Below are 57105 nucleotides of genomic sequence, written 5' to 3'. Positions count from 1 at the left end.
TTTTCGAGGCGGCGTTGTCGGCCACGGTGCATCCGGCGGCTGTGACCGCCAATCGGGTGTCGTTGCTGTCGTTGGTGGCGACAAATTTCTTGGGGCAGAACACCCCGGCGATCGCGGCCGCCGAGGGCGATTACCTCGAGATGTGGGCTCAGGACGTGGCCGCGATGGTGGGGTATCACGCCGGAGCGACGTCGGTGGCGTCGACGCTGACGCCGTTCAGCCTGCCGCCGCTGACGATGGCGGGGTTGGCCGGGCTGGCATCGCAGGCCGCCTCGGGTGTCACCGCGATGGCGTCGTCGGCGGGCGCGGCGATAGCCGCACCGGTGCAGGGAATCGTGTCGGCGGCTCCGACCGCCCTCTCGATGCTGCAGTCGGTGCCGTTGTCGTCGTTGATGTATCCGGTGAGCATGGCGATTTCGCCGTTGATGAGCGTGCTGAGCAATGCGGCGCGCACGCCGGCCGCGGGGTTGGCCGGTGCCACGGCCGGCGGAGCGGCGGCAGGCGAGCCGAAGTTCGTGGGTGCGGCTCATCCTGGGACCAAGCCGTTTGGCGGCGGCGGGCTGGGTTCGGCGATGTCGGCGGGTCTGGGTAAGGCCCGGATGGTGGGGACGATGTCGGTTCCGCCGACGTGGCAGGGCTCGACGCCGACGCGGATGGCCAGTTCGCCGTCATCGGGCTTGGGTGCTGCAGGCATGTCCAATCCGGCGGAGCTGACCGGCGCGGCGCGGCCCGCCGGGATGCCGATGATGCCGATGCCGATGGGCATGGGCGGTGCCGGCGCCGGGATGCCCGGCGCCATGATGGGCCGCGGTGGGGCAGGCGCGAATCCGGTGCAGTCGCGGCCCAGCGTGATACCGCGGACCGGGATCGGCTAGAGCCGGATCGGGACGGCCGAGCGGCCGGCTGCCTTCCGAGAGGCAGTGCGGCGGGGACCAATTCGAGAAGCAGCAGGCCGCGTCGCCGACGACGTCAGGACACGTTACTGATCAACGGAGTTGGTTGTCGCGCGGGCGCGCGCCCCGTCAAACCCGGGTTGGCCGACCAGCTTCCCGCCCGAACCGCCGGTGCCGCCAGCGCCGGTCCAGTGCCCCGTCCCGCCGTTACCGCCGTTACCGCCGTTGCCGATCATCGAGGCATTCCCGCCGTTACCGCCGTTTCCGCCGCTGAGATAGCCGCCACCGCCGTCGCCGCCGTTGCCGCCGTCGCCGATCACGCCGGCATTGCCGCCATTGCCGCCTGCGCCGCCGTTGCCGCTCAACCCGTTTCCGCCCCCGCCGCCGGCGCCGCCCGATCCGAAGACATGGCCCGCGTTGCCGCCGGCCCCGCCGTCACCGCCGTTGGCGACGCCCTGGCCGCCGGCGCCGCCGACACCGCCGTTGCCCGAAAGCCAGGCTCCGCTGCCGCCGTCGCCGCCGCTGCCACCGTTGGTGGTGCCGCCCACTCCGCCGGTCCCACCATTGCCGCCGTCACCGGCGAGCCAACCGGCGTCGCCGCCCGCGCCACCGCTGCCTCCGTTGTTGTTGCCGTATCCGCCGGCGCCCCCGTCACCGCCGTTTCCAGAGAGCAAACCGGCATTGCCGCCGGCCCCACCGTTACCCCCATTGTTGACGGCGCCGGCGCCACCGGTTCCGCCGTCGCCACCGTCACCGGAAAGCCACCCGCCGTTGCCTCCGGATCCACCCTGGCCGCCCGACCCGTAGGTTCCCGCACCTCCGCCGGCACCTCCGGCGCCGCCGGATCCGGCAAGCCACGCGTTGCCGCCGGCCCCGCCGGCACCTCCGTTTCCCACACCGGACCCGCCGGCCCCGCCGGTCCCTCCGGTGCCGAAAAGTCCTCCGGTTCCACCGGTTCCGCCGGCGCCGCCGGTGCCGTTCATCGACATCCCGCCGGCCCCGCCGGCGCCGCCGGAGCCGAACAGCCCGCCGGCCCCGCCCGCACCACCGGCGCCGGCGGTGCCGTTCACGGCGTTTCCACCGGCTCCGCCGGCCCCGCCGGAGCCGAATATCCCGCTGTCACCACCGTTGCCGCCGGCGTGGCCGGGCGCACCTGATCCGCCGTTACCGCCGTTTCCCCAGAGAATGCCACCGTCCCCGCCGTTTTGCCCCGTCCCGGGAGCCCCGTTGGCGCCGTTGCCAATCAGCGGGCGCCCGAACAAATACTCGGTCGGTTCGTTGACGATATGCAGGACATTCCGCTCGGCGTTCTCCAGCTCGGTGGTCGCATACTTGATGGCACTACCGTTGAGGGCGTCTACAAACTGCTGATGAAGCCACGCGGCGTCCTCGCTGAACGTTCGCCAGACTTGCGACTGCACGGAAAATAGGGCTGCGATCGCGGCCGACACATCGTCGGCGCCTGCGGGAAGTATTTCCGTCGTAGCTGTGGCCGCAGCGGCATTGGCCTCGCCGAGCGAGGATCTGATAGTCGCCAAGTCGGTTGCGGCGGTCTGCAACGCCTCCGGCATCGTGGACACAAATGACATGGAGATCTCCTAATCGCACTGAGCGCTTGTCGGGTAACAACTTGCTCCCGGACCGCACGCGCCCATTTCCCTCCGTGCAATTGGGTCTCAGCACAGTAGCACCGCAGCCGCTCGGTTGCAGCATGTCTTTCGACTGTCGGCATTCGGAGTCCCTGGCCGAAACTGCATTTCGGCCAGGTGCCGGCCTTAAACGACGCCCTCGGCTCGTCGTAAGCGAGCTCCCGCCAAGGTATTTCAAGTGATTGCATGACTTCGGCGCTGGCAGTGCCGGCGCTCTGCGGGGCAATTCAGAAGACAGTCTGGCGGGTGCGGACTCCCTGGATATGCGAAATAGCGTTAATAGACTACGAATTCGTAGCCTTCGGCTACGTAGGCGTAGCCAGAGAAAACAGTTGACAAGGCGTATGGTTTGTGGGAGCTTTTGTCCGGCTGAAGATCCCGGTTCGGCTGTGGTTCCCGACGACCGCGATGTGACAGCGGATAACCGTCCGCATTGAAAAGGCTGGATTCACTGGATGACTCGGATACTTGTTCACGGATTCTAACTGTCTTGTGGTGCGTGCCAACTAGTGCGGCCTCCGCCCCAGTTTGAAATATCGTTCTATATCAGCGTGATTCAGCGCCGCTTGGCCTGATCGTGTGGTAGCGCCTTTTCGGCGCAGAGAGCGTCGCGCGGACGGCTCGTCATCACCGATGAGTTCGAATTACTCTGGAGTACAACGAATATCAGCGCGCCTACACTTCGGCCAGCCACCCAACCGGCTCGGCCAAAAAGGGCGCTACTGCCAGTCAGGTCGTGCTGGTTCGGACACGACCTGCTGGTCTAGGCCATTGTCGTGGAGAGGGCAAAGGTTGACATCTTAAGGCTGACTGGAGAACTGCCGCAGGTTTCGAGCGGTGCGTCAGAGCCGTAATACGCAGGAAGGGTTGGGTTGAGATGATTGTGGACTTTGCCTGGTTGCCGCCGGAAGTCAATTCGGGGCGAATCTTTACCGGTTGCGGGTCGGGCCCGCTGTGGAGAGCGGCGTCGGCCTGGCTGAGCCTGGCTGCGGAGTTGCGGGCATCGGCGGCCTCGTTTGATTCGGTGGTAACCCGATTGGCGACCGGGCAGTGGTTGGGTCCGGCATCGATGTCGATGGCGGGTGCGGCGGCACCATTCGTGGGCTGGCTGAGTGGGGCGGCCGGGGAGGCGGAGTTGACCGCTGCTCAGGCTCGGGTGGCGGCGACAGCGTTCGAGGCGGCTCTGTCGGCGACGGTGCATCCGGCCGCGGTGACCGCCAATCGGGTGAGGTTGCTGTCGTTGGTGGCGACGAACTTCTTGGCTCAGAACACACCGGCGATTGCCGCGACGGAGTTCGACTACCACGAGATGTGGGCGCAGGATGTAGCCGCGATGGTGGGTTATCACGCAGGCGCGGCATCGGTGGCGTCGACAATGACGCCGTTTAGTCCGCCGCCGTCCAATCCAGGGCTGGCCGGGTTGGCGTCGCAAGCTGCCTCGGGTGTGCCGGCGATGGTTTCGTCCGCGGCTGCGCCGGCGCAGGACATCGCGGCGATAGCTTCAGCCGCGGAGTCGGGCCTGGATTCGCTGCCGTTGTCGAGTGTGTCGTTGTTGATGTATCCGCTCAGCATGGCGATGTCGCCGCTGATGAGTTTGATGAGCAATGCGGTGCGCACGCCAACGGGCGGGATGGCCGGTGCGGTTGCCAGCGGGTTGCCCGCGGACATGCCGAAGTTGGTGACGGTTCCTCATCCTGAAGTCACGTCATGGGGTGGCGGAGGGCTGGGTTCGGCTATGGCGGCGGACGTGGGTAACGCTCGGATGGTTGGGGGCATGTCGGTTCCGCCGACTTGGCAGGGGTCTGTGCCGGCTCCGATGGCCAGTTCGGCGATGTCGGGCATGGGTGCAGCCGGTATCCCCATCCCGGCGGCGCTGACAGGGGAGCCAAGTTCGCCAGGTATGCCGATGATGCCGATGCCGAGTGGTACCGGTGGTACCGGAATGCCCGGCGGGATGATAGGACGCGGCGGGGCCAGCCCTAATGCGCCGCAGTCCCGGTCCGGCGTGATACCGGTAACCGGGATCGGATAGCGACCGGGACGGCGCTGCTCCAGTGCCAACTGCGACTGCCATCTGCCACATCAGTCTCCACGGGTCTGGGGTGCGCGTTGCGCCTGTCTGTCAGCGACAAACTCGTTGCGCACGTTGCGGTGTCGCCCAAAGGTAGGCAAATTGCGCACTGGTTGGGACAGAGGCCGATGTGAAAGATGTGATTTGTCGGGCCCAGGAATCCGCCGAGCACAGTGACCGAATCAGCACCGGCTTAGGTAGTCACGCCAAGCCGCGCGCAGACGCTGAAAACCTCCTCGAAAATCGACTCCGGCACGGTGAACGGCTCGGTGGCAGACACTTCCGACCAGTGCGCCGCGATGTCTTCGGCGGTCGGTTCGCCGTCCCGGCCGGCTGACCATCCCTGACCCAGACCGACGAATACCCGCGCGAAGCGCCCGGCGCAGGCCGAGTAGTTGTGATGGGTGACCTCGCAAACCCGGCTGGCCAAGAAGACCACGATCGGTACCACCAGCTCAGGCCTGATCACCTTCAGAAAGCCGATCTGCTCAAGGGCTTCCGGGTCGCCCACGGTTTCGGTCACCATCCGCGAAAAGCCGAACGGCAGCACGGTGTTGGCAACGATGCCATGCTGGGCGCCTTCGATGGCGATCACGTTCGCCAATCCGACCAAACCGGCCTTGGCCGCGGCGTAGTGGGCTTCCAACGGCTGTCCGAACATCCCGCCCGAGGACGAGACGAAGACGAACCGGCCGTAGCCCCGGTCCTTCATCACCCGGTACGCGGGCTGGCTGACAAAGAATCCGCCGTCGAGATGCACGCTGAGCATCCGGTGCCAGTCGTCGACGGATAGCTCCTCGAACGCAATGCTGTTGAAGATGCCGGCATTGCTGACCACGACGTCGAGCCGGCCGAAGTGCTCCACGGCGGCCCGCACTATCGCCTCGCCACCGTGGGGACTGGCCACCGAGTCGTGCGATGCCACCGCAGTGCCGCCCGCGCGCTCGATCTCGGCAACGACCTCGTCGGCGACGCTGGAGTCGGAGCCGTCGCCATGCATGGCCCCACCGACATCGTTGACCACCACCGCGGCGCCGCGGCGGGCCAACTCCAGCGCGTACAACCGGCCGAGCCCCCGGCCGGCACCCGTGACGATCGCGACCTGGCCGGTGAATTCGATCATCGGCAGCCCTCCGTTCGTGGACGCGCAAGGCGCGCACCGAGTTCGATGAGATAGCGGTCGGGTCCACCCCGAAACGCGCTCCAGCTCAGCAACCGCTTGAGATAGAGGTGAGCGTCGTGCTCCCAGGTGTAGCCGATGCCGCCGAAAATCTGGATCGCCGTGTCGGCGACGGTGGCCAGCCGCCCGGCGAATGCCTTGGCCCGCAGTGCGCACAAGTGTCGCTCGTCGGCGGCGTCGTCGGGCAAGGCATCCGAGGCCCATAATGCGTGGATCACGCCGCTGCGGGCCAGCTCGACCGTCTCGTACATGCCGACACACAGCTGCTGGATCGCCTGGAATGAGCCGATGGCGCGGCCGAATTGCTTTCGCACCTTTGCGTATTCGACGGCTGAGTCCATGACGGCGCGGGCCGCACCGAGCGCATCGGCGGCCATGCCGATCAGCACGTCGTCCACGACCGCCGCAACGGCGGCCGGCGACGGGGTAGCCAGCCGGTGTGCCGTCACACCGTCGAGCCCGATCCGAAATGTCTTGCGGGTTCGGTCGATATCGCGCTCGGGCGCCACCGAAACGCCGGGGGAAGCGGTGTCAACCGCGAAAAGCTCAGTTCTGTAGCCGTTTTGAGCTAAGACCAACAGCACGTGGGCGGCTGCGGCGTCGGGAACCGAGACCAGCTCACCGTTGAGCACCGTGCCGTCTGCTGTCGGCAGGGTCTCGACGTCCAAGGGGCCGACGGTGGCGATGGTGGTGCCCTCGGCTATCCCGGTGAAGATCTGGGCCGCGGCTCGGCCGGCGTCGCACCGGCGCAGCGCTCGCGTCGTCGCGATCGCGGTGGATAACCACGGTCCCGGGTGCAGGGCGGCGCCGAGTTCCTCGGCGACGATGCCGGCCTCGACCATCGTCATGCCGGCGCCGCCGTATTCCCCTGGCACCAACAGCCCGGTTGTCCCCAGCGCGGCCAGGCCGCGCCACACCGGTTCGGTGGTGCCGGTGGGATCGTCGAGCAGCATGCGCACGTGTCCCGAAATCGGCGCCCTCTCGGTGAGAAAACGCCGCACCGTGTCGCGCAGCGCTACCTGCTCCTCGGACAGTTCCAGGTTCATCGGCGCGGCAACCCCAGCACCCGCTGCGCGGTGATGTTCGCGTTGATCTGCGTGGTGCCGCCGGCGATGGTCAGCGACCGCGACGTCAGCCGGTAGTCGGCCCACCGGTGTGCCTGCGGACCCAGCACGTCGAAAGCCAGCGCGGCCAGATCCTGGCCGATCTCGCCCCATACCGTCTTGGCCAGACTGGCCGACCCGAAGGCAGTGATTTCCGAGCCGCCGTGCAGGGTCGCCGAAATCGACCGCAGACACAGCACCTCGAGATACTTGACGCGCACCGCGATCTCGCCCAGCCGGTGCAACGTCACCGGGTCGTCGCCGACCCCGAATGCGGCGAAGTCCGCCGCCAACTCCTCGAGTCGCACCTGCAGTTCGGCGTAAAGTCGCGCCGCCCCGGCCCGCTCGTGGCTCAGCGTGGTGGTGGCCACCTGCCAGCCTGCGTTGAGTGGACCCAGCAGCGAGTCGGCCGGCACCACCACATCGTGGAAGAACACCTCGGCGAAGTCGGTGTCGCCGTTGAGCGTGACCAGCGGCCGAACCTCGATGCCCGGCGACGTCATGTCGACGATCAGGCAGGAGATGCCGTGGTGTTTGGGCGCCTCGGGGTCGGTGCGGACATACAGCTGGCACCAGTCGGCGCGCTGCCCGAGCGAGGTCCAGATCTTCTGACCGTTGACCACGAAGACGTCGCCGTCGCGCACCGCGCGGGTACGCAGCGCGGCGAGGTCGGATCCGGCCTCGGGCTCCGACATGCCCTGACACCAGATATCGTCCGCGCGCATCATCCGGGGCAGCAGGGTGGTCTTCTGGGCTTCGGTGCCGTATTGCATGATCGCCGGGGCGATGTTGTTCATGCCGATCACGTTGAGCGGCAAGGGCGCCCGGGCGCGCGTGGTTTCCTCGGTGTAGACCAGCTGCTCGAGCACGGTGGCGCCGCGGCCGCCGTACTCGCGGGGCCAGGAGACGGCCGCCCAGCCGGCGTCGGCCAAGGTGGCGTTCCAGGCGCGCAGCGTTTCGAACACCGCGTCGCTGCGGCCGGGGGATCGGCGCGCGGCGATCAACTCGTCGGTGAGATTCGCCGCGAGCCAGGCGCGCAACTCATCGCGGAACCGTTCCACTTCGGCGGGATATGAGAAGTCCACGTGCGTGTGTCGACCTTGCGCGATTGACTGCGTGTCAAGCCGGACTCTACGTTGGAACAGATATTTGGTCAACATGATCAACCAGGACGGACCGCGTGGCGAGCGACCAGCACACCACCGATCGGCTGCCGCGGCTGAGCATCGTGGCCTCGGCCATCGCGGGCCGTACGGTGGGGGTTGCCCCGGCCGGCGCCGGTGAGTTGGCGTGGACGGATGGCCGCACGATCTTTGTCGACGCCGGCCTGCCGGGGCGCGAGCAGCTCGCGTCGCTGGCCGTGCAGGCGTCGCTGCTGGCGGCGGGAAGTCTCGAACCGGATGTGGTCCGCGCGCTCAACCGGCGCCCGGCGGTTGCCAGGCGATATCTCGCGGTGGAAGGGCACCGGTCGCTGGTGGCCAATGAATATTGGTTACCGGAGCCGACGCGGGGGTTGATTGACCGCGATATCGCCACTCGCAGCGATTCGCCGGCAGGTTCTTTGGCTGCCGCGCTGAGCCCGCACCCCATCGCCGGCGCGCCGGCAAGCTTCGGCGCTATTCACGCCCGGAAGCTACTGGCGCAGTTGGCAACGCAGAGCCTCGGCAGGGGTGCGCCGACGGCCGGTGAGCCTGCTCGCCAGGCCGGCCGAGCGCTGGCCGACGTCGACGACGACCCCGCAGACCAGCAGGCCGCCTTCCCCACCCCGATCGGCGGTGCCGGAGCCCTCGGCCGGTTGCTGCGTCGGATGCTGCGCCCGGTGCGCCGGCTCGGGGCCGGCGGTCAGCCGGGGGCCGACGCCCCGGCCCACCGCACCCGCTCAGGCATCGGGTCCGCGCGCGGGGTGTTGTCGACGGCGGCGGCCGGATTGTTCGACGAACGCGCCGCCGGACCACACGAGACGGAAGGGTCGGTCCGGTATCCCGAGTGGGATGTCCACCGTCGCTGCTATCGGCCGAACTGGTGCACGGTGCGCGAAATACCGGCGGTTGTCGGCGACGCCTCGGTTCCGGATGGCCTGAACCGGTACGCATTACGGCGCTCCCTGGCCCGCCTCGGTCTGGGGCCGGACTGGTTTCGGCGGCAGCCGCACGGCGAGGACATCGATATCGATGCGGCGGTCGAGGCCCGCGTCGACGCGGTGGCCGGTTCGTTTCCCAATGACGCGATCTACCTCGATCGGCTGCGCCGCCGACGCGATCTTGCGGTGCTGCTGCTGCTGGACATCTCCGGCTCGGTTGCCGAGCCGGGTGCGACCGGCAAGACGGTGCACGAACAGCAGCGGGCCGTCGCCGCAGCACTCGCTGTTGCGTTTCATGATCTCGGAGATCGGTTGGCGCTCTATGCGTTTCATTCGCAGGGGCGGGCGGCCGTGCAACTGGTGCCGGTCAAACGTTTCAACGACCCGCTGGACGCGCCAGCGCTGCGACGGCTCGGCGGTCTGGTGCCCGGCGGGTATTCGCGGCTCGGTGCCGCGATCCGGCACGGCGCGGCCGTGCTGGAAACCGGTGGCGGCACGACGCGGCGGCTACTGGTCGTGGTGTCCGACGGGTTGGCCTACGACCACGGCTACGAACGCGCCTACGGAGCGGCAGACTCCCGTCGCGCGCTGGCCGAAGCCCGCGGACGGGGCACCGGGTGCGTCTGCCTGGCCGTCGGTGCAAGCACCGACCCCGAGGAATTGCAACGGGTGTTCGGCAGCGCGGCGCTGGCCGCCATCCCGGAGCCGGAGCAGCTGCCGCGGGTGGCCGGGCCGCTGTTCCGCGCGGCGCTGCGCTCGGCCGAAGTCCGCAAGCCCACGCAGAGTTGAGCCAAATATCTGTTCCACGTTACGCTGCGGCCATGCCAGCACCCGGCGATGGCAACGTAACCCCACCGGTAGCCCGTCCCTTCTACGTCTCGGTGGGCAATGAGGAGCAGGTATTCAAGGCGGCTTTCCGTCAAGGCCTCTCGGTGTTGCTGAAGGGGCCCACCGGCTGCGGCAAGACACGGTTCCTGGAAGCCATGGCCCATGATCTCCGGCGACCGCTCATCACGGTGGCCTGCCACGACGACCTGACGACCGCGGATCTGGTCGGGCGGTTCTTGCTGCGTGGCGGGGAAACGGAGTGGGTCGACGGCCCGCTCACCCGCGCCGTGCGCGAGGGCGCCATCTGCTACCTGGACGAAGTCGTCGAGGCTCGCCAGGACACCACGGTCGTGCTGCACCCGCTGACCGACCACCGACACCAGCTCCCGATCGAACGCCTGGGCGTGACACTGGACGCGGCACCGGGCTTTTGCCTGGTGGTGTCCTACAACCCCGGGTACCAGAGTGTCCTCAAGGATCTCAAGGACTCCACCCGGCAGCGCCTGGTGGCCATCGAATTCGGTTTTCCCGCAGCCGATGTCGAGGAGAAGATCGTCGCTCACGAGGCCGGCATCGGCTCCGACGTGGCCGCAGAGTTGGTGCGGTTCGCACAAGCGATCCGGCGGCTGGAAACCCGCGGGTTGCGTGAGGTGGCGTCCACCAGGGTGCTCATTGCGGCGGGCCGGCTGATCGCCGCGGGGCTCGGCACCCGGGAGGCGGCCCGTGCCGCCGTCGCCGGCCCGTTGACCGATGACATTCACATCGGTAACGGCCTGTTGGAGCTGATCGAGGTCTACTTGTCCGACTCCTAGCCGGTGGCGATTGACGCTGCGCAGCCCACCGCGCTAATGTCAGAACAAATGTTAGGTTTTTGGGGACAGCCGCTGACGGAGATGGAGACTTGTCCTACGAGAGCACCGCGCAACCGATCAAGATCGGCTACCTGTTCGACTTCCTGCTGCCGGAGTTCTATCCCCAGGAGATGCGCGACGACCTGACCCGGCCGTTCGAGTTGGTGTTCGCCGACGGGCTGCGGCAACGGATCATCGACCGTCCGGTGGATATCGTGTACCGGGAAGTGGAGGGGCTGCCCAAAGGTGCTGTCAAGGCCGTCATCGACGCCTACGGCGAACTGGTCGACGAGGGCTGCCTGGCCGTGTTCGGGCCGCACATCAGTGAGAACGCCGTACCGACCAAGGAGGCGATCGAAGAACGGTTCCGGGTTCCGGCCATCAACGTCTGCGGTAGCGATGACTGGCTGGGGGAGTGGACGTTCGCATTCCCGCAGGGGTCGATGACTGACGAGCCGATCTTCTGGGCGGACTTGCTTGTCAAGGGCGGCCACACCGAGGTGGCCGTGCTGGTCGAGCAATCGCTGGTTGGCCAGAGCTATCTGACCAACTTCCGAAACGCGGCCCGGCGCAAAGGCATTCGCATTGTCGCCGAAGCGCAGATCGCCCAAACCGCCCAGGATGTGGGCCAGGCGATGCGCACCGTACACGAGGCGAAGCCCTCGGCGCTGGTGCATTGCGGCTTCGGCTTCGGGATCGTGTTCATCAACCCGGCCCTGGCCGAACTCGACTGGGATCCGCCCCGGTTCACCAGCACCGCGTTTCAGAACGCCTGGATCAATCCGATTATGTGGCAGGCCTTGATGGGATGGACGGGGATCGACCAGTACGACGAGGACAACGGCGTGGGTCAGGCCTTCCTGGACCGCTACGAGTCGGAATATGGCCGCCGTCCCCAATATTGCGTGCCGGTGGTGAACCACGACGTGGCCAACACGCTGCTGCACGCCTTCGCCGCCGCCCACCCGCTGAGCCCTCGCGGTGTCAAGGAGGCACTGGAGCGGGTCAAGATGCTACCCGCCGCCGCCGGTGCCCCGGGGACCCGGGTCTCGCTGGGCAAATGGACCCGGCGGGCCTGGATGGGCGCGGGCTACCTGGTGGCTCGGCGGTTAGATCCCGACGGCGTCAACTCCCATCTCGTCGATCGCTTCGGCGCCGGGTAGGCGATGACCACCGAGCAGGCGGCGCCGTCGGTCACGGCCACGCGCCAGAGGGGCTCGATGTGGGCGGTCTCGTGGATATCCATAGCCGTCGCCGTGCTCGCCGTTGTCGCCCACTACGCGCGAAAGGGCGCTGTCTCACCGCGAATTCGCAATCCGGAGGTCACCGGCGCGCCGCGACCGGTCGAGCCGTTGTTCGGCTATCAGCATTGGCTGGGACTCTTCCAGATCTTCACGATCATCTCGATGTCGATCATCATCGCGGTCTACGTGGTGGCCTGGCGGCGCCACCCCGCCCACCCCGTCCTGCTCATGGGCATCGTGACCACGCTGATCGTCTGGCAGGACCCGATCATGAACTGGGCGCCGTATGCGGTCTACAACCCGCAACTGTGGCACTGGCCGGAAGACTGGCCGCTGATGTCGCTGTCGCCGACGGTGGAACCGTTCCTGGTGATCGGCTACATCATGTTCTACCTGGGCCCCTACTTCCCGGCGATCTGGATCCTGCGCAAGATCCAGGCCCGCAGTCGCCTTGATTCGTTTGTCTGGCGCCATCCGCTGATCACGCTGGCGGCCATCATCCTGCCCGCGGGCATCCTCATCGACGCGATGCTCGAGATGACGCTGGTGCGCACCGGCTTTTACATCTATTCCCAGGTCATTCCGTTCGGGTCGGCCTTCGCCGGCCAGACCTACCAATTCCCGTTCATCTGGGAAACCGTGATGGTGACCTTCGTGATGATTCCGGCGGGGGTGCTGCTCTACCGCGACGACACCGGCCGCACCGTGGCCGAAAAACTCGCTCAGCGTGCCCGGGTTTTCCCGGGCCGCCCGAAGCTGGCGATGTTCGTGGTGATGTTCGTCCTGATCAACCTCGCCTACTTCGCGTACGGCACCGGCTTTGCCGTCATCAAATGGACCCGAACTGCCACCTCCGTCGCCTGCCCGTGGCCCTATCCGGAGGCCAAAGTCTATGATCCACAAGGCTTTTACGAACGCAACGGCCAGCCCGGCCCGTATTCGGTGGGCATCTGGTCGACCTGGATGAGCGCGCAGCCGCACGGCCGCCCGGACGTGACGCCGCCCGCCGACGGCGGCCGCTGTGGGGCGGCGCATGGGTGAGCCACCGGCCGTCGTTGTCACCGGCGCGTCCCGCGGGCTGGGACTCGCATCGGCCGCACACCTGTACCGGCAGGGCTGGCGGGTGGTGGCCGCGATGCGCTCACCGGAGTCCGGGCTGGCGGCATTGCGGTCGACGGCCGGTGCCGCAGAGGAGGATTCGCGGCTGATAGCGGTCCAGTTGGATCTGACCGACCAGGCATCCGTCACGGCCGCGGCCAAGGCGATCGAAGACGCGGTCGGCGCCCCGCGGGTGCTGGTGCACAACGCGGGCATCTCCGCGGCCGGGACGGTCGAGGAGACGCCCATCGACCTGTGGGAGCGAATGTTCGCGACGGCCGTCTTCGGGCCGGTGCTGTTGACCAAGGCGCTGTTGCCGTCGATGCGCGCCGCGGGCCGGGGGCGCATCGTGATGATCTCGAGCCAGGGTGGCGTGCGCGGCATGCCGGAGATCGCGGCGTATTCCGCGGCCAAGGGCGCACTCGAACGGTGGGCCGAGTCGCTGGCGGCCGAGGTCGCTCCGTTCGGACTGGGTGTCACCGTTCTGGTGGCCGGGACCTTCGACACCGACATCATCACCGACGCGGGAACCTCGGATCACCGCGACCTGTCCGGTCCGTACGCCGCGCTGCACACCAAGGTCGACCGGCGCGGCCGGGCCGCGATGCGATTGGCGCGCCCACCCGAGCAGTTCGCGCGAGCGCTGGCCAGGGCCGTCGAGGACCGCTCGCCCTTCACTCGGCGCGCTGTGGGACCCGACGCCCGGATGCTGATGGTTGCCAACCGGCTGCTTTCCAGTAAGGCTCTCCATAGGGTGACCCGGCTGGCGCTGGGCCTCCCGCGCTCTGGGGCACTACGAGCGCCGAAATAGTGAGCCTCGTCTGAAGAGAGCTGAACAAACATGGCTGACACTGTAAAGGTCCGGTTCGAATCAAAGATGATGATCGACGGCAAGCTCGTCGACGGTCGGGCCGGCACCTTCACCAATATCAACCCGGCCACCGAGGAGCCGATCGGAGAGGTCGCCGACGCGTCGAAGGCGGATATGCACCGGGCCATCGACGCCGCCCGGCGGGCCTTCGACGAGACCGACTGGTCGACCAACCGCGCGTTACGCAAGCGCTGCCTGGAGCAGCTTCAGGAGGCCATCGAAACCGAACAGGAGGAGCTGCGTGAAGAGCTCATCGCCGAGGCCGGCGCCCCCCGGGCGATCACCTACGGGCCGCAACTGGATGCGCCGCTGGCCGACGCGCTGCGCTATCCCGCCACGCTGATCGACGAGTACCCATGGGAAACCGACCTGGGCGACGTGCTGGTCAGCATCACCGGCCAAATGACCAGCCGCAAGGTCTGGCGCGAACCGGTCGGGGTGGTCGGCGCGATCGTGCCGTGGAACTTCCCGTTCGAGGTCACCATCAACAAGCTCGGCCAAGCGCTGGGCACCGGCAACACCGTGGTGCTCAAACCGGCGCCGGACACGCCGTTCAATGCCACCCGCCTGGGCCGGCTGATCGCCGAAAAGACCGATATCCCACCGGGAGTCGTCAACGTTGTCACCGCATCGGACCATCTGGTCGGCGAGGAGCTGACGCTGTCGCCCAAGGTCGACCTGATCTCGTTCACCGGTTCGACCGTCGTCGGCAAGCGGATCATGGAAAAGGGCGCGGCGACGCTCAAGCGGCTGTTCCTCGAACTCGGCGGCAAATCGGCCACCATCGTTCTCGAGGACGCCGAGTTCGGGTTGGCCTGCGCGATCGGCATCGCGCCATGCATGCATGCCGGGCAGGGCTGTGCCAACCCGACCCGGATGCTGCTGCCGCGGTCCCGCTACGACGAGGGTGTGGCGATCCTGCAGAGCATCTACGAGAACGTCATGCCGGGTGACCCCCAGGACCCGGCGACGTTGTGCGGCCCGGTGATCTCCGACAAGCAACGCAAGCGGGTGCTCGGCTACATCAGCAAGGGTGTCGACGAGGGCGCCACCTGCCTGGTCGGCGGGCCGGACGCGGCCACCGGTTTCGACAAGGGATTCTATGTCCGGCCAACGCTTTTCGTCGACGTCGACAATTCCATGACGATCGCTCAGGAGGAGATCTTCGGCCCGGTGCTGGCCGTCATCGCATTCGACGACGAGGAAGACGCGATCCGGATCGCCAACGACAGCGTGTACGGGTTGGCCGGCAACGTGATGTCGGGTTCGCTGGAGCACTCGCTGGCGGTGGCCCGGCGGCTGCGGGCCGGGTTCATCGGTGTGCAGGGCGCCGCGCCGTATGGCGCCGACACGCCGTTCGGCGGCTACAAGGACAGCGGGGTGGGCCGGCAAAACGGGGTGGCCGGGTTCGACCAGTACACCCAGATCAAATCGGTGGGCTATCCGGCCGGCTGAAGGGGGCGCGCATGCAGCTGTTCGACGATCTCGAGGATTTCGGTGCCTTTGACGACGTGGTGTCCGGCGACGTCCGCGATCCCTACACCGAGCTGGCCCGGCTGCGGCGCGAGGAACCGGTGCAGCGCATCGACTTCTCGGCCATGCCGCACGAGGAATCCAAGCCCGTCTTCATCGTCTACCGCCATGAAGACGTCGCGCAGCTGCTGCGGGACAACGAGACGTTCTCGTCGGCGATCATCATCGACGCCTTCGGCGACGTGCTGGGCCGCCGCGTCATGCTCGGCATGGACGAGCCCGAACACGGGCGTCATCGCGCCCTGGTGGCAAAAGCCTTCTCGCAGAAGGCATTGGCGCGCTGGGAGGACGAGCTGGTCGGCAAGGTCGGCAACGAGCTGATCGACCGGTTCGCCGGCCGCGGCCACGCCGATCTGGTCAAGGAGTTCACCTTCCCGTATCCGACGCAGATCATCGCCGGTCTGCTGGGGTTGCCGCGCGAGGACTATCCGCAGTTTCAGCGCTGGTCGATCTCGCTGCTCAGTTTCACCGTCAACCCGGAGCGCGGCCGGGCCGCCTCGCAGGCGTTGCAGCAGTACTTCACGCCCATCCTCGCGGCCCGGCGCGACGAACCGCGCGAGGATCTGATCAGCGGCCTGGCGCACGCCGAGATCGACGGCGAGCAGCTGTCCGACGAGGAGATCTTCTCCTTTCTGCGGTTGCTGCTGCCCGCCGGCGTCGAAACCACCTACCGGTCGCTGGGCAACATGCTGTTCGGATTGCTGTGCAACACAGACCAACTCGATGCCGTGCGGGCCGAGCGTGCACTGCTGCCGCAGGCGATCGAGGAGGCGGTGCGCTGGGAGCCGCCGCTGCTGACCATCACCCGCGTCGCCACCCGCGACACCGAACTGGGCGGCGTGTCCATACCCGCCGGCTCCTCGGTCATGCCGATGCTGGGCGCGGCCAACCGGCAAGAGGACCGCTACCCCGACCCGGATCGCTTCGACATCTTCCGCCCGGCCAGGGCGCACATCGGTTTCGGTCACGGGGTTCATGTCTGCCTGGGCATGCACCTGGCCCGGCTGGAGATGCGGGTGGCGCTCAACCTGCTGTTGGACCGCCTGCCCAACCTGCGTCTTGATCCCGCGGGTGACGATCCGCATATTCGCGGCCAGGTTTTCCGGTCGCCGACCGCGCTTCCGGTGCTGTTCGAGGCGGTTTCACCCGGGTTGTCCTGATCGGGCCTCTCCCGATCGTCCTCTTGATGAGATCCGGGATGGGCCCGGATGATCATCGGGACAAGGAGGAATCTCATGCCGCAGTATGCCGCACTGACCTACACCAGGGACGTGGACTGGTCGGCCCCCGAGCAGGCCGCCGACATGGCCGAATACATGAAGTTCGGCCAGGAGCACGCCGCTGCGATTCGTGGTGGCACAGCGCTGTATCCGACGTCCACCGCGACGACGGTGCGCGTCAAGGGTGCCCGCGGCGGTGACGTCGTCACCAGCGACGGCCCCTATGCCGAGACCAAGGAAGCGCTGACCGGCTTCTATCTCATCGAGGCCGCCGACCTGGACGAAGCGCTGCGGATCGCCGCCGAGATACCCGCCGCATGGGACGGCGCCGTCGAGGTGCGTCCCATCATCGAATTCGGTTGACCGCCGAATCGGCACTCGCCGAAACCGTCCGGATCGAGGGAACCCGCATCCTGGCGACCCTCGTCCGGGCGGTCGGCTCGCTGCAGATCGCCGAGGACGCGGTGCAGGAAGCGGCGCTGCGCGCGCTGCGGGACTGGCCCCGCAACGGCGTGCCCGACCAACCGCGCGCGTGGCTGACGGTGACCGCGCGCCGGGTCGCGATCGACCTGCTGCGCCGCGAGGGCGCCCGGGCCCAGAAGGAGCGTGCCAGCATGGAGCTCGCGGTCCCCGACCTGCCGCCCGACAGCATGGTGGCCGACGACCGGCTGCGGCTGATCTTCACCTGCTGCCACCCGGCGCTGGGGATTGAGGCTCAGGTGACGCTGGCGTTGCGCACCTTGTGCGGTCTGTCGCCGGCACAGATCGCGGCCGTGCTGCTGACCAGTGAGGCCGCTATTGCCAAGCGGCTCACCAGAACCCGCGCCAAGATCACGCGGGCCGGCATTCCCTATCGCGTTCCCGCCGACGAAGACCTGCCGGCGCGCCTGGCGGCGGTGTGCGCGGTGGTGCACTCGTCCTACACGATCGCCCACACCGCGGCCGGCGGCGACCGGCTGACCGACGTCGATGGTGCCCGTGAGGCGCTGCGCCTGGCCCGGTTGGTGCACCAGCTGATGCCCGATGAACCGGCACCGATGGCGGTGCTGGCGCTGTTGCTGCTGACCGAATCTCGGCGCGCCGCACGGTGCGACGACGCCGGCGATCCGGTACCGCTGTCCGAACAGGACCGCACGCGCTGGGACAGCGATGCGATCGCGGAAGCGCTTGCCCTGCTGGACGAATCGCTACGCCGCACCGGCGCGGTCGCCGATCCCTATCAATTGCAGGCCGCGATCGCGGCGGAGCACGCCCGGGCCGCGTCGTATGCTGCTACCGACTGGGCCGAGATCGTCCGGCTTTACGACCTGTTGCTGTCGGTGCAGCCCAGTGCGCCCGCCGCGTTGGCCCGGGCGGTAGCTGTTGCCGAATCCGACGGCGCCGCAGCGGGTTTGGCGGAGCTGGAGGAGCTCGAACCCGATCAGCGCTGGCATGCCGTCCGCGGTGAACTGCTGGCCCGTCAAGGTAAATTCGCCGAGGCGGTCGCGGCGACGCGTCTGTCACTGATCGATGCGATCACCATGCCGGAACGCCGATACCGCCAGCGGCGCATTGCCGAATGGTCTGCGCGACAAGGAGTGACATGAAAGTTGACGTGACAAGCGAGATCCTGATCGCCCGGCCACGCAGCGACCTGGCCGCCTATGCGTGCGACCCGGACAACGCCACCGCCTGGTACGTCAATATCACGTCGGTGCAATGGAAGACGCCAAAACCGCTGTCGATCGGCTCGCAATTCGCCTTCACCGCAAGGTTTCTCGGGCGTTCGTTGAGTTACACCTACGAGGTGGTCGCCCTGCAGCCGGGCAGCAGGTTCGTGATGCGCATCGCGGAAGGGCCTTTTCCCATGGAGACGACCTACCTGTGGGAAGACGGCCCGCACGGTACGACCAAGATGGCCCTGCGCAACCGCGGTGAGCCGTCCGGGTTCTCCGGGATCGCGGCGCCCGTATTGGCCAAGGCGATGAAGCGGGACAACGCGAAGGATCTGGCCCGGCTCAAGGCGGTGCTGGAGGCGCCGGCCTAAGGGCGTTTACCACCCTGCCCCCACCTGCCGATTACATTGGTTAACAATGTACTCAGAATCACTCTGTCAAAGGAGACATACCCATGGCTGAAGCCGTCATCGTCGAGGCGCTACGTTCCCCCATCGGCAAGCGCAACGGCGGGCTGTCCGGGGTGCACCCGGCCGACCTGTCCGCCCAGGTGCTCAATGGGCTGGTCCACAAGGCCGGCATCGACCCCGAGCTGGTCGATGACGTCATCTGGGGCTGCGTCATGCAGGCCGGCGAGCAGGCCCTCGACATCGCGCGTACCGCACTGCTGGCGGCCGGCTGGCCCGAGACGGTTCCCGGGGTGACCGTGGACCGCCAGTGCGGGTCGAGTCAGCAGTCGGTGCACTTCGCGGCGGCCGGCGTGGTGGCCGGTCACTACGACGTCGTCGTCGCCGGCGGGGTGGAGTCGATGTCGCGAACCCCGATGGGCTCGTCCCTGGCCAACGGTGGACGGCCCTATCCCAGGACCTTCCTGGACCGCTACGACGGCGTGATCCCCAACCAGGGCATCGGCGCCGAGATGATCGCGCAACGGTGGGGCCTGGACCGCCTCGCGCTCGACGAGTTCTCTCTGGGTTCGCACGAAAAGGCCGCGGCCGCACAGGATTCCGGTGCCTTCGACGACCAGATCGTCGGCATCAAGGACCAGGACGGCAGTGCCGTCCTCAAGGACGAAGGCATCCGCCGCGGTACCCCGATGGAGAAGATGGCGTCACTGAAGCCGGCGTTCAAGGAAGACGGCGTGATCCACGCGGGCAACTCCTCGCAGATCTCCGACGGCTCGGCCGCGCTGCTGTTCATGTCCGCGGAGAAGGCAAAGTCGCTGGGGCGCAAGCCGATCGCCAAGGTGCACTCGGTGGCGTTGGCCGGGGCAGACCCGGTGATCATGCTGACCGCGCCCATTCCGGCCACCCAGAAGGTGCTGAAACGCTCCGGGCTGTCCATCGGCGACATCGGGGCATACGAGGTCAACGAGGCGTTCGCCCCGGTACCCCTGGCCTGGCTGCGCGACATCGGCGCCGATGAGAAGAAGCTCAACCCCAACGGCGGCGCGATCGCGCTCGGCCACCCGCTGGGCGGCTCGGGTGCACGGCTGATGACTACCCTGCTATATCACATGCGGGACAAGGGAATTCGCTACGGACTGCAGACGATGTGCGAGGGCGGCGGTCAGGCCAACGCCACCATCCTGGAGCTGTTGTGACCGAAGCCGACGGCGCTACGCCGGCCGTACTGGTCGAGCGCCGCGGCAACGTCATGGTCATCACGATCAACCGGCCCGAAGCCCGCAATGCCATCAACGGCGCCGTGAGCGTCGGGGTGGGCAATGCGCTCGACAAAGCCCAGCATGATCCCGAGGTACGGGCCGTGGTGATCACCGGCGCCGGCGACAAGTCGTTTTGCGCCGGCGCCGACCTCAAGGCGATCGCCCGCCGGGAAAACATCTACCACCCCGACCACGGCGAGTGGGGCTTCGCCGGTTACGTGCACCACTTCATCGACAAGCCCACCATCGCCGCGGTCAACGGCACCGCACTGGGCGGCGGCACCGAGTTGGCGCTGGCCAGCGACCTGGTGGTGGCCCACGAGCGGGCCACGTTCGGCTTGCCGGAGGTCAAGCGCGGGCTGATCGCCGCGGCCGGCGGTGTTTTTCGAATCGTGAACCAGCTGCCGCGCAAGGTGGCGATGGAACTGCTGCTGACCGGCGAGCCGATCACGGCATCCGACGCTCATGACTGGGGTCTGATCAACCGGGTCGTCACGGAGGGCTCGGTGCTGGACGCTGCGCTGGAGCTGGCCGCCCGGGTGACCGGCAACGCGCCGTTGTCGGTGCAGGCCAGCAAGCGCATCGCCTACGGGGTGGACGACGGCGTCATTGCCGACGAGGAAGTGGGCTGGGAGCGCACCATGCGCGAGATGAGGACGCTGATCCGGTCCGAGGACGCCCGGGAAGGGCCCGTGGCGTTCGCCGAGAAGCGCGAGCCGGTCTGGAAGGCGCGTTAACGCGCCAGCGTGTTGACCGCCCGCTCGAAAACCGAAGGCAACAGCGCACCCGCCGGCACGATGGCCCGCCGCGCCGCGTGCGGCGTACTGGCCAGCACCAAGCCCCGGGTCAGCCACCGGTAATTGCGGGTAACGCGATGCCAGGCGGCCTCATATGACGCCGGCGCGTCGTCGACGATGGCCCGCACGGCCGCGGCCGCCTGCTTGACGGCAAGGCTGATGCCCTCACCGGTCAGGGCGTCTTCGTAGCCGGCCGCGTCGCCCACCAACAGCACCCGCCCGGCAACGCGGCGGGACACCACTTGCCGCAGTGGACCGCAGCCGCGCGCGCGCCCGGGTTCGGCGTCGCGCAAATGATGGGAAAGCCAGGGAAACCAGGACAGCTCGGGCCGCTGCCGGGACAGGATCGCCACGCCCACCAGGTCCGGTTCCACCGGCGTCACGTACGCCTCACCCCACCGCGACCAGTGCACCTCGACGAACTCCGACCACACCGGTACCCGGTAATGCCAGCGCACCCCGTAGCGCCGCGGGGTTCCCGCCGTCGCCGTGATGCCGACGGCGCGCCGGACGGTCGAATGCAGCCCATCGGCCGCCACCAACCACCTCGCGCGCACGCCGGCGGCCGTCACGCCATCGGCGTCCTGCGCGACGCTGGTCACTCGCGTCCGAATCCATTCGGTGTCTTGCTCTTTGGCCCGGGCCGCCAGCGCCGCGTGCAGGGTGGTGCGCCGCACGCCCCGGCCCGGGCCGCTGCGGAACCGCGCCTCGGCACGGCGGTGTTCGCTGACGTAGGCGATGCCGTAAAACGGCATGCCGGCCGGGTCGACGTCGAGTGCTGCGAGCTCGGCCAGACCGCCGGGCATCAGTCCCTCGCCGCAGGCCTTGTCGATCGGGCTCTCCCGGGGATCGGCGACGATGACCGAAAGTCCATGCCTGCGTGCGTGTAATGCCGTGGCGAGACCTCCCGGGCCGCCGCCGACGATCAGCAGGTCGGTGTCGTAAGTCATGAATAACCCAACACGGAGTTCTCCACCCGCAGGCGCACCGTCAACAACATGGCGTTGGCCACCGTGAAGCCGAGCGCGGTCACCCATGCGGTGTGCACCATCGGCAGCGCGAACCCTTCGGCCACCACTGCAACATAGTTGGGGTGGTGCATCAGCCGGTAGGGCCCGCGTCGCACCAACGGCTCGTGCGGCAACACGATGACCCGGGTGTTCCAGCGCCGTCCCAGCGACTTGACGCACCACCAGCGCAGCCCCTGGCTCAGCAGCAGCACGCCCACCATCGGCCAGCCCAGCCAGGGAATGAACGGCCGGTGCAGTGCCCAGGGTTCGATCACGCAGCCGAGCAGCAGCGCGGTGTGCAGAATGACCATCGCCACGTAGTGCGGACGACCGAACTCCTTGCCGCCCTGGGCGAAAGACCAGCGCGCATTGCGCCTGGCGACGATCAGCTCCGCCAGCCGTTCCACGCCGACGGCCAGGATCAGCAGGTAGTACATCGCCTACCAGCCCAGCAGTACGAATTCGGAAGAGAAACCCGGGCCCATGGCGATCATGATCCCAAACGATCCCGACGGCGGCGGATCGGCCATGGTGGCCCTAAGCACGTCCAGCACCGACACCGACGACAGGTTGCCATTGTCGCGCAATGAGTCTCGGGTGCGATCCAGGGCGTGACCGGGTAGTTCGAGCGCATTCTCGACGGCGTCGATGACCCTGGGTCCGGCCGCGTGCAGCACCCACGTCGACACGTCGGCGGTGGTCAGCCCATGGTCACCCAGGAAATTGCGGATATCGTCCGCCACGAATTTCTCCACGACGGTCGCCACCTCGACCGACAACACGATCCGGAACCCGTCACTGCCGATCTCCCAGCCCAGTACGTCCTCGGTGTCGGGATAGGTGCGGCTGCGGCTGGCCAGTAGCCTGGGCCCGGCCCGCAATCCGGAAGCCAGCTCGGCTCCGGTGGCGACGACTGCGGCGGCGCCGTCACCGAACAGGCTGGACGCGACGAGATTGGCCACCGAGTGGTCGTCACGCTGAACGGTCAGCGAGCATAGTTCCACCGCCAGCAGCGCGGCGACCTGGTTGGGGAAGCCCCGCAGATAATCATGCACCCGCGCTACCCCGGCGGCGCCGGCCACGCAGCCCAACCCGAACAGCGGAATGCGTTTGACGTCCTGGCGCAGCCCGACCCGGGCGGCCAACCGCGCTTCCAGGGTCGGCACGGCCAGCCCGGTCACCGTCGTCGAAAAGATGACATCGACATCCGCGGGCTTGACCCTTGCGTCATCGAGCGCCGCCAGCAATGCCTGCTCACCCAGGTCGAGGGCGACGTCGACCCAGGCGTCGTTTGCTTCGGTGAAGCCGCTCAGATGGCCGTAGCGAGACAACGGCAGCGCGGTATGGCGTGCGGTGACCCCGCTGCTGTTGGCGAACCGGCGAAACTCCGGGCCGGCAAACGTCGTCAGCGCACCGATGGTTTCGTCCTGGCTGTAGCGGTGTTGTGGGAATGTCACCGCCACGCCTGCTACCGACGGGCTCATTGTCGTCGATGTCCGATCGGCCGCCGGCGCCTGCGCACCGAGGCACGCCGGCCTACCCCCTGTGAATGTATTCATGTGGGGAGTCACGGCGCCACCGCCGGATCGGTTCAGAGTTCGCAAAATAAGAGGGCCGACCTGCAGCGATGCCCAAGGGGTCAAGACCGGCTAGCCCATCCGGTGCGCCGGCGCCACCAGGAGCGCCGCCGCCCCGCATTACTGCCCCTGCCGCGCCGCCAGTTGCCTTCCCGGTGCAGCAGGACCAGCCGCCGGGCAGCGATAGCCTGCCGCCAATCCGCGCTGACGCTACGATCCCCGGATGGCCGACCAGGAGCCATGTGACGGGTACCAACCGGACGAGATCGACGACGACATGCCCGACACGGGGGAGGATGGATCGACCCCGGCGAGGCGCGTCGCCGGTTGGCAACGTGCGCTGCGATGGGTGGCCTGGCTAACCTTCCTGGGCCTGGCGATCGCCCACTCCGACCGCGAATTCTTCGGTCCGCTGGAGTTGGTGGCGTTAGCTACGGCGATCGGCATCAGCGTCTGGTGCCTGGCCAAGCCGCTGGGCGGGCCCCTGGTCGCGATGGACGTGGCGGCCGACGTGCACGGGACTTTTGTTTCCCGGACGAACTGGGCGCTGGTGTTGATCGCTGTGGCCCTCACGGTTGGCGGCATTGGCGCCATCGGCGCAATCGGCTACGACCTGTCCACCGGTCGCGCGACCGTCCACAACGTGCTGGCCGACATGGGGACCTTCGTTGCGGGCTGGACATCCGAAGCGCTCAGCGGCTGGTCCTATGACGCCCACCTGGAACATACCCATGCCTACGCCCTGTTTGTCCTGGTCGTGCCGGGTCTTCTGCTCCTCTGGTGGAATCTCGTTCCGCTCGTCAAACGGGGAAGCGAGTTTCGGGTGGAACCCGATGCCTCGATTTCAGTCCGCGGCCCGCGCGGGTGGGGCCAGCTGCTCGAATACGACTATGCGGCCGTCACCGCCGACGGAACGACGATCCGGTTCACCCCTGCCGGCGACGCGACACCGGCCATCATCCTTCCGCAGGCCAGGGTGTTTTCCCGCGAGACCGGTACGAGGCTGCGCAGTCAGGTGAGCGCAGAGCTATTCCAGCAACGGCTGACCCGCCACGGCTTCACCATCGAGGTGATCGACGCGAAACGCGGCAGCTTCCGCGGCCGTCGCGGCTTAGGCGCGATGTAGTCGTGCAAGTCAGGCGCTGCGCTGGCCGCAACTGGGATCTTCCACGACACGCGATGCCATGTCGAAACCGCTGTCGGCCCGTCAGCCCGCGATATCCAGCGCTGTGACGGCGACGCGCCGGTCGTGTTCTGGGAACCGATCCGCGCACATCGCGATCGTTGATCACTGCGGGCGCACCACGCTCGAGGGTGATCGGTTCGACCATGCTGACGGCCATTCCGGTGCCGACGCCGTTGCGCGGCTAGCTTGGATGTCATGCGGATTCTGGTCACCGGCGCCACCGGCTACGTCGGATCGCGTCTCGTGACAGCGCTACTCGCCGACGGCCACAAAGTCCTGGCCGCCGGGCGGAGCCTGGCCCGGCTGCGGCGGGTGGGCTGGTTCGACGCCGTGACACCGGTGCTGCTCGACGCCTTTGACCCCGTGTCGGCGCACGCGGCGATGACCGCCGCGGGTCGCGTCGACGTGGTCTACTACCTAGTCCACGGGATCGGTCAGCCGGGATTCCGCGACAGCGACAACGCCGCGGCCGCCAACGTGGCCGTCGCCGCCCGTGCTGCCGGGGTGCGGCGCATCGTCTACCTGGGCGGCTTCGTGCCCGACGCCCCGCAAAACCAGGTGCTGTCTCAGCACCTGACCAGCAGGGCCGAAGTGGCCGCGGCCTTGACCGTCGAGGACGGCCCGGAGCTGGTATGGCTGGGCGCCGCCGTCATCATCGGCGCGGGTTCGACGTCGTTCGAGATGTTGCGCTATGTCGGAGACCGCTTCCCGGTCATGCCGATGCCGAACTGGATGGACAATCCGATCGACCCGATCTCCGTTCGCGACGTGTTGCATTACCTGGTCGCGGCGGCCGACACCGACCGGGTACCGGCGGGCGCCTACGACATTTGCGGCCCTGACACCACGTCCTACCGGCAGCTACTGGAGGTGTACGCCCGCATTTCCCGCAGATGGCACGCGGCGGTTCCGGTAGGCAACAGGCTCGATACCGCGATAGCGTCGCGCATCACGGCGGCCGCGCTGCCCATTCCGCCGGGCCTGGCCGCAGACCTGGTCGAATCACTGGATCACCCGATGCGGGCCTCTGCCAGCGGCCTGCGAGACCGGGTGCCCGATCCGCCGGGGGGTTTGCTCGGCATCGAGGATGCCATCGCGCTGGCCCTGGCCGCCGCCCCGCATGCGCCGCCGGCTCCGGTCAATGCGCTGGCCGATCCCCATTGCCTCGCGGATTCCGACCCCTCCTGGGCTGGTGGTGATGCGTTGCGTATCCGGCGGCTCGCGTGCGCGGTGACGCCACCCGTCGCACGACCCACGCTACGGCTGCTGAATGTCGTCCCCGGCCCGCTTGCCGGCGCGCTGCGAACTAGTCTGGACATCCTCATCACCCTGACTCCGAAAGTTCTGCCCGCATGAGCCAGTCCACCGCACCCCGCCCCCGGGCGATCGACGACCTTCGCCGCGCGATGACCAATGTCGCAGTGCCACATCACGAGTCACCCAAGGTGGTGCTGCGCCGGCGCATCGTCGTCTGCGTGGTGCTGCTGATCGGTGCGGCGGTGCTGGGGCTGTCGATGAGTCGCCGGCCCGGGGAGTCGACGTTTCACTGGCTGACCCTTGCTCTGGCCGTGGTATGGGCCGTCGGGGCGCTGGCCTCGGGACCGTTGCATCTCGGCGGCATCTGCTGGCGGGGGCGCAACCAGCGGCCGGTGATCACCGGGACCACCGTGGGGCTGGTTCTTGGCGGCGTGTTTGTCCTCGGCGGTTTGGTCACCAGGGAAATCCCGGCCGTGTCCGACCTGACTGTCCGTGTCCTGCGATTTGCCGAGCACGGATCTGTGCTGGTGGTGCTGATCACCCTGATCAACGGCGTCGCCGAGGAGATGTTCTTCCGCGGCGCGCTCTACACCGCCCTGGGCCGGTTCTATCCGGCACTGCTGTCCACGGTTGTCTACGTCGCGGCGATAATGGCCACCGGCAACCCGATGCTCGGATTCGCCGCGGTCATCCTGGGAACGGTGTGTGCGTGGGAGCGGCGTTTCACCGGCGGTGTGCTGGCACCCATACTGACCCATGTCGTATGGGGCCTGATCATGGTGCTCGCGTTGCCGCCGTTGTTCGGCGTCTAGATCACCTACCCGGCCGACGCAAGGATGTCATGTGCCAGCGCGCGCAGCGCGGTGGTGTAGAGCGGCCGCAGCATCGACCAGTACAGCCGCCCCGGGATGCCGCGGGGAAAGACAATCGCGCGCTGCGTGTATCTGCTGCCGTCGGTTCGCCGGGGCGTGACCGTGATCTCCAGCCACGCCGGCCCGGGCAACCGGGTGGCTGTGGCCAGCCGCAGTGTGGTCGAGTTGCGTTCTGCCACCGTCCACCGCTGCGGCGAACGCCGGCGCTGCGGCGCCAAGGCGAATGAGTACCACCGGCCACTGTTGGCGGCGTTTTGAGCGGATGCCCAGATGTCCTCGGGTTCGGCGGTGGTCACCGCGGTGCGGACGTCGGTGTAGACGATTTCCCCGGCCCACTTCGGGTCGCTGGGCAGCAGGTCAGCGGGCTCGGGGTGCAGCGAGTCCCAGGTCGCGTCCGGCAGTCCGCGGGCCGCGCGCGTGAGCGCCAACTCAGCTGCTTGGCGGTAACCGGTCAGACCGCCCGGCGGCGGCGCGATGATGGTGTCGATATCCGAGTTGCGCATCACCGCATCGCATTCCAGCGACTCGATCAATGGCCGCGCCAGGCCGGACGGGATCGGCGTCACGGTGCCGACCCACAGGCTGGCGATGCGCGGTGTGAGAAAAGGCAGCACCAACAGGTAGCGCCGGTGCAGTCCGGCTACCTCGGCGTATATCCGCATCATGTCGCCGTACTCCAAGACATCTGGGCCGCCGATGTCCCATGTCCGAGATGACGGCACCGCCGCCGTTGCCGCGGCGGCCAGGTAGTGCAGCGCATCATGAACGGCGATCGGCTGGATGCGGTTGTGCACCCATTTCGGCGTGGTCATCACCGGCAGCCGGTCGGTGAGGTGCCTGATCATTTCGAACGACGCCGATCCCGATCCGACCACCACGCCGGCTTGCAGAACGACGGTCTCGATACCGGATGCGATCAGAGCCTCGCCCACCGCTTTGCGCGACTCGAGGTGGGGCGAGAGGTTGCGGCCTTCGGGGTGTAGACCGCCGAGATACACCATGCGCCGTACTCCGGCGCGTCGCGCCGCTTCCACGACGTTGCGTACTGCCCGGGTCTCCTCGACGGCGAAGTTCTTGGCGGTGCCCATCGAATGGACCAGGTAATACACCACGTGGGCGCCGCCGAAAGCTGCGATGAGCGAAGCGACGTCACCGAGGTCGCCCCGGGCCACCTCGGCCCGGTCCCGCCACGGCACGTCCGCCAGCTTGTTCGGGTCGCGGGCCAACGCGCGAACCCGATGGCCCTCGTCCAGCAGACGCGGCACCAGTCGGGCTCCGATATAGCCGGTCGCTCCGGTGACCAGGCAGTTGATCTGTCCAGCCGACAATGGGTTCTCCGTAGGTTGTTTTCGTTGTCCACCCTTATTCGGACCCGACGCCGGTAAGGATTGCGCATTCGGGACGGACTCGAGACGCCGCCCGCCCGGCCCAACCGTCGGGGCAATCAGGAGTCCGTGAAGGTCGGCGTGCGGCGCTGCTGGAATGCCCTTGCGCCCTCGGCGAAGTCGGGTGATCGCAACAGCGTCGACTGGCCCGCGAACTCCCGTTCGAGAGCATGGTCCAACTCGATAAGAGTGGCAGCGTTGATCGCATCCTTGGTCTTGGCGAACGCGACGGCCGGGCCCGCCAGCAACCTCGAAATGACCTGTCCCACTTCCCTTTCGAAGTGCTCAGCCCGATAGACCGCGCTGACCAGGCCCCACGACAGCGCCTCGGCGGCCGGCAATCGCTCCGGCAACAGCGCCATCCGCATCGCCCGGATGCGGCCGACTGCAGCGGCCACCAACGCCGATGCCCCGCCGTCGGGCATCAACCCGATTTTGGTGAACGCCAGCATGAAAAATGCTTCGTCGGATGCCAATACGAGGTCACACGCCAGGGCAAGCGAAACCCCCACCCCGGCGGCCGGGCCCTGTACCACGGCGACAACCGGATGCGGCAGCGCCGTGATGGCCCGGATCGCCCGGTTGATCTCCGCGATGGTTTCGGTGCGGGACTTGCCGCGGACCACATCCTCGGCGCTCATCCCGGCCCCCGAACTGAAGCCGCGGCCGCTGCCGCCCAAGCGCACCACCCGTACCCGCGCATCGGTGGCCGCGCGCTCCATCGCATCGGCGATGCCCGCCAGCATCGCCGCCGTCAGGGAATTCAGCGTCGCCGGGCGGTCGATGGTCACCGACAGCACACCGTCGGTCAGCTTGACGTCAAGTCCGGCGACCGGTGCCAGCGTGTCGATCCCGTCCTGCGGCGGCATGGGCCTCACCTTAGGTGACCGCAACTGCACGGCTGTCGCGGCCGGCTGCAAAGATGCGAACGACGTCACCGCAGACGAGAGGTCGGTAGATCCATGGCAGGACCGCTGAACGGGTTACGTGTTGTAGAGCTGGCGGGGATCGGGCCGGGTCCGCATGCCGCGATGATCCTGGGGGATCTCGGTGCCGACGTGGTGCGCATCGACCGCCCGTCAGCTGCTGCCGGCGGCGGCGCAGCCAACGACGCCATGCTGCGCAGCCGGCGCATCGTCACCGCCGACCTCAAGTCCGACCGGGGACGCGAACTCGTCCTCAAACTCGTCGCCAAGGCCGACGTGCTGATCGAGGGCTACCGCCCCGGCGTCACCGAGCGGTTGGGCCTGGGGCCCGAAGACTGCGCCGAAGTCAACGACCGACTCGTCTACGCCCGGATGACCGGCTGGGGTCAGACCGGGCCGCGCAGCCAACGGGCCGGTCACGACATCAACTACATCTCCCTGAACGGCATCCTGCACGCCATCGGCCGGGTCGACGAACGGCCGGTGCCGCCGCTGAACCTTGTCGGCGACTTCGGCGGCGGCTCGATGTTCCTGCTCGTCGGCATCCTGGCCGCGCTCTGGGAGCGCCAGAGCTCCGGCAAGGGGCAGGTCATCGACGCGGCGATGGTCGACGGCTCCAGCGTGCTGGTGCAGATGATGTGGGCGATGCGGGCCACCGGCATGTGGACCGACGTACGGGGCACCAACATGCTCGACGGCGGCGCGCCCTACTACGACACCTACGAGTGCGCCGACGGCCGCTATGTCGCCGTGGGCGCCATCGAGCCGCAGTTCTATGCCGCCATGCTGGCGGGGCTGGGTCTGGACGCGGCCGACCTACCCCCGCAGAACGACGTGACCCGATGGCCTGAACTGCGGGCGGTGTTGACCGACGCGTTCGCCCGGCACGACCGTGACCATTGGGCCAAGGTGTTTGCCGACTCCGATGCCTGCGTGACGCCGGTGCTGGCGTTCGGTGAGGTGCAGATCGAGCCGCATATCGCCGAGCGGAACACCTTCTACAACGTGAACGGCGGCCCGCAGCCCCGACCGGCGCCGCGGTTCTCGCGCACCGTGTCGGATCAACCGCGGCCGCCCGTGGCGCCGGTGACCGGCGTCGAAGCGATTCTCGACGACTGGGCATAGTCCCGACCAACCGGTAGGTTGGGTGCTCGACGATGCTGAACAAGAAGGGACTCGCATGGAAATCAGGGACGCCGTAGCCGTCGTTACCGGGGGCGCATCGGGACTGGGACTGGCCACCACCAAACGACTGCTGGATGCGGGGGCGCAGGTGGTGGTGCTGGACCTCAAAGGCGATGATGTGGTGGCGGAGCTCGGCGATCGCGCGCGTTTCGCGCAGGCCGACGTCACCGACGAGGCCGCCGTGAGCGCTGCGCTCGATCTGGCGGAATCGCTGGGTCCGCTGCGCATCGTCGTCAACTGCGCCGGCACCGGCAACGCGGTTCGCGTGCTGGGCCGCGACGGTGTTTTCCCACTGGCCGCGTTCCGCAAGATCGTGGACATCAACCTGGTCGGCACCTTCAACGTGCTGCGGTTGGGCGCGGAGCGGATGGCCAAGACGGAACCGATCGGGGAAGAGCGCGGCGTCATCGTCAACACCGCGTCGGTGGCGGCGTTCGACGGCCAGATCGGACAGGCGGCCTACTCGGCGTCCAAGGGCGGCGTGGTCGGCATGACCCTGCCGATCGCCCGCGACCTGGCCAGCCATCTGATCCGGGTGATGACGATCGCGCCCGGACTCTTCGATACCCCACTGCTGGCCGGCCTACCGGAACCGGCGCGGGAGTCGCTGGGCAAGCAGGTGCCGCATCCGTCGCGTCTGGGCAACCCCGATGAGTACGGGGCGCTGGCCGTGCACATCATCGAAAACCCGATGCTCAACGGCGAAGTCATCCGTCTGGACGGCGCCATCCGGATGGCGCCGCGCTAACTTGCGCTTGGAAACGGAAAACCCCCCGCAATTGCGGGGGGCTCACGTAGGGGCAAAGCATTCAGTTATCGACGAAACCATCTGCTGATGGCAGGTTCGGCAATGAGTAGCCGTGCAAGCATTCCCATGGTGTGCCTCAGCTTGCCGTAGGCAGCGGGTGCCAGTCTTCGAGCTGCTCCGAGGTCTCGCCTTCCACCAGCATGTCGCCGTGGTAGAGAGCCTCGAAGTCGGCTTTGATGACGTCGGCACTCGAGTCGTCGATCCACATGTCACTGAGCGTAGGAGTCACCCTTAAGGAATCGCTGAGTCACGATTCGGAAAATGGTGGCAATTCCTACCCGTGGGTAGGGTGTCCCGGCGCGGGGAATGAATGCCGTTCAGGCGGCGCTTTCGCCTCTCGGTGAACCGCACCGGTATCCCGGTTCGTGAGTAGGGCAGGCGTTGTTTGACGCCTGTAAGTTATCGCTGATAAGTTACCGCGGATACGGTGGGCCGCTCGGGGACGGCCGGTGCCTGGAGGGGACGCATCATGTTGCAGGGGATCGCACGACTCGCCATAGCGGCGCCGCGCCGGATCATCGGGGTTGCGTTGCTGGTGTTCTTGGCCGCAGCGGTCTTCGGCATACCGGTCGCCAACAGCCTGTCGCCGGGGGGGTTCCAAGACCCCGACTCTGAATCGGCACACGCCATCACCGTGCTGACCAACAAGTTCGGCCAAAGCGGGCAGCAGATGCTGATCTTGGTGACCGCTCCGGCCGGGGTCGGCAGCGAGGCCGCCCGCAGGGTCGGTACCGACGTCGTCGGCCAGCTGCAGCGGTCGCCGTTGGTCTACAACGTGACCTCACCGTGGACGGGGCCGCCGCAGGCCGCCGGCGACCTGGTCAGCACCGACGGCAAATCGGGGTTGATCGTGGTCAACATCAAGGGTGGCGAGAACAACGCGCAGAAGAACGCCCAGACGCTGGCCGACGAAATTGTCCACGACCGTGACGGTGTCACCGTCCGCGCGGGCGGGTCGGCCATGGAGTACGCCCAGATCAACAAGCAGAATCAAGCGGACCTGCTGGTAATGGAGGCGATCGCGATTCCGCTCAGCTTCGTGGTGCTGGTGTGGGTCTTCGGTGGCCTGTTGGCAGCGGCGCTGCCGATGGCGCTGGGCGCTCTGGCCGTGGTCGGCTCGATGTCGGTGCTGAGACTGGTGACGTTCACCACCGAGGTCTCGATCTTCGCGCTCAATCTGAGCACCGCGTTGGGTTTGGCGCTGGCGATCGACTACACACTGTTGATCATCAGCCGCTATCGCGACGAGCTGGCCGAGGGCAGTGACCCGGACGAGGCGCTGATCCGGACGATGGCCACTTCCGGTCGCACGGTCCTGTTCTCGGCGACCACGGTGGCGTTGTCGATGGCGGCCACAGTGGCGTTCCCGATGTACTTCCTGAAGTCGTTCGCCTACGCCGGTGTGGCCACTGTCGCCTTCGTGGCGACCGCGTCGATCGTGATCACTCCGGCCGCGATTGTGCTGCTGGGTCCCCGCCTCGACGCATTGGACGTTCGCCGCCTGATACGCCGCATACTGGGTCGGCCCGAGCCGGTGCACAAGCCGGTGGAGCAACTGTTCTGGTATCGGTCCACCAAGTTCGTCATGCGCCGGTGGTTGCCGATCGGTCTGGCGGTGGTCGCGCTGCTGGTGCTGCTGGGACTTCCGTTCTTGTCGGTGAAGTGGGGCTTCCCGGACGACCGGGTGCTCCCGCGTACGGCTTCTGCCCATCAGGTGGGTGATCAGCTGCGCAAGAACTTCGCCCATGACCTGGCGATGGCTGTTCCGGTCGTCGTCCCCGATGCCCGCGGTCTGAATCCGGCCGATCTGGACGGCTATGCCGCCGACCTGTCGCGGGTACCCGACGTGTCGTCGGTGACCGCCCCAGGCGGAACGTTCGTCGGCGGGAACAGGGTGGGGCCGCCGGCCGGAGCCGCCGGGTTTGCCGACGGCAGCGCGTTCCTGACTGTGCACAGCGCCGCGCCGCTGTTTTCCCAAGCCTCCGATACCCAGCTCACTCGCTTGCACCAGGTGGCCGGCCCGGCCGGACGATCCGTCGAGATGGCCGGCGTAGCGCAGGTCAACCGGGACAGCGTCGATGCGGTGACCGATCGGCTCCCGTTGGTGCTCGGCCTGATGGCCGTTATCACGCTGGTACTGCTGTTCCTACTCACCGGCAGCGTCGTGTTGCCAGTCAAGGCGCTGGTCTGTAACCTGCTGTCGCTGAGTGCAGCGTTCGGCGCGCTGGTCTGGATCTTCCAGGACGGCCATCTGGGGGCTCTGGGGACAACCCCGAGCGGGACGCTGGTGGCTAACATGCCGGTGCTGTTGTTCTGCATCGCCTTCGGGCTGTCCATGGATTATGAGGTGTTCCTGGTCGCCCGGATCCGCGAGTACTGGCTGGCTTCCGGGGCTGCCCGTCCGGCAATCCCGAACCCGACCGAGGCGCATGCCGCCAACGACGAGAGTGTGGCGCTCGGGGTGGCGCGTACCGGGCGGGTGATCACCGCGGCGGCGTTGGTGATGTCGATGTCGTTCGCCGCGCTGATCGCCGCGCATGTGTCCTTCATGCGGATGTTCGGTCTGGGCCTGACCCTTGCCGTGGCGGCCGATGCCACCCTGGTGCGTATGGTCTTGGTGCCGGCCTTCATGCACGTGATGGGCAGCTGGAACTGGTGGGCGCCCAAACCGTTGGTGTGGCTGCACGAGCGGTTTGGCATCAGCGAGGGCACCGCGGTCGAGCATGGGGCCGGGACGACGGGCCGCTGCGACCGGCCGGCGATTCCCGCAGCGTTGACGGGTAAGGGTTGACGTGTCGACGGGTCTGCGGCGCTCACGTGCCCCGCGCGGATCGGGTGACCGGCTAAGCCGCGAAATCCTGGACGCGGCCACCGAGTTGCTGCTGGAGACGGGCCAGGCGCGGGCGGTCTCGATCCGGTCGGTGGCCCAGCGGGTGGGCGTCACACCGCCGTCGATCTACCTGCACTTCGAGGACAAAGACGCGCTGTTGGACGCGGTATGCGCACGCTACCTGGCCCGGCTGGATGCGGAAATGGATCGGGTTGCCATCGGGCAACCGTCCACCGTGGACGTGCTTCGGGTGCAGGGCCTCGCCTACGTGCGGTTCGCGTTGCAGACCCCGCAGTTGTACCGCCTTGCGACCATGGGGGAGTGGCGATTGGGCAGCGACGTCGATATCGCCCTGGACAGCTCGGCGTTCAAGCACATGCGGGCCTCCGTGCAGGCCCTGATGGACGAGGGCGTCTATCGGACCGACGATCCGACCATGATTGCCCTGGAGCTGTGGACCGCCGCGCACGGGGTGGCCGCCCTGTTGATCACCAAACCGCATCTACCGTTCGGTGATGTCGAAGCGTTCGCCGACCGGGTACTCAGCGCGGTGCTGTGCGGACATATGGTCGCCGGCCTGGTCGGCCCGCACGCGACGCCGAGGCAGCTGATCGATTGGGTCCGGCAACATCGCACGTCGGAAACGGCCCCGGTATGACAGGCGCCACAGTGCAGCACCCGTTGTTCGCCCGCATCTGGCCCATCATCGCAGCCCACGAAGCCGAGGCGGTACGAGACCTGCGCCGGGAGAATCTGGCCGGCCTGTCGGGCCGGGTACTGGAAGTCGGTGCCGGTGTCGGGACGAACTTCGCCTACTACCCGCAGACCGTGACGCAGGTCGTGGCCGTGGAGCCAGAGCCGCACTTGACGGCCAAAGCCCGCGCCGCGGCCGTGGATGCGCCAATTCCCGTGCTGGTGATCGGCGATACGGCGGAGCACTTCAGCGCCGGTGGGTCCTTCGACGCGGTGGTCTGCTCGCTGGTGCTCTGTTCGGTGAACGACCCGGTTGGGGTGCTGCGACATCTGCGCTCATTGCTACGGCCGGGTGGGCAGTTGCGGTATCTCGAGCACGTAGCCAGTGCCGGTGTCCGCGGCCGGTTTCAGCAGTTCGTCGACGCGACATTCTGGCCGCGGCTGGCCGGCAACTGCCACACCCATCGCCATACCGAGCGCGCGATTGTCGCCGCGGGATTCGACGTGGACGCCGCACGACGGGAGTGGACACTGCCGGCGTGGGCGCCGTTGCCGGTGGCGGAGTTGGCGCTGGGCCGGGCTCGGCGTCCGCTGGGGTGACGCCGAAACTACGCTCAGCGCGCGATCCGGTGGGCGAAGGGCGATCTGTGCGCAGGCTCGATGCGACTATCGCAGTCTCGACCCGCGAAACTCCAATGCAGCACGGATCCGGCGAATGATGTCGGCAGGTCTATCCGTTGCCACCACTCGGACGATCAGCCAGCCGAGCCGCTCCCACTGCTCGCTACGCCTGATGTCCCTGGTGTATTGCCAGCGGTCGAGGCCGTGATGCTCGCCGTCGTCTTCGACGGCGACCATCACATCCGGCCAACCCATATCGAGGTAGTACATCCGGGTGCCATCCGGTGTTGCCACCGGGACTTGCGTGGTCGGCCGGGGTAACCCGGCGCCGATGATCAACAGCCGCAGCCAGCTCTCTTTCGGCGACTGCGAACCGGTATCGACGAGTTCCAGCGCGGTTTCCAGTTGCCTCAAGCCCCGCGCCCCGCGATGCCGGTCGGCCGCTTCGGCGACTTCAGCAAGCTTGACGTTGGTTGCCCCCAGCAGAGCGTCCAGGTATGCGATCGCGGCGCCCATCGGCTTTCGCCGTCCAACGTCGTATGCGGTGCGTTGCGGTGTGGTCACCGGGATTCCGCCGACGAGGTCATACTCCTCGGGCCCGAGCCGCACGTCGTAGGTGCGCAGGCCGCGTGGCGGTCGCGCGGTGGACCACACCAATTCGATGGGCAGGCGTTCGTCTACCCATTTCGAGCCGTGCCATGCGGCGGCGGTCAGCCCCGCAAGCACACCGCGGCGGCGCGAGCACCGCCACGCCGCGACCGCACGGTGGCGCAGCGTCAGTTGCTGATCGCGTCGCACGTAGACGTCGGGGTACACCGCCCGGAATCGGGACCGCAGCTGGTGGGGCCGCAGCATTCCGCTGCGCACCGCTTCGCTGCCCAGAAATGGTTCCGAGCTGCCCATGACGGCAGAATCGCCCGCTCCGCCGACGCCGGCTCACCGAAACTGCGCTCAGCGCGCGGACCTGTGGGCGAACCCCGATCTGTGCGCAGGCTCGATACCACTACCGCAGTCTCGACGCGACAGCTACGTGAGCAAGGCGGGCAGCCGCTGCAACAACCCGGGCAACGCCCGACTCGCCGACTGGCGAACACAGATCGTCGCGCCGCGCGACAGCGGTGTCGGCTCGGGATTGACCTCGATCACCGGAATGCCGCGTGCCAGCGCCAGCTCCGGTAGCCCGGCCGCCGGGTAGACGATCGCGGAGGTCCCCACCACCACCACCACGTCGGCGGCTTCGGTCGCCGCGACGGCGTGTTGCCACGGCCCTTCGGGCAGCGCCTCGCCGAACCAGACGATGTCGGGCCGGATCAGGCCGCCGCAGCGGCAGACCGGCGGCTCCACCTCAATAGCCGGTTCGGTCATCACCGGCAGCGCCTCGGTGTAAGGCATACCGCAACGGGCACAACGGAATTCAAAAAGGCTGCCGTGCAGGTGGTGCACTGGTGTGCTACCGGCACGCTCGTGCAGGTCGTCGACGTTCTGGGTGACGACGGTGACGTCGGCCGCGGCCTGCCAGTCGGCGATCGCGCGATGACCCTCGTTGGGTTCGACCGTGGCCACCAGGTAGTGGCGCCATAGATACCAGCCCCACACCCGCTCGGGGTTGCTCTCCCATCCTTGTGTGCTGGACAGCTCGTAGGGGTCGAAACGGGCCCACAATCCGTTCTTGTCGTCACGAAAGGTCGGTACGCCGCTTTCCGCCGAGATCCCCGCCCCGCTGAGCACCGTCACTCGCATCCCACAAAGATAGCCGTGCTTGGTAGATACTGGGTGGGTGGAGCTGCGCGACTGGTTACGGATCGATGTGAAGGCGGGCAAGCCGCTGTTCGACCAGCTCAGGACCCAAGTGATCGACGGGGTGCGAGCCGGTGCGTTACCACCGGGAACCCGGCTGCCGACAGTGCGCGACCTGGCCGGCCAGCTCGGGGTTGCCGCCAATACGGTGGCCCGCGCCTACCGGGAGTTGGAGTCGGCGGCGATCGTCGAAACGCGCGGGCGCTTCGGTACTTTCATCTCCCGGTTCGACCCGACTGACGCCGCGATGGCCGCCGCGGCCAGGGAATACGTGGAAGTCGCTCGCGCACTGGGCCTGACCAAGTCCGACGCGATGCGTTATCTCACGAACGTGCCCGACTGAGGGTTCAGCCGAACTCCAGCAGAGTCAGGCACGGGCGCAGGGCATCTAAGAACCGCGTGCGGTAGACCGTCGACAGTGCGGCGTTGACAACGAAGCCGCGTCCCGTGGGCAACGGCACGTCGCGAACCGCGCGGATGCCCGGCACCGTGTCCACCAACTCCGCGGCCTGTCCGACGGACATGCTGAACGGCATCGGCGGAATCGTGTAGCGCAGCGACGTCCGGATGCCGAGTCGGCTGAAGAAGGTGAACCAGCGCGGCGGCAGGTCGAAGAGCATCTGACCGCCCGGGAATTTTCGCGCGCACTCGCTGATCAGCTCCAGCGCCTGTTCAGGCTGCAGGTACATCAGCAGCCCCTCCGCGGTGATGAACACCCCGGCGGATGAGTCGACGCAGTCCATCCAGCTGTAATCCAGCGCGGACTGGGCGCACACCGACACCCGGGCAGGCGTCGGCAGCAGCCGCCTACGGATATCGATGATCGGCGTCAGATCAACTGTGAGCCAACGGAATCGGCTGTCCGGAAGAGCGGCGTCCAAACGCCAGAAGCTGGTTTGCAGACCTTCTGCCAGCGCCACCACCGTGGCCGACGGATGCCGGCCGAGATAGGACAGGGCCGCGGCGTCGAAGGCTTGGGCCCGCAACGCGATGTCCTGGCGGGTGGGGCCGAACTTCGCGAAGTCGAAGTCGATGGAATCGACCAGGGCGACGGCCATCGGGTCCTCGATGATCGGGTCGCTGCGGCGGGCCTCCGCGGCCCTGGCATTCAGCGTTAGCAGGGCGGTCTCGAAGACTCCGGTGAGGCTGACTTTCTGTTGGGCGGCTTCGTCGGCGGGGGTTATTTCAGCACCTTGTCCAGTGTTCGCAGGTTGCGGGTGGTGGTCGACGATTTGTAGCGCTTCTTACCCATGGTTTGGCCGATGGCGCTGTTCAATGTGCTTCCCTTGGGTACCTGCCAGTAAACGACACCGTCACCGCGACTGATTTTCTCCTCGGGGCTACCTTCCAGCGCCGCCAATTCGTCGAGCACCGCGGTGTCGCTGACAAACGTGACATACGACTGGTATCCGTCGACCCCCCGCTCGAACGGGTACCGCTCGTCGATGGCGCGCACGGTATCGAGGTCGTAGACCAACACCCACGCGTCGTAGCCGAACCGCTCGCGCAAGGCGGCCTCGGCCGTCGCGCGCACGTGCGCGGCACCGAAGGATGACTCGAGCAGGACGTTGCCGCTGGCCACGACGGTACGCACGTCGGCGAACCCGGCGTCGGTCAATGCCGCGGCGACGTCGGCCATCTTCAGGTTCACGCCCCCGACATTGACGCCGCGCAGGAATGCCGCGTACCGAGTCATGATCCGATTCCACCAGGTGGTCTTGGACCGTCGCGAGGCAACGTAGGCTTTCGGGCATGGGACGCCACGTCTTCGACGACAAGCTGTTGGCCGTGATCAGCGGCAACTCCATCGGAGTGCTGGCCACCATCAAACGCGACGGACGTCCCCAGCTGTCCAACGTGCGGTATCACTTCGACCCCCGCACCCTGGTGTTTCAGGTGTCGATCACCGAGCCGCGCGCCAAGACCCGCAACCTGCGCCGGGACCCGCGCGCGTCGATCCTGGTCGATGCCGACGACGGATGGTCCTATGCCGTCGCCGAGGGCACCGCGGAGCTGACGCCGCCGGCGGCCGCGCCGGGCGACGACACCGTGGAGGCGCTAATTGCCTTGTACCGCAACATCGCTGGTGAGCATCCGGATTGGGACGAATACCGCGAGGCGATGGTCACCGATCGGCGGGTGGTGCTGACCCTGCCGATCTCGCACGTTTACGGTCTGCCGCCGGGTAAGCGGTAGACACTCGGGTTAGGCTGCCGGGTATGGCTGCATCGAAGTCCCCGGAGGACGAGACCAAGCGCAAGTTCCGCGAAGCCCTCGACCGCAAGCTGGCCAAGTCGGCGGGTGGATCGGATCATAAGGACGGCGGCGCCAAGCAACCGCGGGCACACGGTCCGCTGGAGAGCCGACGGGAATTCCGCCGCAAGAGCGGCTAATCGCAGCAAAGCCTCTGCCGGGCAAGCCAATTCGATGCTGTACCAATGCTCTGCCGACGGGCCGCCCGTTGAGTTCTAAACTGTGTGGGTGGTGAAACTGCAGCTTGCCCAGGACCAGGCCGCCGACGCGCTGCTCGACTCCAACCCGTTCGCACTGCTGGTCGGCATGCTCCTTGATCAGCAGGTTCCGCTGGAGACCGCCTTCGCCGGGCCCAAGAAGATCGCCGACCGGATGGGCGGCTTCGACGCCGGTGAGATAGCGGACTACGACCCAGAGAAGTTCGCCGCACTGTGCTCGGAAAAGCCTGCGATACATCGGTTTCCGGGTTCGATGGCCAAACGCATCCAGGCGCTCGCGCAGATCGTCGTGGACCGCTACGGTGGGGACGCGGCCGCCGTGTGGACCGCCGGCGAACCCGATGGTACCGAGTTGCTGCGGCGGCTCAACGGGTTGCCCGGTTTCGGCGAACAAAAGGCCCGGATCTTTGTGGCGTTGCTCGGCAAGCAGTACGGCGTGACGCCGCCGGGCTGGCGGGAAGCCGCCGGACCGTTCGGTCAACCCGGCACCTATATCTCCGTCGCCGATATCGTCGACGCCCGCTCGCTCGGGCAGGTGCGCTCGCACAAGAAGCAGATGAAGGCAGAATCCAAGAAATCCAAGTAACGGGCCAACGGCAAAGCCCAGGGAAAGGCGGCAACGTGAAAACGCACATAACGTGTCCGTGCGGCGAAGCGATCGCCGGCAAGGACGAGGACGAGCTGGTCGAGCTGACCCAGAAACACCTTGCCGACGTTCATCCGGGGCTGGAGTACGACCGCGACGCCATCTTGTTCATGGCGTACTGATGTCGCGCCTCGCCAGCTGCCGGCCGCGACGGCGAGTCACGCCGGGTTGTCGTTGCACCAACCGTGAGCCGGCGTCGCCGCGATGGTGGCCGGGGCAGCGCCCGCTCTAAGGAACCACCGTTGAGCCGATGGTCGGCATGAACTGGCACTGCCGTTCCTTGGTGGTGACCTGACCGAAAATCGTCGACATGATGCTGCCCGAACCGGTGTCGGCGATCACGGTCAACGTGGTCGGCCCGTCCGGATTGATGTCCGGCCGAGGCTTGAGCGTGGCGCTGCCGGACCTGCCGGTCGTCAGGTTCACCCAGGTGACGTTCAACGGCAGCCGCTGCACCTCGGCGGGTCCGGGGGTCCCGACGGCAGTGAAGACATAGGCCGTCTGGCCCGGCCCCGGGCCGGGTGACGGAATCTTGGCGGGGCCCGCGACCGAGAGCGCGGTGGCGATCACATTGCTACCGTCGGCCAGGCAATTCGTGCCGATCGAGGGGTACATGAAGTCCTGCGTGGGCGGGGCGTCGGGGCCGAATCCGGGGGCGGCTGCCGGAGCCGCGGCCGGCGCAGGTGGGGCCACGTCGGGGGCCGGCGCGGGGGCGGCGGCCGACGGCGGAGCCGGCGCGGGTGCCCCACCTGGCGCAGAAGCCGGCGCGTGCACGCTCGACGGGGGAGCCGGTGCGGGTGCGGGAGCCGCAGCGGGCGGTGCTCCACCCGACGGAGAAGCCGGCGCCGAAGCCGCAGCGGGCGGTGCTCCACCCGACGGAGAAGCCGGCGCGGGGCCGGCGACATGTGCGGGATCGATCCCGGTAGGCAGATGCGCCAGCATGCCGGGCTCCACGCCAGGCGGTGGCACGTGTGGTACTGGTGCGGTCTCGGGAGCCGGGGCCGGCGCCGGCACCCCCAGCGCAGGCGAACCGGGATTGGTCGGCTCCGCCACGAACCGGTTCACCGAAGCCGCGACGTTCTTGGACTCGGCCGGCGCAGCCGGATTGTGGACAAACGCTTGCGCCGCGGCCATCAGCAGCTGCGTCGCCTGTCCAGGGTTGCTGGCGGCCTGCTGGATTATCGGACTCAACTGGGTCAACGCCGGCAGGCCCGGTAGCTGCTGGTTGGGGTTGGGCTGCGGCGCCGCCGGGTCGGCTGCCGCGGCCGGGCAAAGCCCGAACGCGGCAGCCGAGGTGACGACGGCGGCGGCCAAACCCTTGGACAGGCTCCACGTGCTTGCCACAGTAGTTTCTCCAGTCCTAGGTGATGGTCAGCCGTTGACGGTTGGGTCAGGGCAGGGCGGCTAGCAGCGTCTGGGGCGGACCTGCCGGTGCCCCGGGCGCGGGCGCCGCGGGCGCCGAGGCAGCGCCCGGTAGACCCGGAATGACGCCTGAGGTCAGCCCGGGCAGGGCCGCCTGGGCGAGACCCGGAATCGCCGATGCCAATCCGGGAAGTGCCGCTGCCGGCGCCGCGGGAGCCGCCGGGGTCAGCGGCGCGGTGACGCCCGGGATCGGTGCGGTCACCCCGGGAATGGCCGGCGTTGCCGCCGGTGCGGGAGCCGTCGGAGCCGCCACCGGAGCGGTGATACCGGGGATCGGTGTGGTCACCCCCGGAATGGCCGGCGTTCCGGCCGACGTAGCCGGTACAGCCGGTGCGGCGGGAGTCAGACCCGGAATCATGGATGCGATGCCAGGGGCGGTAAGCGCGGGTTCCGGGGCCTTGGGGACCGGCGGGGTGGCTCCCAGTGCCGTCGCGAGGTTTTGCAGAATTTGCGGCGCGTTGGCGGCCGACGCGATCAGCTGCTGCGGGATGTTGGACACCGGATCCGGCACCGGCGCCGGGTCGGCGTGGGCGATACCGCCCGTGAGTAAGGCGGCGGACGAACCGACCAAGACGGCGGCGGCGCGTACATAGGTCCACATGGTTGGCATGACTCTCCCTGGTTAGCGGTGACAGATCCCGCAGCCGAAGCTATCGCGGTACAGGTGTGACTCAAGTGACACGTGTGGCATTTATGTGATCGTTACCGATACGAGTGGCGGCGGTGATCCGGCGCCCGCGGAACGTGTCCCACTAATGTCATGCGGGTAGACAGCACTTCAGCCGTCCCGACGGCGAGAACCACCCGGTGGCAGATGCGGGCAGCGCCACTGCTGCTGATCCTGAGCGTCGCCGCGCGATTCGCCTGGACCTACCTGGCGCCCAACGGCGCGAACTTCGTCGACCTGCACGTCTATGTGGGCGGGGCGGCAGCTCTGGATCACCCGGGCACCCTGTACAGCTACGTGTACGCCGACCAGACGCCGGACTTCCCGCTGCCGTTCACCTATCCACCGTTCGCTGCGGTCGCCTTCTATCCGCTGCACCTGCTGCCGTTCGGCCTGCTTGCGTTGCTGTGGCAGATCGCGACGATGGCCGCGCTGTACGGCTCCGTACGGATCAGCCAGCGCCTCTTGGGCGTGCCGGCCGGTCGCGGTCACCGGGCCGCGATGCTGTGGACGGCGATCGCCATCTGGCTCGAGCCGTTGCGCAGCACCTTCGACTACGGGCAGATCAACGTCTTGCTGATGTTGGCGGCACTATGGGCGGTGTACAGCACCCGTTGGTGGCTGTCCGGTGTGCTGGTCGGGGTGGCGGCCGGGATCAAGCTGACGCCGGCGATCACCGCCGTCTATTTCGTTGGGGTAAGGCGCTGGCTTGCCGGGGCCGCGTCGGCGGTGGCGTTTTTGGCCAGTGTCGGCGTGTCGGTGCTGATCGTCGGGGACCAGGCGCGCTACTACTTCACCGACCTGTTGGGTGATGCTCGCCGGGTCGGGCCCGTTGCCACGTCGTTCAATCAGTCCTGGCGGGGCGCGATTTCGCGGATTCTCGGACACGACGCCGGCTTGGGTCCGCTGGTGCTGGCGGCGATTGCCATCACGGCGGTGCTGGCTGTCCTGGCGTGGCGGGCGCTGGGTGCGTCCGATCAGGTGGGCAAGTTGCTGGTGGTCGAGTTGTTCGGGCTGTTGCTTTCGCCGATTTCGTGGACCCACCACTGGGTGTGGCTGGTGCCGCTGATGATCTGGCTGTTGCAGGGGCCGCTGCACGAGCGCCTCGGAGCCCGAATCATCGGCTGGGGCTGGCTGGCGCTGACCATGATCGGCGTGCCGTGGTTGCTCAGCTTCGCCCAGCCCACCATCTGGGTGATCAGCCGGCCCTGGTATCTGGCTTGGGCCGGACTGGTCTATCCGGCGGCGACGCTGGCGACCTTGGCCTGGGTGGCCGCGACGCGCCGAAGGTCACGCTGACGCGGGCCAACGGCGCTACCGGAGGTGGGAAAGGCGTCCGTGGTGCGGCCGGATTCGTTGATCAGCTCGGCGACATATCGCCGCTGATACGGCGCCAACTCGCCGGCGCTGAGATGCTGCGGCGTGGCGGGCAGCGTTGGCAGTTCCACGTGCCGCCGTGCTGGACGATGACCGGGCCTTCTGCGGACGGCCGCAGCGTCCAGCCAACACCCATTCCGGTGAGCTCGACCTGCAGGGTGTCGCCCGCGCCGGGGTCCGAGCGTGTCGCCGCCAGCGATTGCGCGCCCAGCCGCCGCGTTCCATCGAGTGCGGTGCCGTCGGCGAGGTGAAACCTGGTGTAGCGCAGTTGATCTCGCACGCTGGAATCGACGCGCCGGTCGGGTTGCAGCTAAGCGGAGAGGACCAAAAGTCGTTATCGACAACCGGTTGGCGTCGACCACGTCATGCTCGGCCGCCACATTCAGACCGACGATCTGGTCGGAGAAGTAGTGGGTGTGGCCACGTTGCAGCTGGTCGAGCAACAGACGTTGCACCGCCGACTCGTAAGTCGACCCGGTGAGGACTTCGATGATTTGGCCCGCCACCACCAAACCGGAGTTGTTGTAAGCGAAGACGGTCCCGGCGCAGTCAGCTGGGGTAGTCCTCGTCATCGAGGCGACGTACTGGGCCACCGCGTCATCGGCGCGGTCGAAGTCGAAGTCCTGGACGTCATCACCCATCCAGCCCCGAGGTGTGATTGAGCAACTGACGCACCGTGACGGTGGCGCTGACCACCGGGTCGGCAACGGCGAACTCGGGAAGGTACCGGCGCACCGGTGCGTCCAGGTCCACCTTGTCCTGGCCACCAGCCGCATGATCGTGGTTCCAGTGAATGTCTTTGTGGTGGAACCGATCCGGAAGACAGTATCGCCATCGATGGGCACCGGATGGTCGATGTTGGTGACACCGTAGCCCTTAACGTATTGCTGACCACCGGCCCATACGGCGACCGCGACACCCGCGATCCCGTAGGCCTTCATGCCCGCGTCGATCGTGGTGTCGAGTTCGTCAAACGGGGTGGTTGCCGTGGGCTTGGCTCGGTTGGCCGAACACGACGACAACGCCAGTGCCGCTGCGCCCGCGACAGCGCCGCCCAGGTGCGTCCGGGTAGCGGGGTGTCACGGTGGCGGTGGGCTGATGGCATAGGGCGGCGGCTGCGTCGAGTTGACACAGCTGGTGTCCGGCTGCCGTGGGGCGTCGAAGAACGACGCGATGATGGCCGCGCCACAGCGATCGGCGTAAATGCCGTGGGCAGCGCCTGGGACGGTCACCGACGTGGCATGCGAAAGACGTTGGGCTACATACTGACCCGATTGCGGAGCGGTCTGCCCGTCATAGCTGCCCGATAGCACCAGCGCCGGGAAGTCGCCCGCGCTGACCCCGCGCACCCAATCGGACGCCTTGGGCACATTCCAGGCCGCGCAGGCCTGGCGCAGGAACGGGAGTTGCGGCGCCTGGGCGCGAACCGAATCGGGCAGCGCCGCGAAAGCCTGTCGGGCGGCCCGCAGTTGGTCGTCTTCGGACTCGAACGGCACCCATTCGCTGCACCAGATGCTCAGCGTCAGGCCCCAGCCCATCAGCCCGACCCTGCCGGGATTCTCCCAAGCCGACGCCCAACGCTGGGCAATACGCGCCGGATTGCCATGCACAAGTTCGTCAATCGCGGCGGGCATCTCGGCCGGAAAGTGCGTTCCCAGAGGGACCATCCAGTTCAGCAGTGCGCCGCCGTCGAGCACCACGTTGGTATCACCGGCCCCTTCGGCATGGACGGTGGCGGTAACCGGATTCGCCTCGAGCTCATTGACCAGCCGAACGAAAGTGTCCGCGAGGTTGGGATAGTGCGACTGGCATGCCGGTTGGACCGTGCAGGCGCTCATCATGTTGTCGAATGCTTCCCGGGCGCTGCTCCAGGTCCACCCCGGACTCGCTATTGACGGCGGGGTCATCCCGTCGAGGGCCAGCGACCGGATGGCCGGTGCGTCCAGCCGTGAGTAGATCAAGGCCAGGTCGGTGCCGTAGGAGTGGGAGAACACATTCCACTGGTTGACGTGCAGCGCGTTGCGCAGATCTATGAGATCGTAGGCGCTCTCGGTGGAATTGAAGGCCGACAGGTCTGCGTCACCGGCCAGTCGGTCGTGGCAGGCCTTGACCGCCTGCACATACTCGTCGCCGGTGGTGGCCGCGTCATACCGCAGGCGCACCCGACGAGCGAAGAAGCGGTCGATTTCGGGGCAGGTCAGTGCGGGTTGTGACGATCGATTACCGCGCTGCGACAACAGGATCAGATCGCGATTGTGGTTGAGCCCCACGCCCTCGGCGATCGGCGGATCCATGATGGCGTCCTCGCCCGGTCCGCCGGTGATGAAGACGATCGGGTCGGCGGCCGCGGGCTGGGTTTCCGACGGGACGACGGCGACCGCCAGGCGCAGCGTGTGCCCGCCGGGTTTGCGGCGATTTTCGGGGACCACCAGCGCCGCGCAATGGGCGCCTTGCAGCTCCGGCACGGGTTGTGCCGTTTCCGGGCAGGGCGCCGACTCATACTGCGCCGGCGCATGAGCCACCGTGGTCGGGCCCGCCGAGCCAGGAGGCGGCGACGGCCTGCCGCTTGACGGTGCTGGCGAATGCGCGCACGCTGCACCTACTGCGGCCAGCGTCATTACCAGCGCAAATCCTGCCCTACGGACGCCGGCGAGGCCACGCCCCCAAGCGCCGTCCCGTACCGATACGTGCAGCGTCATTGCACCACATGCTGACACATTGCTGCGCGAGCTTGCCCCGGTTTGGTGGACTGGGGCTGGGCGGTGTGTGCGCCGGCGGAATCCGTCGGTCTTCGAATGCGGCCGGGGCACATCGTTTGCGGCGCCGGATGCGTCGGGGTCGGTGTAGATCTAGTCGCTGACGGCTTGCGTGGCGGCTGCCTTGTGTGCACATCGATATCGGTCGCGGAACCTGTCGTTCGTTGTGGCCCAACGTTTTTCCCGTTGGAGATCTTGGATGTATCGAGTCACGGCGAAACGCCAAATCGGCCACGCGGTTGTTGCGCAGCCCCCCGAGGGGCTACCGCAGGTGTGGGAGCGGGCCCGCCACGTTCAGGGGCCGGTGTGGTTAGCCTCCGGAGAGTGGGCGTGACATTACGGTCATTTTGAGTCCGTATCGGGGTATGACGCCGGCGCGTCCGGTTGCGGCGGAGGGCATTCCGGGTAGGCCGGGCATGGCTGCGGGTGCGGCGTCGCTGGTGGGCAGTGTGCTCAGGGGGGTGGCGGCCTGGAATGTTTTGGCGGCGACGGTGGCCTGGGGTGTGGCCCAGGAGGGGGGCACCGACAGTTGTCCGATGGTGCCTGCGCTGCGCGCGGTGGCCGAGACTTGACCGCCCAGGACGCCTCCGGCGCGCATGGTTGCTCCGGATAGTGATTTGGCGATGGCATTGAGCGGGGCCAGCAGGGCCGGGGCGACTTTGGGTGCGGTGTCGGCCACGGGTTGGGCCACGCCGGAAATCAAGCCGAGGCTCTTCTCGGTATTGATGATCCCGTTGGCCATGCCGCTGACGCCGGTCACCGAGCCCATGGTGGAGTACCAGGCGAACAGGGCGTCGAGGGCGGTGAAGTCGTCTTTGAGGATCTTGGGGAGCTTCAAGGTGTTGACGAATACGCCCAATTCGTAGAGCGGCAGCCCGACCTCGGGTAGGCCGACCGCGGTCAACGCCGCTCCGATGTCTTTGAGCAGGTTTCCGATCCAGTTGCCCTTGTTCGACGGGGGCGTCGGGGGTGTGGGGGCCTTGGTGGCGGCGTGGGTGACTGCGGCGTGTTGAGCGCTGAGCCCGCCGGGGTTGGTGTCGGATTGCGGGGAGACAAACGGGGTCAGCTTCCATGCTGCGGCCGAGGCGAGGGTGTAGTCGTGCATTGCGGTGGCGTCTTGGGCCCACATCTGCAGGTATTGGGCTTCGGTGGTGGCGATCGCGGCGGTGTTTTGGCCGAAGAAGTTGGTGGCGATCAGCGCGAGCAGCTGGGCGCGGTTGGCGGCGATCAGCGCCGGCGGCACCGTCATCGTGAAGGCCTGCTCAAAGGCCGTCGCGGCGGCGGTTGCCTGGGCCGCGGTGTGTCCAGCCTGCTCGGCGGTGCCGGTCAGCCAATCCACATAGGGAATGACCGCGGCGGCCATCGACATCGACGACGGACCGCTCCACCGCATGCTGGTCAGGTCCATCACCACCGCTCGGTACATGCCGGCCGCGGAGTGCAGTTCGGCTGCCAGTAGTTCCCAGCTGGCTGCGGCGGCCCGCAGCGAGCTCGATCCCGGACCGGTGTACATCCGGGCCGAATTCACCTCTGGTGGCAACAGCGCAAAATCAAACACGATGGCTCCATGCTTGGTTGGGGGTTATGTGATATCGCCGGCCGGTGGCGGCCGGTGGCGGCCGGTGGCGCGGCGGCGGATGGCCAATGCGCCAGTTGGTGAAAGATGTTTCGGCTCAGCATTACTCGCTCGTCCCACGCCGCGCCGACTCGCTACTCGTGCCCAATGTCGTCAGGCCACAATTCTGAGAGCGCCGCATCGGGCGAGCGCCTGGCTGAGGCCCACCTTTTCCTCCTCGGTGAGCCCCCCTGGCAGTTCCCGGACGTAGAAGACGCTGGTGGCGAGGATGAATTGCAATGCGGGGTAAGCCAGCTCGTTGACGCTGACCAGGCTGGTACCGTCCGGGCGGCACAATTCGACGCAGCCGTCGTGGTGGGTCAGACTTAGTGGGCCGACCCGATCCTCGCGGATCATCCGCCGGCTCGGGCTGATGCAACGCTCGTCGTACCAGACATCCGGCAGCGCGTGTTGGAAGAGTGTTTCGTAGCGGCGGCGGAAGTCAAGGAACGTCGACTTCTCCCTGAGCCGTCCACGGCGGTCCCCAGCCCCAACGGAGGGCCCGGACTCGACAACGGCGGGGGTGTGAGCCAGATAGCGACCAAAAAACCGTTGGCCATACTCGATATATGCTGCGGTGAACAAAATAAACGCATGCCAGGCGGCGTCGACTAACCCCGAATACATACCAATAGCCGTGTCCGGGTTCAGCTCACACAAAATCAAATATTTCTTGGTTTCGCTGAACAATTCCTGCGCCTGTTCGCGGGTATCCACAACACCTTCGCTCAGCAGCCGATCAAGCACGTAGGGCGCCTCAAACGTCAGCGCCTGACCCCACCTGCCATCAAGCACCGCACTGCCCGATGCGGCGCCGCTGCGGAATTCCTCGATCGAACCGGAAACATCGCCCGTCGGGGTCGGAATATTACGTGGTTGAGACATGCGCAGAACAACCTCGTGTGCGTAGTGTGGGTCAGCTATCGGTTGGGGTCTGGCGTCAGGGAAACATCATCGTCGTAAAGCCCCGTGATTTATTTGCGTCTTATTGCGTTCAGCGAAGCCAACGATTTGGTGCTGGTTCAGCAGCGTCGTTGCGCTATTCACCAGTCCATAACCATGGCAGAAAGCCAAAATCGAGTTATTCAACGCGCAGCAACACAAGACAACCGCTCACGTCGTGCCATTTTGATTCGCTGCTGGAAGTCTCGCGTTTGACCATCGACGGGCTAGCGCCATAACGACCTGGCCAACGGATATCAATCCGCCGGAGGCGAACCCGCCTCAACTGACCTAACAAGTTCTTATCAGTTTTCACAGGTCATTATCTTCATTTTGAATTCCACATTTTCTAGGATGCTAGGGTCATCAAAGTCATAATCGCTACTATTATTATTATTGTCACCGTTACGATCGTTATCGATGTTTTCATTATTGCCATTCATGTAATATTCTGAGATCGAGCTTGGATCGTAGCCGTCACCCGCGTTCGGTTGATATGGTCCGACGTTTAACTCCTCATTACTATAGCCACCGTCAAAGGGAGGAACGGGGTCGAAATCGGGTACTTCATTTTCATCGCCTCCGATCCACATGGTGCCGCTCCTGGAAAAGCCCAGCGGCAAGCCCTCGGTGTCGTCGGGTCGGTACCAAATGCCGTATTTTGACTGATAAATTGATAGCTGAGGAGGCAGATTATTGTATTCGTTCGGCACGCTTAGCTGAGTGGTATCGGAAGTAGTCGAACCACTGCCGGAGGTCTGAGTGGTATCGGAAGTAGTCGAACCACTGCCGGAGGTCTGAGTGGTATCGGAAGTACTCGAACCAGTGCCGGAAGTCTGAGTGCTATCAGAAATAGTTATGCTATTGCTGAGATCTTGAGTCGTGCTAGACGTGATCGGGCTATTGCTGGAACCGTTAGTCGTACAGGTGTCGAGTTTGAATCCGCCGTGCGCAGTTAAGGTGATGGCGAGCCTGCCGGCGCTGATCTGGGTGCCATCCCTGGCGGCGTCGATGGCGGCGGCGACGCCGCTGGTCAATGCGACGGCCCCCAGCGCAGCCGCAGCGCCGCGTGTGCCACGCCGCCCCTTAGCTGCCCTGGAATAGGGACGAGGCAAGTCAGATCGAGCAGCGCTGGCGTCGTCGCCGGTGAACGTGGGGCCATGGGGCAGTCGAGTCATGGACAAACAGGCCTTTCTTCTCGTAGGCGCAATTTCGCTCAAACGCACAACTACTTAGGGCGGCGCTACATCAAAGTCGTCGACACCGTAAGACAAAAAGGCCAGTATCAGCTCGGTGGCTTTGAACCCACCGCGAGCGGGCCTGCAGAGCGCTGAACGTCAAGGCGGCACCGGGCTATTCGCACGTCTAACTGCTCACTCCCCCAAAACTACTCCGCTCTTCGAATAATTCGAGTTGCACTTGTAATGCGACCATCAGGCGAGCAGTCTTAGTGCGACGTGAAACCACTCGCGGAGCGCCACGACAGGCTCAACGTGCACAAGTCTTGCTTAGCACCGGGAACGGTAGAGGAACCATTTATTGCCTGCCAATCAAATGTTTCGATGAAACCATAAGCTCCAGCTATTGACCGAAGTCAGAACCAAGTGGACGCCGGCCTAAGTGCGCCGCTGCGTACAGATATGGCATTCCCGGTGAGTGGGTCCGAGTGATCAGCAGGAGGTCACCTGCCCAGTAGGTATCCGGCCCCGGTGCACCGGCAAATGGTGTCGCGGCCGCGATCGGGCGAGGCCGTCGCTGGGCCGATGCCAACACCGACGCTCGACTCGACCATGGCCGAGCCCGGCCTGAACACCGACCAGTGCGCGGTAACTGAACTGTGGCCGGCTTGCCGGAGCCTCCCTGGCCCGGCTAGGACCGGCCGCTAGCTCCCGACGATTGCGTCGATATCGCGTGCCATGTCGATGTCGTTCTGCGTAATCCCGCCCTCGGAATGCGTCACGAGCATGAAAGTCACTGTTCGCCAACGGATATTGATATCGGGATGATGATTCTTGGCTTCGGCGTGATCGGCCACCCGCCGTACCGCGTCGATGCCGTCCAAGAACGCCGGAAACTTGACCGACCGGCGGAGAACCCCATCGACGCGTTCCCAGCCGTTGAGGCCGGGCAGTGCCGCGTCTACTTGCTCATCGGTTAACACAGCCATGCCTCGACGGTACCGCGGTCGGGCCGGTCTTCACCCCCCGCCGGGGCGAGCCGTATGATTCCCGCATCGGGCCATCTCTGTCAACCACAGCGCACAGAGGACATTACGTGTTTGGGGGTCCGCATGTTTCGCTCGTTAGCAGGCGTGGTAGCAGTCGCCGCGGGAACGGTCGGTACCGGCGTTATCGCGCACGCGTCAACGGCGTCAGCCGGCTGGATGTGCCCGCCGGATAGCTATCAGAATTCGAGCGGTGTTTGCGTTCCGCGTCCGGACAGCTCGAACGGCGACGTCACCGCGATTTGCCGGGACGGCTCGCATTCGCACAGCCAGCATCGCAATGGCACCTGCTCCGGTCACGGCGGAGTCGGCCAATGGTGTCCGTGCAGCTTCTTGTCCGGACACTTCCAACGGAATCCGGCGACAGCACCGCGACGGTATACCGTGATTGCCCATGCCGACGCAGATCGTCGTGGCGGGAGCCATCATCTGCGGCTCCACAGTCCTGGTGGCGCAACGGGCTAGGCCGCCGGAGCTGGCCGGGCGCTGGGAGCTTCCCGGCGGCAAGGTCGCCGCCGGCGAAACCGAGCGCGCCGCCCTGACACGGGAACTGGCCGAGGAGCTCGGGCTCGACGACGTCGCCGTGGGTGCCCGCTTGGGCAACGACATTCCGTTGGGCGACACCGTAATACTGCGGGCCTACCGGGTGCGGCTGCTCGGCGGCAAACCGGATGCGCGTGACCACCGCGCGCTGCGCTGGGTGACGGCGGAGCAACTGCACGATCTGGACTGGGTGCCGGCCGACCGCGGCTGGCTACCCGACCTCGCGAAGGCGCTCTGGACGGCGGTTCCACAGCCGCCTTTCAGCTAATGCCCAGGTCCACTCAAGGTCGCCGCCGTCCACTGGAAGAAGGACGTGACAAACCACTAACCTGGGATTTGCATGCCGGTAGCGATCGCGGCGGTCCGCTGGACGTCAGTGGCCGACTGCCATGCCGATGTTGACGCGAATTTCAGCCAACCCACCGCGCGAGCCGACGATGATGGGCTACGCGCTGGCTTCTGCTGTCCCGCGAGCGCGATCGACTGGCTACGGCCCCGCGCCGGGTCGTCCATGACAAGGAGGGTCACTGTTGACCATCACACCTCACGTCGGCGGAGCGCTCGAGGAGCTGCTGGAGCGCAGCGGGCGCTTCTTCACCCCGGGGGAATTCTCTGCTGATCTGCGCACGGTAACCCGGCGCGGCGGGCGAGAGGCTGACGTTTTCTACCGTGACCGGTGGAGTCACGACAAGGTGGTCCGCTCGACGCACGGCGTCAACTGCACCGGATCCTGCTCGTGGAAGATCTACGTCAAAGACGGCATCATCACCTGGGAAACCCAGCAGACCGACTATCCGTCGGTCGGCCCGGACCGCCCCGAGTACGAACCCCGCGGCTGTCCCCGGGGCGCATCGTTCTCCTGGTACAGCTATGCCCCGACCCGGCTTCGCTACCCGTATGCCCGCGGCGTGCTGATCGAGATGTACCGCGAGGCCAAGGCCCGGCTCGGCGACCCGGTGCTGGCGTGGGCCGACATCCAGGCGGATCCGCTGCACCGTCGCCGCTATCAGCAGGCCCGGGGCAAGGGCGGGCTGGTCCGGGTCAGCTGGGCCGAAGCCACCGAACTGATTGCCGCGGCTCACGTGTACACCATCAAGACCTACGGCCCGGACCGGGTTGCCGGTTTCTCGCCGATCCCGGCGATGTCGATGGTGTCCTATGCCGCCGGCTCGCGGTTCTTCGAGCTGATCGGCGCCCCCATGACCTCGTTCTACGACTGGTACGCCGACCTGCCGGTGGCCTCCCCGCAGGTGTTCGGCGACCAGACCGATGTGCCCGAATCCGGGGACTGGTGGGACGCGGCCTATCTGATGATGTGGGGTTCCAACGTGCCCATCACCCGGACCCCGGATGCGCACTGGATGGCCGAGGCCCGCTACCGCGGCACCAAAGTGGTTACCGTCAGCCCCGACTACGCCGACAACACCAAGTTCGCCGACGAGTGGATGCCGTGTGCGGCCGGCACCGACGGGGCGCTGGCGATGGCGATGGGACACGTCATTCTCACGGAATGCTATGTGCAAAAACAGGTTCCGTTTTTCATCGACTTCGCGCGTCGCTACACCGACCTGCCGTTCCTGATCAAGCTGGAACAACGCGGCGAGATGCTGGTGCCGGGCAAGAACCTCACTGCGGCGGATCTGGGCGAGGCCGATAAGAACTCCGAGAACGCGGCGCTCAAGCCCGCGGTGCTGGACGAAACGACCGGCACCGTCGTCGTGCCGCACGGCTCGCTGGGATTCCGCTACGGCGAGGACGGCGTCGGGAAGTGGAACCTCGATCTCGGTGAGCTGCTGCCGGCGCTCAGCGTGCAGGGCGCAGCAGCCACCAACGGGGATCGGCGCACCGCGCTGGTGCACCTGCCCAGCTTCGACACGATCAACGGCGAAGGTACGACGGTGGCGCGCGGCGTGCCGGTGCGCCGGGTCGGCAAACACCTGGTGTGCACGGTCTTCGACCTGATGCTGGCCCACTACGGCGTGGCGCGCCCGGGCCTGCCCGGCCAATGGCCGACCGGCTACGACGATCCCACTCAGCAGAACACCCCGGCCTGGCAGGAGCCGATCACCGGGGTGTCGGCCGCGCAGGCCATTCGGGTTGCCCGCGAATTCGCCTGCAGCGCAGAGGAATCCGGCGGCCGTTCGATGATCATCATGGGCGGCGGCATCTGTCACTGGTTCCATGGCGACGCCATCTACCGTGCGGTGCTGGCGCTGTTGATGCTGACCGGCTCGATGGGACGCAACGGCGGTGGCTGGGCCCACTACGTCGGTCAGGAAAAGATTCGGCCGCTCACCGGGTTTCAGACGATGTCGATGGCCACCGACTGGGTACGCCCGCCGCGTCAGGTCCCCGGCGCCTCGTACTGGTACGCGCACGCCGACCAATGGCGTTACGACGGATATGGAGCCGACAAGTTGGCCAGCCCGGTGGGCCGGGGCCGCTTCACCGACAAGCACACCATGGACGTGCTGGCCTCCGCGGTGGCAATGGGCTGGAGCCCGTATTACCCGCAGTTCGACCGATCCAGCTTGGACCTGGCCGACGAGGCCCACGCGGCGGGTCGCGACGCCGGTGAATATGTGGCCCAGCAATTGGCACAGCGCAAACTCAAGCTGGCCGTGACCGATCCGGACAACCCCGTCAACTGGCCACGAGTACTGACGGTCTGGCGCGCCAACCTGATCGGCTCGTCGGGAAAGGGCGGCGAGTACTTCCTGCGCCATCTGCTGGGAACCGATTTCAACGTGCAGGCAGAGCCGCCGCGCGACGGGATACGGCCCGTCGACGTCACCTGCGACGGGGATATCCCGGAAGGCAAGCTCGACCTGATGATGTCGATCGACTTCCGGATGACCTCGACCACGCTGGTATCCGATGTGGTGCTGCCGGCAGCGACCTGGTACGAGAAGGCCGACATCTCGAGCACCGACATGCACCCGTATGTGCATGCGTTCAGTGCCGCGACCGATCCGCCCTGGGAAACCCGTTCGGATTTCGACGCTTTCGCTGCGATCGCCCGGGCCTTCAGCGCCATGGCCAAGGGTCATCTGGGCACCCGAAATGATGTGGTGCTCAACGCACTGCAGCACGACACCGCGGATGCGATGGCGTTTCCCGACGGTGCGGAAAACGATTGGCTGCATACCGGCGCGACGCCGGTGCCGGGACGCACCATGGGCAAGATCACCGTGGTGGAGCGCGACTACACCGCCATCTACGACAAGTGGGTGACGCTAGGCCCGCTCGTCGAAAAGTTCGGGCTGACCACCAAGGGTGTGACGGTGCACCCGTTCCAGGAGGTCGACGAACTTGCAGCCAGATTCGGAGTGCTGAATTCCGGTGCGGCGGCTGGGCGTCCGGCGATCACCACCGCCGCGCGGATGGCCGATGTACTGCTGCTGCTGTCCGGGACAACCAATGGCCGCCTGGCCGTCGAGGGTTTCCGCGAGCTGGAGAAACGGACCGGCCAGCGGCTTGCGCATCTGGCCGAGGGCAGCGAAGACCGCCGCATCAGCTACGCCGACACCCAGGCGCGTCCGGTCCCGGTGATCACCAGCCCGGAGTGGTCGGGCAGCGAAACCGGCGGGCGGCGTTATGCGCCGTTCACCATCAACATCGAGAACCTCAAACCGTTCCACACGCTGACCGGGCGGATGCATTTCTACCTGGCCCACGATTGGATCGAGGAGCTCGGCGAACACCTGCCGGTGTTCCGCCCGCCGCTGGACATGACGCGACTGTTCGGCCATCCCGAGCTCGACTCCAAATCCGGTGGGGACGGAATCGGCCTCACCGTGCGGTATTTGACACCGCACTCGAAGTGGTCGTTCCATTCGACCTACCAGGACAACCTGTACATGCTGTCGTTGTCCCGCGGCGGCCCCACCATGTGGATGAGTCCGGGGGATGCGGCGAAAATCCAAGTCCACGACAATGATTGGGTCGAGGCCGTCAATGCCAACGGCATCTACGTGTGCCGGGCCATCGTGTCACACCGGATCCCCGACGGCGTGGTGTTCGTCTACCACGTCCAGGAGCGCACCGTCGACACGCCGCGCACCGAGACCAACAACAAGCGCGGCGGTAACCACAATGCCCTCACCCGAATCCGGATCAAGCCCAGCCACTTGGCCGGTGGTTACGGTCAGCATGCGTTCGCGTTCAACTACCTGGGCCCCACCGGCAACCAGCGCGACGAGGTGACCGTGGTACGGAGACGCAGCCAGGAGGTGCGGTACTGATATGAAGGGCCTGAGCGACGCTTGCGGAGCGAGACGATGAAAGTCATGGCGCAGCTGGCGATGGTGATGAACCTCGACAAATGCATCGGCTGCCACACCTGTTCGGTCACCTGCAAGCAGGCCTGGACCAACCGCGCCGGCACCGAGTACGTGTGGTTCAACAACGTCGAAACCCGTCCGGGCCAAGGTTATCCGCGCACCTACGAGGACCAGGAGCGCTGGCGCGGCGGCTGGGTACGCGACAAGAAGGGCCGGTTGCGGCTGCGTGACGGCGGACGCTTCCACAAGCTGTTGCGGATCTTCGCCAACCCCAAGCTGCCCACCATCGACGAGTACTACGAGCCGTGGACCTACGACTACGAAAACCTGACCACGGCACCCGCCGGCGACACGTTCCCGACGGCCGCGCCGAAAAGCCTGATCAGCGGCAAACCGATGAAGGTCTCCTGGGGGCCGAACTGGGACGACAATCTCGCCGGGTCGCCGGAAATCCTTTCCGAGGACCCGATATTGAAGAAGGTCAGTGACGAGGTCCGGCTGAAGCTGGAAGAGACCTTCATGTTCTACCTGCCGCGGATCTGCGAGCACTGCCTCAACCCGTCCTGTGTGGCGTCGTGCCCGTCGGGCGCGATGTACAAGCGCAGCGAGGACGGCATCGTGCTGGTCGACCAGGACCGCTGTCGCGGCTGGCGCATGTGTGTGTCCGGATGTCCTTACAAGAAGGTGTATTTCAACCACAAGACCGGCAAGGCCGAGAAGTGCACGCTGTGCTATCCGCGGATGGAGGTCGGCCTGCCGACCATCTGCTCGGAGACCTGCGTGGGCCGGCTGCGCTATCTGGGCCTGGTGCTCTACGACGTCGACCGCGTGCTGCAGGGCGCATCGGTGGAAGACGACACCGACCTCTACGAGGCGCAGCGACGAATCCTGCTCGATCCCAACGACCCTGCGGTGATCGCCGCCGCCCGCGCGGAAGGTATCTCGCAGGAGTGGATCGAGGCCGCGCAGCGCTCCCCGGTGTATGCACTGATCAACACCTACCGGGTGGCGCTGCCGCTGCACCCGGAGTACCGGACGATGCCGATGGTCTGGTACATCCCGCCGCTGTCGCCGGTGGTCGACGCGGTCAGCCGCGACGGTCACGACGGCGAGGAACTGGGCAATCTGTTCGGCGCGCTGGAGGCGCTGCGCATTCCGATGCAGTACCTGGCCGAACTGTTCACCGCCGGCGACACCGCCGTGGTCGAGGGCGTGTTGCGCCGGCTCGCGGCGATGCGTTCCTACATGCGCGACATCAACCTCGGCCGGGAGA

General features: G+C 66.8%; 52 protein-coding genes and 2 pseudogenes (2 of these 54 running past the window's edge). 32 read left to right on the top strand and 22 right to left on the bottom strand.

Going from position 1 to position 57105, the window contains the following annotated elements; genetic code table 11:
* Nucleotides 1–875, top strand: partial view of a PPE family protein gene (locus EET10_RS21410; RefSeq protein WP_036401628.1) — the 3' portion only. It extends 292 nt beyond the left edge of the window; the window shows 875 of its 1167 coding nt (coding positions 293–1167); its start codon lies beyond the left edge, outside the window; the stop codon is at nt 873–875.
* A gap of 119 nt (nt 876–994) precedes the next feature.
* Here EET10_RS21410 and EET10_RS21405 read toward each other — a convergent pair.
* A pseudogene (locus tag EET10_RS21405) lies at nt 995–2482 on the bottom strand (PE family protein); the annotation flags it as partial.
* A 937-nt stretch (nt 2483–3419) separates the two neighbouring features.
* Here EET10_RS21405 and EET10_RS21400 point away from each other — a divergent pair.
* Nucleotides 3420–4574 carry a PPE family protein gene (locus EET10_RS21400; RefSeq protein WP_063466697.1) on the top strand — a complete coding sequence of 385 codons (1155 nt, stop codon included), beginning with the start codon at nt 3420–3422 and terminating at the stop codon, nt 4572–4574.
* A 232-nt stretch (nt 4575–4806) separates the two neighbouring features.
* Here the strand turns inward: EET10_RS21400 and EET10_RS21395 are convergent, their stop codons facing one another.
* From EET10_RS21395 to EET10_RS21385, 3 genes are read right to left on the bottom strand one after another with little or no spacing between them, the layout of a single operon-like run.
* Nucleotides 4807–5736: an SDR family NAD(P)-dependent oxidoreductase gene (locus EET10_RS21395; protein WP_036401612.1), complete on the bottom strand. Its 930-nt coding sequence runs from the start codon at nt 5734–5736 to the stop codon at nt 4807–4809.
* Nucleotides 5733–6839 (bottom strand): acyl-CoA dehydrogenase family protein, encoded by a 1107-nt coding sequence (locus EET10_RS21390; RefSeq protein ID WP_036401610.1) that lies wholly within the window; start codon nt 6837–6839, stop codon nt 5733–5735. Before EET10_RS21390 ends, EET10_RS21395 begins: the two co-directional genes overlap by 4 nt.
* The gene (locus EET10_RS21385; RefSeq protein WP_036401609.1) at nt 6836–7981 is read right to left on the bottom strand and encodes an acyl-CoA dehydrogenase family protein; all 1146 of its coding nucleotides are present in this window, start codon (nt 7979–7981) and stop codon (nt 6836–6838) included. The genes EET10_RS21390 and EET10_RS21385 overlap by 4 nt, the downstream gene beginning before the upstream one ends.
* Nucleotides 7982–8076: 95 nt before the next feature.
* Between EET10_RS21385 and EET10_RS21380 the strand changes: the two genes are divergently transcribed.
* From EET10_RS21380 to EET10_RS21325, 12 genes are all read left to right on the top strand, one after another.
* Nucleotides 8077–9765: a nitric oxide reductase activation protein NorD gene (locus EET10_RS21380; RefSeq protein WP_246013665.1), complete on the top strand. Its 1689-nt coding sequence runs from the start codon at nt 8077–8079 to the stop codon at nt 9763–9765.
* A gap of 32 nt (nt 9766–9797) precedes the next feature.
* Nucleotides 9798–10616: a CbbQ/NirQ/NorQ/GpvN family protein gene (locus tag EET10_RS21375; RefSeq protein WP_036401608.1), complete on the top strand. Its 819-nt coding sequence runs from the start codon at nt 9798–9800 to the stop codon at nt 10614–10616.
* 89 nt (nt 10617–10705) lie between these two features.
* Nucleotides 10706–11818 carry an ABC transporter substrate-binding protein gene (locus tag EET10_RS21370; RefSeq protein ID WP_036401606.1) on the top strand — a complete coding sequence of 371 codons (1113 nt, stop codon included), beginning with the start codon at nt 10706–10708 and terminating at the stop codon, nt 11816–11818.
* Between the two features lie 3 nt (nt 11819–11821).
* Nucleotides 11822–12940: a spirocyclase AveC family protein gene (locus EET10_RS21365; RefSeq protein ID WP_036401604.1), complete on the top strand. Its 1119-nt coding sequence runs from the start codon at nt 11822–11824 to the stop codon at nt 12938–12940.
* Nucleotides 12933–13808, top strand: a complete 876-nt coding sequence (locus EET10_RS21360) for an SDR family oxidoreductase (RefSeq protein WP_063466699.1) — start codon at nt 12933–12935, stop codon at nt 13806–13808. The genes EET10_RS21365 and EET10_RS21360 overlap by 8 nt, the downstream gene beginning before the upstream one ends.
* Before the next feature lie 30 nt (nt 13809–13838).
* Nucleotides 13839–15323, top strand: a complete 1485-nt coding sequence (locus EET10_RS21355) for an aldehyde dehydrogenase family protein (RefSeq protein WP_122502478.1) — start codon at nt 13839–13841, stop codon at nt 15321–15323.
* Between the two features lie 11 nt (nt 15324–15334).
* The gene (locus tag EET10_RS21350) at nt 15335–16561 is read left to right on the top strand and encodes a cytochrome P450 (RefSeq protein ID WP_036401599.1); all 1227 of its coding nucleotides are present in this window, start codon (nt 15335–15337) and stop codon (nt 16559–16561) included.
* A 144-nt stretch (nt 16562–16705) separates the two neighbouring features.
* Entirely contained in the window at nt 16706–16984 is a 279-nt protein-coding gene (locus EET10_RS21345) for a YciI family protein (protein ID WP_244602042.1), read from the top strand.
* The gene (locus tag EET10_RS21340; RefSeq protein ID WP_244602038.1) at nt 16981–18207 is read left to right on the top strand and encodes an RNA polymerase sigma factor; all 1227 of its coding nucleotides are present in this window, start codon (nt 16981–16983) and stop codon (nt 18205–18207) included. Before EET10_RS21345 ends, EET10_RS21340 begins: the two co-directional genes overlap by 4 nt.
* The gene (locus EET10_RS21335; RefSeq protein ID WP_122502477.1) at nt 18204–18647 is read left to right on the top strand and encodes an SRPBCC family protein; all 444 of its coding nucleotides are present in this window, start codon (nt 18204–18206) and stop codon (nt 18645–18647) included. Before EET10_RS21340 ends, EET10_RS21335 begins: the two co-directional genes overlap by 4 nt.
* An 83-nt stretch (nt 18648–18730) precedes the next feature.
* Nucleotides 18731–19879: a thiolase family protein gene (locus EET10_RS21330; RefSeq protein ID WP_063466702.1), complete on the top strand. Its 1149-nt coding sequence runs from the start codon at nt 18731–18733 to the stop codon at nt 19877–19879.
* Nucleotides 19876–20679 carry a crotonase/enoyl-CoA hydratase family protein gene (locus EET10_RS21325; RefSeq protein ID WP_036401593.1) on the top strand — a complete coding sequence of 268 codons (804 nt, stop codon included), beginning with the start codon at nt 19876–19878 and terminating at the stop codon, nt 20677–20679. Before EET10_RS21330 ends, EET10_RS21325 begins: the two co-directional genes overlap by 4 nt.
* On the opposite strand, the gene EET10_RS21320 is transcribed toward EET10_RS21325, so the two are convergent.
* From EET10_RS21320 to EET10_RS21310, 3 genes are read right to left on the bottom strand one after another with little or no spacing between them, the layout of a single operon-like run.
* Nucleotides 20676–21689: an NAD(P)/FAD-dependent oxidoreductase gene (locus EET10_RS21320; RefSeq protein WP_036401590.1), complete on the bottom strand. Its 1014-nt coding sequence runs from the start codon at nt 21687–21689 to the stop codon at nt 20676–20678. The genes EET10_RS21325 and EET10_RS21320 overlap by 4 nt on opposite strands.
* The gene (locus EET10_RS21315) at nt 21686–22186 is read right to left on the bottom strand and encodes an isoprenylcysteine carboxyl methyltransferase family protein (RefSeq protein ID WP_036401588.1); all 501 of its coding nucleotides are present in this window, start codon (nt 22184–22186) and stop codon (nt 21686–21688) included. The genes EET10_RS21320 and EET10_RS21315 overlap by 4 nt, the downstream gene beginning before the upstream one ends.
* Nucleotides 22187–22189: 3 nt before the next feature.
* Nucleotides 22190–23233: a type III polyketide synthase gene (locus EET10_RS21310; RefSeq protein ID WP_081260408.1), complete on the bottom strand. Its 1044-nt coding sequence runs from the start codon at nt 23231–23233 to the stop codon at nt 22190–22192.
* Between the two features lie 316 nt (nt 23234–23549).
* Here EET10_RS21310 and EET10_RS21305 point away from each other — a divergent pair, with 316 nt between their 5' ends.
* The 3 genes from EET10_RS21305 to EET10_RS21295 all read left to right on the top strand — a co-directional run bounded on the left by EET10_RS21305 (nt 23550) and on the right by EET10_RS21295 (nt 26581).
* Complete coding sequence (locus tag EET10_RS21305; protein ID WP_036401586.1) at nt 23550–24452, top strand: hypothetical protein; 903 nt, start codon at nt 23550–23552, stop codon at nt 24450–24452.
* Nucleotides 24453–24707: 255 nt separating this feature from the next.
* Nucleotides 24708–25868, top strand: a complete 1161-nt coding sequence (locus EET10_RS21300; RefSeq protein ID WP_122502476.1) for an NAD(P)H-binding protein — start codon at nt 24708–24710, stop codon at nt 25866–25868.
* Nucleotides 25865–26581: a CPBP family intramembrane glutamic endopeptidase gene (locus EET10_RS21295; protein ID WP_099187608.1), complete on the top strand. Its 717-nt coding sequence runs from the start codon at nt 25865–25867 to the stop codon at nt 26579–26581. The genes EET10_RS21300 and EET10_RS21295 overlap by 4 nt, the downstream gene beginning before the upstream one ends.
* A gap of 5 nt (nt 26582–26586) precedes the next feature.
* Here the strand turns inward: EET10_RS21295 and EET10_RS21290 are convergent, their stop codons facing one another.
* The gene (locus EET10_RS21290; protein WP_036401584.1) at nt 26587–27969 is read right to left on the bottom strand and encodes a DUF2867 domain-containing protein; all 1383 of its coding nucleotides are present in this window, start codon (nt 27967–27969) and stop codon (nt 26587–26589) included.
* Nucleotides 27970–28085: 116 nt separating this feature from the next.
* Entirely contained in the window at nt 28086–28895 is an 810-nt protein-coding gene (locus EET10_RS21285) for an enoyl-CoA hydratase (protein ID WP_036401581.1), read from the bottom strand.
* Nucleotides 28896–28988: 93 nt separating this feature from the next.
* Here EET10_RS21285 and EET10_RS21280 point away from each other — a divergent pair, with 93 nt between their 5' ends.
* Nucleotides 28989–30077, top strand: a complete 1089-nt coding sequence (locus EET10_RS21280; RefSeq protein ID WP_036401578.1) for a CaiB/BaiF CoA transferase family protein — start codon at nt 28989–28991, stop codon at nt 30075–30077.
* A 55-nt stretch (nt 30078–30132) separates the two neighbouring features.
* Nucleotides 30133–30885: a 3-hydroxyacyl-CoA dehydrogenase gene (locus tag EET10_RS21275; protein WP_036401576.1), complete on the top strand. Its 753-nt coding sequence runs from the start codon at nt 30133–30135 to the stop codon at nt 30883–30885.
* Between the two features lie 136 nt (nt 30886–31021).
* Here the strand turns inward: EET10_RS21275 and EET10_RS31760 are convergent, their stop codons facing one another.
* On the bottom strand, nt 31022–31153 hold the full coding sequence (locus EET10_RS31760; protein WP_023366671.1) for a hypothetical protein: 132 nt from the start codon (nt 31151–31153) through the stop codon (nt 31022–31024).
* Nucleotides 31154–31414: 261 nt separating this feature from the next.
* Here EET10_RS31760 and EET10_RS21265 point away from each other — a divergent pair, with 261 nt between their 5' ends.
* The 3 genes from EET10_RS21265 to EET10_RS21255 are packed head-to-tail and all read left to right on the top strand — an operon-like array spanning nt 31415 to nt 35068.
* Nucleotides 31415–33736: an MMPL family transporter gene (locus EET10_RS21265; RefSeq protein WP_063466708.1), complete on the top strand. Its 2322-nt coding sequence runs from the start codon at nt 31415–31417 to the stop codon at nt 33734–33736.
* A gap of 1 nt (nt 33737) precedes the next feature.
* Nucleotides 33738–34433, top strand: a complete 696-nt coding sequence (locus EET10_RS21260) for a TetR/AcrR family transcriptional regulator (RefSeq protein WP_036401574.1) — start codon at nt 33738–33740, stop codon at nt 34431–34433.
* Nucleotides 34430–35068 (top strand): class I SAM-dependent methyltransferase, encoded by a 639-nt coding sequence (locus tag EET10_RS21255; RefSeq protein WP_036401572.1) that lies wholly within the window; start codon nt 34430–34432, stop codon nt 35066–35068. Before EET10_RS21260 ends, EET10_RS21255 begins: the two co-directional genes overlap by 4 nt.
* Nucleotides 35069–35134: 66 nt before the next feature.
* On the opposite strand, the gene EET10_RS21250 is transcribed toward EET10_RS21255, so the two are convergent.
* Together EET10_RS21250 and EET10_RS21245 are read right to left on the bottom strand one after the other, a co-directional pair.
* Nucleotides 35135–35992, bottom strand: a complete 858-nt coding sequence (locus EET10_RS21250; protein WP_063466709.1) for a hypothetical protein — start codon at nt 35990–35992, stop codon at nt 35135–35137.
* 123 nt (nt 35993–36115) lie between these two features.
* Entirely contained in the window at nt 36116–36829 is a 714-nt protein-coding gene (locus tag EET10_RS21245) for an NAD-dependent deacylase (RefSeq protein WP_036401567.1), read from the bottom strand.
* Between the two features lie 37 nt (nt 36830–36866).
* On the opposite strand from EET10_RS21245, the gene EET10_RS21240 reads away from it, so the two are divergent.
* Entirely contained in the window at nt 36867–37229 is a 363-nt protein-coding gene (locus EET10_RS21240) for an Rv1152 family transcriptional regulator (RefSeq protein WP_023366658.1), read from the top strand.
* 4 nt (nt 37230–37233) lie between these two features.
* On the opposite strand, the gene EET10_RS21235 is transcribed toward EET10_RS21240, so the two are convergent.
* Together EET10_RS21235 and EET10_RS21230 are read right to left on the bottom strand one after the other, a co-directional pair.
* Nucleotides 37234–38070 (bottom strand): class I SAM-dependent methyltransferase, encoded by an 837-nt coding sequence (locus EET10_RS21235; protein WP_036401564.1) that lies wholly within the window; start codon nt 38068–38070, stop codon nt 37234–37236.
* Nucleotides 38067–38582, bottom strand: a complete 516-nt coding sequence (locus EET10_RS21230; protein WP_063466710.1) for a DUF1697 domain-containing protein — start codon at nt 38580–38582, stop codon at nt 38067–38069. The genes EET10_RS21235 and EET10_RS21230 overlap by 4 nt, the downstream gene beginning before the upstream one ends.
* 56 nt (nt 38583–38638) lie before the next feature.
* Between EET10_RS21230 and EET10_RS21225 the strand changes: the two genes are divergently transcribed.
* The 4 genes from EET10_RS21225 to EET10_RS21210 all read left to right on the top strand — a co-directional run bounded on the left by EET10_RS21225 (nt 38639) and on the right by EET10_RS21210 (nt 40125).
* Nucleotides 38639–39082 carry a PPOX class F420-dependent oxidoreductase gene (locus EET10_RS21225; RefSeq protein WP_036401561.1) on the top strand — a complete coding sequence of 148 codons (444 nt, stop codon included), beginning with the start codon at nt 38639–38641 and terminating at the stop codon, nt 39080–39082.
* Nucleotides 39083–39105: 23 nt separating this feature from the next.
* Nucleotides 39106–39279: a DUF5302 domain-containing protein gene (locus tag EET10_RS21220; protein ID WP_099187606.1), complete on the top strand. Its 174-nt coding sequence runs from the start codon at nt 39106–39108 to the stop codon at nt 39277–39279.
* 88 nt (nt 39280–39367) lie between these two features.
* On the top strand, nt 39368–39943 hold the full coding sequence (locus tag EET10_RS21215) for an HhH-GPD-type base excision DNA repair protein (RefSeq protein ID WP_063466722.1): 576 nt from the start codon (nt 39368–39370) through the stop codon (nt 39941–39943).
* 35 nt (nt 39944–39978) lie between these two features.
* Nucleotides 39979–40125, top strand: coding sequence for a hypothetical protein (locus EET10_RS21210; protein ID WP_064774911.1), 147 nt, complete (start codon nt 39979–39981; stop codon nt 40123–40125).
* 106 nt (nt 40126–40231) lie between these two features.
* On the opposite strand, the gene EET10_RS21205 is transcribed toward EET10_RS21210, so the two are convergent.
* Together EET10_RS21205 and EET10_RS21200 are read right to left on the bottom strand one after the other, a co-directional pair.
* Nucleotides 40232–41347, bottom strand: coding sequence for an Rv1157c family protein (locus EET10_RS21205; RefSeq protein WP_063466711.1), 1116 nt, complete (start codon nt 41345–41347; stop codon nt 40232–40234).
* Between the two features lie 46 nt (nt 41348–41393).
* A complete protein-coding gene (locus tag EET10_RS21200) occupies nt 41394–42035 on the bottom strand; it encodes a hypothetical protein (protein ID WP_063466712.1) in 642 nt (213 codons plus the stop codon).
* 150 nt (nt 42036–42185) lie between these two features.
* Here EET10_RS21200 and EET10_RS21195 point away from each other — a divergent pair, with 150 nt between their 5' ends.
* Nucleotides 42186–43391, top strand: coding sequence for a mannosyltransferase (locus EET10_RS21195; protein ID WP_051490411.1), 1206 nt, complete (start codon nt 42186–42188; stop codon nt 43389–43391).
* A gap of 47 nt (nt 43392–43438) precedes the next feature.
* On the opposite strand, the pseudogene EET10_RS21190 reads toward EET10_RS21195, so the two are convergent.
* The 6 genes and pseudogenes from EET10_RS21190 to EET10_RS21170 form a co-directional block, all read right to left on the bottom strand.
* Nucleotides 43439–44410 (bottom strand): annotated as a pseudogene (locus tag EET10_RS21190) (serine hydrolase domain-containing protein); the annotation flags it as partial.
* Between the two features lie 138 nt (nt 44411–44548).
* Nucleotides 44549–45934: an alpha/beta fold hydrolase gene (locus tag EET10_RS21185; protein ID WP_244602036.1), complete on the bottom strand. Its 1386-nt coding sequence runs from the start codon at nt 45932–45934 to the stop codon at nt 44549–44551.
* Nucleotides 45935–46535: 601 nt separating this feature from the next.
* On the bottom strand, nt 46536–47786 hold the full coding sequence (locus tag EET10_RS21180; protein ID WP_122502475.1) for a PPE family protein: 1251 nt from the start codon (nt 47784–47786) through the stop codon (nt 46536–46538).
* 168 nt (nt 47787–47954) lie between these two features.
* A complete protein-coding gene (locus EET10_RS21175; protein ID WP_136622999.1) occupies nt 47955–48725 on the bottom strand; it encodes a glycine-rich domain-containing protein in 771 nt (256 codons plus the stop codon).
* 362 nt (nt 48726–49087) lie between these two features.
* A complete protein-coding gene (locus tag EET10_RS29290; protein WP_136624752.1) occupies nt 49088–50002 on the bottom strand; it encodes a hypothetical protein in 915 nt (304 codons plus the stop codon).
* A gap of 662 nt (nt 50003–50664) precedes the next feature.
* Nucleotides 50665–50949 carry a 4a-hydroxytetrahydrobiopterin dehydratase gene (locus EET10_RS21170; protein ID WP_036401557.1) on the bottom strand — a complete coding sequence of 95 codons (285 nt, stop codon included), beginning with the start codon at nt 50947–50949 and terminating at the stop codon, nt 50665–50667.
* 54 nt (nt 50950–51003) lie between these two features.
* On the opposite strand from EET10_RS21170, the gene EET10_RS32010 reads away from it, so the two are divergent.
* From EET10_RS32010 to narH, 4 genes are all read left to right on the top strand, one after another.
* The gene (locus tag EET10_RS32010) at nt 51004–51471 is read left to right on the top strand and encodes a DUF3761 domain-containing protein (RefSeq protein ID WP_099187604.1); all 468 of its coding nucleotides are present in this window, start codon (nt 51004–51006) and stop codon (nt 51469–51471) included.
* The gene (locus EET10_RS21160) at nt 51401–51817 is read left to right on the top strand and encodes a (deoxy)nucleoside triphosphate pyrophosphohydrolase (RefSeq protein WP_122502474.1); all 417 of its coding nucleotides are present in this window, start codon (nt 51401–51403) and stop codon (nt 51815–51817) included. Before EET10_RS32010 ends, EET10_RS21160 begins: the two co-directional genes overlap by 71 nt.
* 262 nt (nt 51818–52079) lie before the next feature.
* Nucleotides 52080–55793, top strand: a complete 3714-nt coding sequence (locus tag EET10_RS21155) for a nitrate reductase subunit alpha (RefSeq protein ID WP_063467039.1) — start codon at nt 52080–52082, stop codon at nt 55791–55793.
* A gap of 36 nt (nt 55794–55829) precedes the next feature.
* Nucleotides 55830–57105: the 5' portion of a nitrate reductase subunit beta gene (gene narH / locus EET10_RS21150; protein WP_122502473.1), read on the top strand. It continues 311 nt past the right edge of the window; 1276 of the gene's 1587 nt are visible here — the first part of the coding sequence; its start codon is at nt 55830–55832; the stop codon falls past the right edge of the window.

Origin of the sequence: Mycobacterium pseudokansasii, assembly GCF_900566075.1 — a bacterium.
GTDB classification, from domain to species: Bacteria; Actinomycetota; Actinomycetes; order Mycobacteriales; family Mycobacteriaceae; genus Mycobacterium; species Mycobacterium pseudokansasii.
This window is presented reverse-complemented; position numbering and strand designations above follow the sequence as displayed.

Coding starts and splice junctions, on each gene's coding strand:
- EET10_RS21320 (WP_036401590.1), bottom strand. CDS start 21,689: ATGACTTACGACACCGACCTGCTGATCGTCGGCGGCGGCCCGGGAGGT.
- EET10_RS21300 (WP_122502476.1), top strand. CDS start 24,708: ATGCGGATTCTGGTCACCGGCGCCACCGGCTACGTCGGATCGCGTCTC.
- EET10_RS21250 (WP_063466709.1), bottom strand. CDS start 35,992: ATGGGCAGCTCGGAACCATTTCTGGGCAGCGAAGCGGTGCGCAGCGGA.
- EET10_RS21360 (WP_063466699.1), top strand. CDS start 12,933: ATGGGTGAGCCACCGGCCGTCGTTGTCACCGGCGCGTCCCGCGGGCTG.
- EET10_RS21160 (WP_122502474.1), top strand. CDS start 51,401: ATGCCGACGCAGATCGTCGTGGCGGGAGCCATCATCTGCGGCTCCACA.
- EET10_RS21195 (WP_051490411.1), top strand. CDS start 42,186: ATGCGGGTAGACAGCACTTCAGCCGTCCCGACGGCGAGAACCACCCGG.
- EET10_RS21375 (WP_036401608.1), top strand. CDS start 9,798: ATGCCAGCACCCGGCGATGGCAACGTAACCCCACCGGTAGCCCGTCCC.
- EET10_RS21305 (WP_036401586.1), top strand. CDS start 23,550: ATGGCCGACCAGGAGCCATGTGACGGGTACCAACCGGACGAGATCGAC.
- EET10_RS21245 (WP_036401567.1), bottom strand. CDS start 36,829: ATGCGAGTGACGGTGCTCAGCGGGGCGGGGATCTCGGCGGAAAGCGGC.
- EET10_RS21345 (WP_244602042.1), top strand. CDS start 16,706: ATGGCCGAATACATGAAGTTCGGCCAGGAGCACGCCGCTGCGATTCGT.
- EET10_RS21330 (WP_063466702.1), top strand. CDS start 18,731: ATGGCTGAAGCCGTCATCGTCGAGGCGCTACGTTCCCCCATCGGCAAG.
- EET10_RS21265 (WP_063466708.1), top strand. CDS start 31,415: ATGTTGCAGGGGATCGCACGACTCGCCATAGCGGCGCCGCGCCGGATC.
- EET10_RS21350 (WP_036401599.1), top strand. CDS start 15,335: ATGCAGCTGTTCGACGATCTCGAGGATTTCGGTGCCTTTGACGACGTG.
- EET10_RS21275 (WP_036401576.1), top strand. CDS start 30,133: ATGGAAATCAGGGACGCCGTAGCCGTCGTTACCGGGGGCGCATCGGGA.
- EET10_RS21170 (WP_036401557.1), bottom strand. CDS start 50,949: ATGGCTGTGTTAACCGATGAGCAAGTAGACGCGGCACTGCCCGGCCTC.
- EET10_RS21310 (WP_081260408.1), bottom strand. CDS start 23,233: ATGAGCCCGTCGGTAGCAGGCGTGGCGGTGACATTCCCACAACACCGC.
- EET10_RS21400 (WP_063466697.1), top strand. CDS start 3,420: ATGATTGTGGACTTTGCCTGGTTGCCGCCGGAAGTCAATTCGGGGCGA.
- EET10_RS21285 (WP_036401581.1), bottom strand. CDS start 28,895: ATGCCGCCGCAGGACGGGATCGACACGCTGGCACCGGTCGCCGGACTT.
- EET10_RS21230 (WP_063466710.1), bottom strand. CDS start 38,582: ATGACTCGGTACGCGGCATTCCTGCGCGGCGTCAATGTCGGGGGCGTG.
- EET10_RS21395 (WP_036401612.1), bottom strand. CDS start 5,736: ATGATCGAATTCACCGGCCAGGTCGCGATCGTCACGGGTGCCGGCCGG.
- EET10_RS21280 (WP_036401578.1), top strand. CDS start 28,989: ATGGCAGGACCGCTGAACGGGTTACGTGTTGTAGAGCTGGCGGGGATC.
- EET10_RS21225 (WP_036401561.1), top strand. CDS start 38,639: ATGGGACGCCACGTCTTCGACGACAAGCTGTTGGCCGTGATCAGCGGC.
- EET10_RS21335 (WP_122502477.1), top strand. CDS start 18,204: ATGAAAGTTGACGTGACAAGCGAGATCCTGATCGCCCGGCCACGCAGC.
- EET10_RS21390 (WP_036401610.1), bottom strand. CDS start 6,839: ATGAACCTGGAACTGTCCGAGGAGCAGGTAGCGCTGCGCGACACGGTG.
- EET10_RS21315 (WP_036401588.1), bottom strand. CDS start 22,186: ATGTACTACCTGCTGATCCTGGCCGTCGGCGTGGAACGGCTGGCGGAG.
- EET10_RS21365 (WP_036401604.1), top strand. CDS start 11,822: ATGACCACCGAGCAGGCGGCGCCGTCGGTCACGGCCACGCGCCAGAGG.
- EET10_RS21175 (WP_136622999.1), bottom strand. CDS start 48,725: ATGTCTCAACCACGTAATATTCCGACCCCGACGGGCGATGTTTCCGGT.
- EET10_RS21295 (WP_099187608.1), top strand. CDS start 25,865: ATGAGCCAGTCCACCGCACCCCGCCCCCGGGCGATCGACGACCTTCGC.
- EET10_RS32010 (WP_099187604.1), top strand. CDS start 51,004: ATGATTCCCGCATCGGGCCATCTCTGTCAACCACAGCGCACAGAGGAC.
- EET10_RS21220 (WP_099187606.1), top strand. CDS start 39,106: ATGGCTGCATCGAAGTCCCCGGAGGACGAGACCAAGCGCAAGTTCCGC.
- EET10_RS31760 (WP_023366671.1), bottom strand. CDS start 31,153: ATGTGGATCGACGACTCGAGTGCCGACGTCATCAAAGCCGACTTCGAG.
- EET10_RS21255 (WP_036401572.1), top strand. CDS start 34,430: ATGACAGGCGCCACAGTGCAGCACCCGTTGTTCGCCCGCATCTGGCCC.
- EET10_RS21355 (WP_122502478.1), top strand. CDS start 13,839: ATGGCTGACACTGTAAAGGTCCGGTTCGAATCAAAGATGATGATCGAC.
- EET10_RS21200 (WP_063466712.1), bottom strand. CDS start 42,035: ATGCCAACCATGTGGACCTATGTACGCGCCGCCGCCGTCTTGGTCGGT.